Source organism: Bacillus cereus group sp. MYBK30-2 (genome assembly GCF_051915945.1).
Lineage (GTDB): Bacteria > Bacillota > Bacilli > Bacillales > Bacillaceae_G > Bacillus_A > Bacillus_A paramycoides.
Genome location: NZ_JBQAFR010000005.1, coordinates 115343 through 173013 on the forward strand (window position 1 = coordinate 115343; position 57671 = coordinate 173013).

Genomic DNA, 57671 nt, shown 5'->3' on the forward strand with positions numbered 1-57671 from the left:
GGGTATGCAGGGATCAAGTTCAATTCTCCTAGCATTAATTTTAGGGGCAATGATTTCATTTGACATGGGTGGACCAGTCAATAAGGTTGCATTCTTATTTGGTTCAGCAATGATTGGAGAAGGAAACTATGAGATTATGGGTCCGATTGCTGCGGCAATCTGTATTCCACCAATTGGAATGGGACTTGCTACTTTCATAGGTAAGGGGAAATTCCAAGATTCAGAGAAAGAGATGGGTAAAGCATCATTTACAATGGGGCTATTTGGGATTACGGAAGGTGCGATACCATTTGCGGCACAAGATCCACTTCGTGTTATTCCAAGTATTATGGCTGGTTCAATGACAGGTGCTGTGATTGCCATGATTGGTCATGTAGGTGATAGAGTGGCACATGGCGGTCCAATTGTTGCGGTGCTAGGAGCAGTAGATAATGTATTTATGTTCTTTGTGGCTGTAATTGTAGGTTCAGCTGTGACTGCTGTTCTAGTAAATGTATTGAAAAAAGACATTTCAAAGGTAGAAAAACAAGCAGTTGAACAAATACAAGAAGTTTCAGCAACAAAAGAAGTGCTGCAAGTGGAGCAAGAAACGCAAAAAGAAAGCAAACAAGTAGATAAGGTAGAAATAAAAAAACTAACAGACATTACGAGCTTAGAGTTAATTGAAACAGATCTAAAGGGAGAAACACGAGATGACGTCATTGATGAAATGATTCAAAAATTAAACCATGTCGGTGCATTGCATTCCAAAACAGAATTTAAACAAGCGATTATGAATCGTGAGCAAGAAAGTACAACAGGTATTGGTATGAATATTGCGATTCCACACGGAAAATCAGAAGCTGTTAAGCAACCAAGTGTGGTATTTGGGATTAAACAATCAGGCGTAGATTGGAAAAGCCTTGATGGAACGGAAGCGAAATTAATATTTATGATTGCGGTACCAAAAGAAAGTGAAGGAAATCAACATTTAAAAATCCTTCAAATGCTTTCTCGAAAACTAATGGATGACAATTATAGAGAGCGGTTATTATCCGTCCAAACAAAAGAAGAAGCGTACAAGCTACTAGATGAAATTGTATAGAATGGAGGATTATAATCATGACTGAACCATTATTTTTTGCACCTGTTTTTAAAGAAAGAATTTGGGGTGGAACGCAATTAACTTCTTTTGGATATGAGATTCCATCAAATCAAACTGGAGAGTGCTGGGCTTTTGCAGCACATCAACATGGACAAAGTATTGTTAAGAACGGAAAATATAAAGGTTTATCTTTAGGTGAGTTGTGGGAAGAACATCGAGATTTATTTGGAAATGTGGAGGGAGATTGTTTCCCTCTTCTTACAAAAATTTTGGATGCCAATCAAGACCTATCTGTTCAAGTTCATCCAAATGATGAGTATGCCAGTGTACATGAAAATGGAGAACTGGGAAAAACAGAATGCTGGTATGTAATCGATTCCAAAGAAGACGCAGAAATTATTTATGGACATCATGCGAAAACAAAAGAAGAGTTCATGGCTATGATTGAACAGAAAGAATGGAATCAACTGTTACATCGTGTGAAGGTGAAACCGGGAGATTTCTTCTATGTACCAAGTGGAACTGTTCATGCAATCGGTAAAGGGATTTTGATATTAGAAACACAGCAAAACTCTGATACAACCTATAGATTGTATGATTATGATAGAAGAGATTCAGAAGGGAATTTACGTGAGCTTCATCTTGAAAAAAGTATTGATGTAACCGAAATTCCATTTATATCGAATCAGTTAACTGTAAAACATGAAAAAGTAAATGATTTGATCGTAACAAACTTTATCAAATGCCCGTATTTTTCAGTGGGAAAATGGGAGCTAGATGGATCAGCTAGTTTGAAACAACAAAAAGCATTCCTTCTTGTTAGTGTAATTGAGGGAGAAGGTGAGTTAATTAAAGACGGCGAACACTTTTTCTTTAAAAAAGGAGACCATTTTATATTACCTAATAATTTTGGGGAATACGATTTGGTTGGTAACACTAATTGTATTGTTTCAAGCTTGCAATAATTTTAATTATCCGTATATAACGAACGAAGGATGTTTGTTTATTTTAACACAAATTAACCAGCTGTAGCCTTTGAATAAAGTATGATTCTTACAAATGCTTTAATTAGTTATATTTTAGTTTATCTAGGAATGACTGTGTTTGGAGTATAGCTTAGAAAACATTAGTTCGATTTTTTCTGATGAGGGTAACATTTTGTTACTCTTTTCTTGGGGGATCAACATTAAGTAGCTACTTCCTAAGCATTCTTCCTTATTAACCAACCTGTTTATGCTTTTTTCAAACTTTGCAACAGAGCCGTATTTCTACTAGCTATTAAGAACGATGGAAAAGCTGTCTTTTATTCAAAAGCTTACGAAATAAACGAATGTAAAATTACTATTTTTCCGGAAGTTACGGTAAAAAATAAAACTTTTAACTGTTTGATATTGAAATACAGTAATGGTAGATACTTTCATTAAGGTTTGAAGAGGATGTATTAGCGTTTTTAATGACAACTAAGTATTAGATTCTGATAGTGAATGTATGATAGAAAGGCATTCTAGTAATATAAGTTGTGGCAGTGAATTTTATTACTTAACAGACCCTTTATTGACTTTATAGGTTTAAGTCAATGATTAGTTAATCTGGCATTGTATAAAAGCGCCTTATTTACTACTTCTATTTGTGAATAAAATCACAAGTGATATATGGAACAACAAAATGATTTTAATGACTAAGCTTTCATCAATCATTTAATCTGGCGCAGTACTGTTAGGTAGAGGGGGGACAGCTTTAACACTGATTCAGTGATAGTACACCATCCGCAGCCACGCTGTATATCGCAATCTCATAGAGGAACAGAATAAAGCAGGCTGTCTGTCAGGAGAAGGTCAAGTAGTCCTGATGAGAATGAGAAACAAATTTCACAGCAATCACTCAATTTTCGAAGAGATAGGCGACAACAATGCCTCCTCGCCAATTTTGAAACCGCTTTAAAAATCTCAAGAATCAGGTTTGTTCTGGGGGTGAATAAATGATAAATCTTGGCTATCAGGACAGAGCCGATACGGAATGATGAATTCTGAGATCCTTACTAGGGATAAAGGAGGTGATTTTCTCAGAGAAGAAGTTAACTTTTCAATAGACAAAGATTGACGAAAATAGACGCAACAGTTGTGTCTATTCAGAAAAAAACAGGAGGAAATATTTGGGAGGTATTGATATGGTAGGGATTATCCTAGCAAGTCATGGCGAATTTGCTGAAGGCATCTTACAATCTGGCGCAATGATTTTTGGAGAACAAGAAAACGTTAAAGCGGTTACCTTAATGCCAAGCGAAGGTCCAGACGATTTGAGAGCAAAAATGGAAGCAGCAGTTGCATCTTTTGATAATCAAAATGAAGTATTGTTTTTAGTTGATCTATGGGGCGGTACTCCATTCAATCAAGCTAACAGCTTGTATGAAGAACACAAAGACAATTGGGCAATCGTTGCTGGTATGAATTTACCAATGGTGATTGAAGCCTATGCATCCCGTTTCTCAATGGAGTCTGCTCAAGAAATCGCAGTACATATTGTTAAAACGGCAAAAGAGGGGGTTAGAATTAAACCTGAAGAGCTAGAGCCGAAAGAAAATACTAATACCGTAGTTGTTGAAGATGGACAAGCAAAAGGTCCACTTGCTCCAGGTACAGTAGTTGGTGACGGGAAAATCAAGTTCGTTTTAGCCCGTGTGGATTCTCGTTTATTGCACGGTCAGGTAGCGACTGCGTGGACAAAGTCTACAAACCCAAATCGTATTATCGTAGTTTCAGATGCAGTGTCTAGAGACGACCTTCGTAAGAAATTGATCGAACAGGCGGCACCACCAGGGGTTAAGGCAAATGTTATTCCAATCAGCAAAATGATTGAAGTTGCAAAAGATCCCCGTTTTGGTAACACTAAAGCACTATTATTATTTGAAAACCCACTAGATGTCCTAAAAGTTATTGAGGGCGGTGTGGACATTAAAGAAGTTAACGTTGGTTCTATGGCTCATTCAACCGGTAAAGTTGTCGTTAGTAAGGTTCTTTCTATGGGACGAGAAGATGTTGAGGCTTTCGAGAAAATGGAAGAAAAAGGCGTTCGGTTTGATGTACGTAAAGTACCGAATGATAATCGTGCAAGCATGGATGACATTCTAAAAAAGGCGAAAGTTGAATTAGCATAGTGACATAGCAAATTTAAATGAAATGGGGGCCCATCATGTCTATTATAGAAATAGTTTTAGTAATACTAATTGCTTTTCTAGCTGGTATGGAAGGAATATTAGATGAATTTCAATTTCATCAACCACTAGTGGCATGTACATTAATTGGTTTAGTAACAGGCAACTTGGAGGCTGGTATTGTTCTTGGTGGTACACTTCAAATGATTGCACTTGGATGGGCAAATATCGGGGCAGCCGTAGCGCCAGATGCTGCATTGGCATCGGTTGCATCAGCAATTATTTTAGTATTAGGCGGACAAGGTGTTAGTGGTGTTGCATCAGCAATCGCAGTAGCGGTTCCGCTTGCAGTAGCAGGCCTTTTCTTAACAATGATCGTTCGTACACTAGCTGTCCCTATCGTACATATGATGGATACAGCAGCTGAAGAAGGAAATATAAAAAAAATCGAAATGTTACATATCGCTGCGGTGTGTTTACAAGGGATTCGAATTGCGCTTCCTGCAGGAGCACTTTTATTTATCCCTGCACAAAGCGTTCAAGCATTCTTGGAATCAATGCCTGCATGGTTAACTGACGGAATGGCTATTGGTGGTGGAATGGTTGTTGCTGTTGGTTATGCTTTAGTTATTAATATGATGGCAACTAAAGAAGTATGGCCATTCTTCATTATTGGTTTCGTAATAGCTGCAATCTCTCAATTAACACTTATTGCACTTGGTGCATTGGGTGTGGCTTTAGCTCTTATTTATTTGAAACTTTCTAAAATGGGTGGTTCTTCAAATGGTGGTGGAGGCAACTCTGGCGATCCACTTGGCGATATCTTAAACGATTATTAATTCAGAAGGAGGAGAAAAGAAATGGCAGAAAAAATTCAATTAACAAAAAAAGATCGTTTAGCCGTTGCATGGCGCTCTACGTTTATTCAGGGTTCTTGGAACTATGAACGTATGCAAAATGGTGGTTGGGTCTTCTCGATGATTCCAGCAATCAAAAAATTATATAAATCAAAAGAAGATCGAAAAGCAGCGTTAAAACGTCACTTGGAATTCTTCAATACGCACCCTTATATTGCTTCACCAATTCTAGGAGTTACATTAGCACTTGAAGAAGAACGTGCTAATGGTGCTGAAGTTGATGATGTGGCAATTCAAGGGGTTAAAGTTGGGATGATGGGTCCTTTAGCCGGTGTTGGTGATCCAGTATTCTGGTTTACCTTACGTCCGATGTTAGGTGCTTTAGGGGCATCATTAGCAATGGGTGGAAATATCCTTGGGCCAATCCTTTTCTTCTTAGCTTGGAATCTGATTCGTTGGGGCTTTATGTGGTATACACAAGAATTTGGTTATAAAGCAGGTTCTAAAATCACTGATAATCTTTCAGGTGGATTATTACAAGATATTACAAAAGGTGCATCAATCCTTGGTATGTTCGTACTTGCTGCCTTAGTACAACGGTGGGTATCGATTAAATTTCAGCCGGTTATATCTAAAGTTCAGTTAGATAAAGGTGCATATATTGAATGGGATAAGCTTCCTTTAAATGGGGAAGGAATACGTCAAGCTTTTGAACAAGTAAACTCAGGAATGGCACTTTCACCTACGAAAGTAACGACCTTACAAAATAACTTGGATCAATTAATTCCTGGTTTGGCTGCATTGCTTCTGACATTCTTATGTATGTGGTTGCTTAAGAAAAAAGTCAGCCCAATTGTTATTATTCTTTCCCTATTCGTAGTTGGGATAGTTGGTCACGTAATTGGACTTTTATAATGAAAGTATCGACGCTCTCAATTCCCAATGTTTACTATTGAGATGTAGTTTGTAGGAGATTTTTACAGCCTGCAAATGCATAATTGTTTGCAAATAAAAGTGGCTGGAGGATATTGATTCGGCCACTTTTCATGTTGACTTAATTGCTTAGAGAAGCAATTAATAAATAAGATAATAGAAATGGAGCGGATATAATGGTTCAGTCAATTAATACAAAGGTAGATCTAGTAATAGATGCCACTTCCTTTATGGGACTTGCAGATTATGGGGAAATTATGATTGGTGATAAAGGGTTTGAATTTTATAATTCTCGTGACACACGTAAATTTATTCAAATTCCATGGGAAGAAGTAGATCACGTTATTGCCTCTGTGATGTTTAAAGGGAAATGGATTCCACGTTATGCGATTGAAACGAAGAGAAACGGGACCTTCACCTTTTCTTCTAAGGATCCCAAAAAAGTTCTTCGGACCATACGAGAATATGTAAATCCAAATCACATGGTTCGTTCTCTAAGTTTCTTTGATGTTATTAAACGATCATTTAAGTCGATGAGCAAGAAAAAATGGAATAAAAGCTAAAGTGACCCCTCTCAAGTAGATAGAATTCTATTTTGTGAAATCCTTTACGAAATGCAGATGTATATTTTAACTACCAAAATATTAGGTTTTATTCACTATGAGAGTATGTTTGTAAGAGTTTTTACGAGCATCCTTTTTGGTTGGGGATTTATCGGCCATAGAAAAAAGTTTAGTGTAATTGAGGGAGAAGGTGAGTTAATTAAAGACGGCGAACTCTTTTTCTTTAAAAAAGGAGACCATTTTATATTACCTAATAACTTTGGGGAATCTCCTACAGTGGAGAAACAATGGATGTAATCGAGTTAATGAAAACAGCAAAAGAGATTGGATTGAAGACAATTAGTCTTTCGCGTTTAGGAAGCAGATACGAGTTATACTTCCATAGTCAAGAATGGCACAATGAATCCTGGAAACCGAAAGCTTCTAAATTCTTTCCTTCAATCCTTATAATTACAGACAAACATTACGACGTTCAATCTCCTTATTTCCGTATCTTTCAGACTTCTTCCATCAATAAATTTATGGGTAGTATGTCAGCTAAATTATAATAACTCTTCCTAGACTAAACAGTACACCCGAATGTACGGCTGAAGATGAGAGAAGTTATAAGGCATACAGGGAATATTATGTTATACAACTGGGCATGAGTCTAAGAAAAATAAAGAAGCCCTTCTAAAAAGGCTTTTTTATTTTTAAACTGCATCTTTAGTAATTTTCACCTCATGATCAAATTACTCGTATAAGGTTAAAGTAATTGCTTGAGCTAACATACTAGGGTTGATGGTAATTCGAGTCGTACAGGTATTAATAAGAGGATTTGATGTGTGATGCTCTATAAAATACCATATATGACTTGAATGGATGGTATTAGAAATAATTGAGCAAAAGATGAATGGAAATTGGAAATAATAAAGTTTGATCAAAATCTTGTAGTAAAACTGCAGGGTTTTTCTTTTTCTTATTGAGCTAATGGGAGAGTTTAGTTAAAGAAGAAAATCAAATAGCATAAGCCTACAAAAAAGAAAGCAAACTAAAATCAAGGGTGCCGATAACGAAAAGATACTACTTCGCTATCTGTATATGGTGTATGTATAATTGTTGGCATCTTTGAAGGAATAACTAAATTTAAACTACAAGGGTGGTGAAAGAATGGATAAAAATAAAAAAAATCAATTTAAGAATAATAAAAACGTTCTCCCAAAAGCAGATGTAGAACTTGCTGGAGAAAATGGACTTGAAAAGATAGCATTAAGAGCTCAAAAAAATCAAAATAAGTAAACAATAAGGGACATAGACCTGTCCTTTTGTTCCTTGAAATTAACCTGATGTTTTTTAGGAATACTAAAAGTAGATCGTCATAAGGTGATCTCTTATGATACATCCACAATATCCATTCCTTTGTCAGAGGCTGGAAAAATGGCCTTTTTACAGAGATGGTAAATAAGTATGTTCATACCACAGCTACAAAGGCTGGCAAGCATCTAATGTTATTTTAGTGTTAGATTCTCCATCAACACGTCATTTAAATGATGTAATCGTTTCCCAGACAGCTAATCCAAAACAAATAAAAAATGCGTTATTTATTAGTATGTCACGTGTAAAGGGGAAGGCCTCAACTGGGGAGTATTCCTTTGTTTGCTTAAATTACTTACAAAAATATAATCATTTAAAATCAATTTTTAATTCATCCTTTGAAGATGAAATAGACTTACCATTTTAGTAGGGCTAAACATAGGAGAGACATCACTCCTAAAGCAGCTTAAGAAAAAACCTTCTTAGACATATCATAGTGAACCGTACAAGAACTATCAGCAAACCAAAATGAAAATCCAGCTAGATGATAATCATCTAGCTGGATTAATTTAGTTTTTTCCATTGGATGTCCACTGTATACCTGATTTTTCATATATACGGGTTAGCGACTGATTATATTTTTCGGCTTTTTTATTAATATCGTCAATAGATTTGGAAAATTTATTGCCACTGCTTACATCGTTGTTGTTTATAGCTAATTTAGAATACTCAGCAGCTTCATTTAATTTGTTGGAACTTTCAAGTAATAATGCTTGAGGTTCGTTCATATTTGGATATCTTTTTATGAAGGTGCTAAAATTTTCATTTCGTACAAAAAATGACATAATTACCGCCTTTTCAATTATTTAAAAGGCTGATGATAAAAAGTATATTGGTACAATATTACTACTCATATTATAATACTTAGTTACTGACTTTTTCACAATATTGTTCTGAAGAGTTAACAGCTGATGATGTCATTAAGAAATCCATGGATAATGAAACGCTAAAGAAAATCGCACATGAATTAATAAATGCGATTAAGAACAACATAACTATTGACTGGAGTTTCAGACAAAGCGCTCAAGCAGGTAGGAGAAGAATCAATAAAAGGCTGTTAAAGAAATGGTATTCCCCACCAATTTAAGCGGGGAATACACTGGAAGTAGTCATGAGACAAGCAGAGTTTATGTGTGGAAATTCAGATTCTATTGATATAGGTCGAAAAACAGGCAGGAGAACAAAGCGGTGACTATGTACTATAAAGGAGACATAGCTATGGCAGATATAAAGTTTGAAATTAAAGAAAACGTAGGCGTTTTATCTCAATCACCTAAAGGGTGGACAAAAGAATTAAATCTTATTAGTTGGAATGGAAAAGAAGCAAAGTATGATTTGCGTGATTGGGCGCCAAATCATGAAAAAATGGGTAAGGGCATTACATTGACTGTTGAGGAACTAAAGACATTAAACAACGTTTTGAATAGTGTGGAATTAAAGTAAATAGGGTAATTGAGGCACAATATTTAAAAGTCTGTGCCTCTTTTTATTGAATTTAGATGAAGGAAAATGATTCAACGGGTTCTGGTGCAAAAAGATAATGAAGAGTAAAAAGAATGAGTCATTTCTAACGGAATGACTGTTTATACGTTAAGACCAAAGAGAATATTAATCAGTTGTATCTGCTTTTGGACAGACTTTCCTCCATGGAAAGTCTGTCCTTTTCTAATCATATGCATTGCTTCTATTCCAGCAAGTGTTTTGGTTGCTGTGTGAAGAGATTGAAATCCTAGCATATTTCGGACCCGTTTTTTGATAAAACGATGGTCTTGCTCGACAATGTTGTTTTGATATTTCATCTGTTGTAACTTAATTCCTGCTGGTAGGTCTCTTGCTTTTTGTGATTGTTTCACGGCTTTTGTATAGGCTGGGTTTTTATCAACTGTGAGGACACGAGGTTTTGAGGTATGACAAGAAGATAAGGCCTTTTTGAAGAAACGTTTAGCTGATTTCGCTTTTCTACTTTTACTTAAATAAAAATCAACGGTGTTTCCCCCAGAATCCACAGCCCGATACAAGTACATCCATTTTCCTTTCACTTTGATATATGTTTCATCGACACGCCAGGAATCATTTGTTTTCTTTAAATGACGACGAACGCGTTTATCTAGTTCCGATCCATACCGATGAACCCAACGCATAATCGTTGTATGAGAAATGGATAAACCACGTTCCTCCATCATTTCTACCAAATCTCGATAACTTAAACTGTACCGGAGGTACCATCTAACTGCTAATAGAATAATCTCCGGTTCATAATGCTTCCATTTAAAATCCACTGGTTTTTTCATCGTCGTACACGTCCTTTATTTATGAATATTTTCAGTGTACACAATGACAGTATTTTTGCACCAGAACCATAAAAAATATTGTATGTTTAAATATTATATGTTACATTAATGTTACAATGACATTACATAAAGTTACTTTTGTTTCATTTGTTTTTCTTTGTGTTTATTTTTGTTACGAAATGTAAAATTAAAATGGTTTATCAATGTGTATAAGGGTGTGTGTAGTAAAAAGTCTGAGCTAGAACTACATGCAAATTATAAAATTTCCTTTCTGTCTTAAAAGAAGAATACCAACTATTTAGGTTTTTTTGTAATGAGATTAAATAAAATGTACTTCCTTTCCCACACAATTTAGTACATGTTTATGGTTTAGTCTAATTGCTACATAGACCCTTATACATATGAATTTAACTGCATTAAAGAAAATATTATTACTTAAAACAATATTAAAAAACTAAACTTTTAATAATATCATCTTAGACATTTTATTTGTTCTAAAAAAATGCCTAGATGGTATTTTTAATAGGGGAACTTTAAAGTTACATTATTTATTGAATCTAATAATACATACAAATGAATTTTTAGATTTAAATTCATTATGAATCTATATATAATCATTGAGGTATATAAAATGAAACATTCTTATAAGGTGTTTATATGTGTTTGGATAGTAATTATATTATTTTTTGTAACTTATTATGGATATAACTTGATATCTGATAATAATTAGTAATAAAAAAGAAAGATTTATTGGTTAGCATTTAACCAATAGATCTTTCTTTGAGTTAGCATCCTTCACATAATTATTATTGAGGAAGGAAAAATGTACAGAGAAATTTTATGAAATATAAGTATAGTCTAGTCTAATTTCTAATGGTTCCAGTATCTTTAATTTTGACGTGAGTTTTTATATTTATTTTAGCCTCTGTTAATGCTTGCGGCCAATTTCCTTTTAGTTTTTTCCACTTTTTATATTGAAAAGCTCTAGCATATAATGATAATCCAATTGGATCAATTTTATTCTTTTGTATTTCATACAACATATGTTGTAATTTTTTATTAAGTTCTTCCTGGATATCCTGTTCTAAATTATTTATGGCTTTATTATTATCAACATGTCCATTTTTCAAATTTCTATTGATTTTTTCTATTAAAGCTACATTAGCGTATATGTCAAAATTAAATATAAATTTTCTTTTTTTCGGTACTTTGCATATAGATGGTAAATCCGTTGATCACGGTAGGACTTTATTTCAAACCCACACAAGAAAAAATAGATTACCTGCACACTAAAAAGTATAGCGAACAGGTAATCTAGGTGTTTTGAGATTAATGAAAAACTAATTTATTTTTTGAATTCTTCCATCAATAATAGGCTGAATTGGTTCTTTTGCTTGTTTTATGTAATCTACTAATGCTTCAAAATCAGTTGGTCCTGTTTCAGCATCTTTCCCATTTTTAAAGGACACAAATCCATCTCCACCTGAAGCTAGAAATGCGTTCGCAACGACGCTGTAAGTTTTAGAAGGAATAATTTCTTCTCCATTTGTTAAGCGAATACTTGTGACTTTTTCTCCATTTGGCTTGTTCGCATCCCAAGTGTATTGGATCCCTGAAATTTGAAGCATTCTCGTTATGTCTTTTTGCCATTGTTGATTCAAAATATCACGAATGCCTTGACCCGTTAAATTAACTTTTATTAATTGATTTCCGAATGGTTGAATGCCATATACCTCTCCCCATGTAATATCACCAGCATCTAAGTCATTACGAATACCACCAGGGTTCATAAGAGCAATTTGGGATTGCATTGTTGCACGCTGGGCATCAGCGATTAAATTGCCGAGAGTAGATTCACCAGCCGTATTTTGTTTGCGATCTAGTGGAGCGGTAGATTTACCAAGAACTTCATTGACAAGAGGTGCGATTTTTTCTTGATATTTATCCAACTTCTTCTTTATTTTTTCATCAGGCTTTATGCCATCATGGTAGGTTGTAACAATTTCTGCTTTTTTCTCAACAATATCTTTTGTCTTACGATCAATCTTTACATCAACATCAGCAAAAGCCATTCCATAAGAATTTGCTTGTACGACAAGTTTATTATTAACAGTTCCATTTACATAGGTGTGGCTATGCCCCCCAAAAATAACATCGACTTCTGAATCAGTCTCATTTGCTAATCGGACGAGATCACCATTTGTTACGCCGTTCTCATCTGTTGTACCTCCGTTATGCGCAAGAACAACGATAGATTTAACGCCTAGTTCTTTCAATTGCTTTACGGATTTGTTAATGGCTTCAACTTCATCTGTAATTTCTACATTCTTTAGCATAGTAGGCATAACAACGTTAGGAACATCTGTTGTTACGACTCCGATAAAGCCAACAGGAACTCCTTGTACCTTTTTTATAGTAAATGGTGGTAAAAATAGACGACCGGTGGATTTATTATAGAAATTTGCGGCAACATATGGGAATTTTGCTCCTTTAAAATTCCCTGTTTTTTCATGGTATCCACCATAAATAAGGCGGTGCATTTCTTCAATGCCTTCATCAAATTCATGATTTCCGATGGTTCCAACATCAAATTTTAAATCATTTAGAAATTCAATTGTGGGTTCGTCTTGTAATAATGCTGAAACAGGAGGACTTGCTCCAACGATATCGCCAGCATGAACCTTTAATGTATTCGGATTTTGTTTTTCACGATCACGTAAATAAGCCGCTAAGTACTCGATTCCCCCTGCATCTTTATTGTTAATTTTCTTTACAGTGTCTAGTTGCCCATGAAAATCGTTAATACCGAGCATTTGTACATCTATGTAGCGGTTTGGTTCTGTAGGTGCTTGAGCTGGAGGTGCAGCGAATACACTTGAAAAAGTAACTGTACTTAATGCTAAAGCAACTGGAATGATTTTTTTCAACATAAAATTTTCTCTCCCCTTAATAAAATCTGACATCATACGATATAATCTGACATCATACGATATTATTTTAATAGATTAAGAAGATTATTTCTATAAAAATTCTACTAATTATAAAAATTAATAAGATTTTATTGTTTTCTGACAAAGGGCTCCTTCCTTAAAAATGTGAAGGTGTGAAACACCAATTTTAGGTGGGAGATGAATATCGGTAGGCGTGAGCCTATGTTTTTTTGATTAGGATATAAAGAAAAAGTGCCACCGGCACTCCAAACATATATATAAAATCAAAACGCACACCATTGGAGCCAATGGCATGCGCTACATAAATTGTTAGATATTCGCACACATCTGTTTTACAAACTATTCACAGGAAAACAGATTCATATGGATGAAATGACAGAATCAGAGTAAACGTAAAATAGGGTGAGTGCAAAATTATGGATGTTTATTTTACATTGTTCTTTGTGGGGTAGCCTTACATGCCCATCAACTTAAGAATTTTATAACACCCCAAAACAAAAAAATTGTACATTTTCACATGAAGATGTCAATTTTCTCGTTTTGGAGGTATTTGTATTTCTTAGCTTGATAGCGATGTGGTGGGACCCCAGTTAGATTTTTGTTTTATTGAAGTTAAAAGTTGTGAAGAAATGTATTTAAACTAACGGATGTGTTAGTTTAATACAAATTAAACGATGTAGTGTAGTGCTTTCGAAATAAAACATAATGATTAAACATAGAAAAAAGTCCCTGATATCGATCGAAAAACAGGTTTTTTTTGCATTTTAATGGACTTAGGGAAATGAATAAACTACTATTTTTTATTTAAGTAAAGCTACCCTTTAGTTCAAGTATGTTTATTCGCATAGATAAATACGAGTAGGATAAAAATGACTCAAGTCGTTTTACGTTTTAATAATCTGTTTATTTTGTTCATTGTATTGTCCTTCTAAATATAGATTAAAAGTTCAATCAATGTTTGTTATGTAAATACTGGTACATATTACACATTGTTTTGTTCTTTTCCAATGGGTATCATTGGAATCTAAGACTTAGTGAAAAATACAGTTCACTTCTGCTTATTGTATAAATTTGTTCCATCGCTGTACAGAATTCACCTATAATACAGACATTTTACAGTGAAATATAACTTTGATAAAGTAAATATTATTTGAAAAGCGTTAGAGAGGACGGTTGTACCCAAATGAGAAATGAACAATCTATAATAACAGTAGACCAATTAACAAAACAGATTGGCTCGAAGACATTAGTAGAAAATATAAGCTTTGAAGTAAATAAAGGTGAAGTTGTCGGTTTGTTAGGTCCAAATGGTGCCGGAAAAACAACATTAATGCGGATGATGGTTGGTATGATTACTATGACTAAAGGTGAAGTATGGATAAATGGTCAATCGATAAAAAAGCAATTTGAAAATGCAACTGCAAAAATTGGTGCAGTGATTGAAAATCCAGAGTTTTATCCTTTTTTAAGTGGTTATGAAAATTTAACTTATTTTGGACGAATGAATGGGAACGTTACTAAAGAACGAATAGAAGAGGTTGTTCAACTATTAGGTATGCAGCAAGTCATTGACCGTAAAGTAAATGCATATTCGCTTGGTATGAGACAACGTCTAGGAATTGCACAAGCACTTATACACAATCCGGATGTACTTATTTTAGATGAACCAACAAATGGGTTAGATCCCAATGGTATTCATGAAATGCGAATGTACATAAAAAAGATTGCTCATGAGCAAGGGAAAGCTGTCCTTGTGTCTAGCCATCTATTATCAGAAGTTGAATTGATGTGTGATCGAGTAATTATTATCCAACATGGACGGTATATTGCAGAACAAGTGATTCAAAATAATGTCCAAGAAGATTCAGCAACTATTCGTATACGTGTTGATAATGTACAACAAGCAAAAATTCTTTTAAAGTATAATGTTGAAATTAAAGATAATGATATTATTCTTACAGTTAAAGATAAAGAGATTCCTAATATCATTAAAATATTAATAGAAAACAACATTCGTATTTATCGTATTGAGGAAGAAAGAAAAACGTTAGAAGAAAAGTTTTTAGAACTTACGGAGGGGAAAGATATTGTTTAACTTAGTTTATAACGAGATATATAAAATTTTTAAGAGAAAGCAAACATCGTTACTCTTTATAGCTATTGCAATTTTGATAATGGGCTTTGGATTCATTGCGGTAAAATATTTTCCAAATACATCAGGAGATTGGAAGAAAGAGTATACAGAAAGAACAGTGGAGATTGAAAAAAGACTTGGAAGCACAAAGCAAGAACTTATAAATCAAAAATCAGGAGATGTGCTTGTTAAAGAATACCAGTTAAAAATGAAGTACTTGGACACAAATACTCCACCAGCTGGCGATTCCCCTCTTTCCTTTATGAAAAAAACTGGGGAAATTGTGTTTCCTATTTTATTACCTGTTATTCTTGTATACGCAAGTACTATTTTTGCAAATGAGTACAACTGGGGGACATATAAATTCTTAATGACTCGTCCAGCAACCCGATTCAAGATTTTGACTGCCAAATATATTGCAATTGTTATATTTTCAGCATTGTTATTTATATTTAGTATGCTATTCTCATTTTTTTATGGTTTAATTATTTACAAATTCCAACAACCTGCATGGACGGAGTTTTTTGTACAAAATGGTCATATTGTTAAACAAAATATTCTCTTAGAAGTGAGTAAATATTACTTGTTATCATGGTTACCAACTTTAGTATATGCAGCATTCGCCTTTATGATCTCCGTTCTAACGAAATCCAGCGGTGGTGCAATCGGTATTTCTTTATTCATGGCGTTATCTGATAGTCTCATATTATTTCCATTTGCAAGATATGAATGGGCAAAATATTTATTACCAGCGAATACAGGGTTATATGGAATTTTAAAAGGAGGTAGTTTTATTCCAGGGATAACACTACCATTTGCTTCTAGTATGCTCTTTATTTATTTACTCATATTTTTAGGAATTTCCTATGTAGTGTTCTTAAAACGCGATTTAATATAGTAGAGTATTCTAACTCATTAATATCAAATTAGTAAAATAGAAATATCTCAAAATGAAAAAATACGCTATTCTTTCTGTAGAATTATAAGAAAGGATGGCGTTTTTGTATGTCTATTTCTGTATCTGATGAATTACAACTATTTGCTGAAGAATTATATGAACATCTTACTCCTTCGTTTCTCGAAAATCTCGCTAAAGTACTAGGATTTGTACAACGGAAACGAAAGTTTTCAGCTCATGATTTAGCTAGTATCTGTGTTTGGGTTAGTCAACGGGTAGCAAGTGATTCTTTAGTGCGACTGTGTAGTCAACTTCATGCTGTTACAGGAACACTTATGAGTCCAGAAGGACTCAATAAGCGTTTCAATAAAAAAGCTGTTTGCTTTTTAAAACATATTTTCTCTTCGTTATTAAAAAGTAAAGTTTGTGAAACATCAGTGATTCCTAGTTCTTCAATCGCCTATTTTCAACGAATTCGTATTTTAGATGCAACGATTTTTCAGGTTTAGCTAGTGTGTATCCTGGATCAGGTGGTTGTGCTCAAACAGCGGGTATAAAAATTCAGTTAGAATATGATTTACATAGTGGTCAGTTTTTAAATTTCCAAGTGGAACCAGGGAAAAATAATGATAAAACCTTTGGAACAGAGTGTTTATCAACATTACGCCCTGGTGACCTATGTATTCGGGATTTAGGCTATTATTCACTGGATGATTTAGATCAAATGGATCAACGTGGCGTGTATTATATATCGCGGCTCAAATTAAACAATAGGGTGTATGTCAAAAGTGAATTTCCTGAATACTTTCAAAATGGGACAATAAAAAAACAATCCCAGTACATCAAAGTTGATTTAGAGCACATTATGGATACCTTAAAACCAGGACAGTCCTATGAAATAAAAGAAGCTTATATTGGAAAGGATAAAAAACTATTCACTCGGGTGATTATGTATCGATTAACAGAAAAACAACTTCGTGAGCGTATGAAAAAACAGGTGTATACGGAAAGTAAAAAGAGTATTGCGTATTCGGAAAAAAGCAAACGATTAGCTGGCATGAACTTATATGTTACCAATACACATTGGGAGATTATTTCGATGAAATAAATCCATGATTTTTACTCCCTCCGTTGGCAAATAGAGATTGTATTTAAAACATGGAAATCCCTATTTCAAATTCATCATTGGCAAAATATTAAACAAGAGCGATTAGAATGTCATGTTTATGGAAAGCTCATTGCCATTTTTCTATGTTCTTCTACTATGTTTAAGATGCGACAATTAATTTTACAAAAGAAGAAACAAGAATTAAGTGAATATAAAGCAATTGGAATGATTCAAGATCATTTACACATTTTATATCAAGCCATACAGCAAAACACCCAAGAAATAACAAAGATCCTAGTTCGCCTGTTCAACCTCCTACAGAAGAATGGCCGGAAATCTCATCGATATGAGAAGAAAACAGTCTTTGATATTTTGGGTGTTGTCTATGAATATAATGGATTGAGAAAACAAAAGAAAGCTGCATAATTTTTAAAAACGATACCTATCTAGGTTTATTTGGCATACTCATTTTTAAAGATGCCAAATATTTTAAGAGTTTTTTGGTTAGATGAACGAAAGTTCATCTTGTGTTCACTCTTAAGTTGATGGGCATGGGGTAGCCTTAGGAAGGGGCGAATTTACAATAGAAATGTAATAATTACTAAGATAATAACTTTTCCCTTCGTTTTGAGGATCTTCTTTAAATAATACCGTCAAACAAGATATTATTTTGGTAGCCGTTGGCTATTACTGTTGTTTTTCTTTAAGCTATCGCGATGTATCTGAGATCCTGAAAGAACGTGGTATTTCCGTTCGCCTAACAATCATCATGCCATGGGTTCATGAAAATAGCAGTCTAATCTATCAAGTTTGGAAAAGGAAAAACACAAATCACCACCATGCTGGGCATTTAGATGAGACTTATATCAAGGTGAAAGGTGAGTGGCGCTATCTATATCGTACCATTGATAGCGATGGGTATACGCTTGATTTTCAGCTTCGAAAAACACGTGATCATCAAGCAACTTATATGTTCATGAAGCGACTTATCAAAGCCTGTGGAGAACCAACGGTTCTTACCACAGATAAGGCTCCAGTCTTACTTTGTGCGTTCAAAAAACTGAAAAAGAATGGTCTTTATATGCGTATAAAACATTGTAAGCATTTCAATAACCTAATTGAACAGGATCACCGTCATGTAAAACGGCGCTTTGCCAAATCTTCTGGATTTCAAAATCTCCGCCATGCTTCACGTATAAAAGGTATCGAGACTATTCATCCGCTATATAAACAAAGACGAAGTCTGCAAAGAGACTCCGCTTTTTCAACATACAATGAACTTCAACAAATACAAGCAACTTCCTAATCCTTTTTCCTCATTCACCAATCTGTTTATGCTTTTTTCAAACTTTGCAACAGATCCTTCTAGTATTATCGTGTTACTGTATAACAATGAATCTAGAAAAAGTATAAAATAAGTGGTTTTGATTGAGGGATTTATAAGAGGTACTACCACACACCCATCAAGCTAGTATTTTGAAGTTTTTTTTTCGTGAATTCTTATTGACATAACGAGTGTATATTGATAAAATTCAATTCATAAAATATAGATAATTTAATAAATTTCAAATCAGATGAAAATTAAATCTGATTTCTCTTATCCAGAGAGGTGGAGGGACTGTGCCCTGTGAAACCCAGCAACCATCAACTTTTACATTGAAATGGTGCTAATTCCTGCAAAGCAAATGCTTTGAGAGATGAGAGGAAGGGATACTGTTGATATATGCATAAAAACCTTTCTGCTCATTCTAAAAGCAGAAAGGTTTTTTGTTGTTCGAATGAGAGCGAAGGATATTCTGAGAGAAAACAGAGCAATTTATACAGCCGATGGTAAGTAATATTTATGAGTTTATTCTACCCCGTCATATAGTCAATATTTTGCCCGTTTAGTTATTTTAGCGATCCCATTTATGAAGGTTCTCCGTGGGGTAAGTGTAGAACTGCCAGCTTTAATAATTGGAGCTTTAAAAGCAATAGGAGCAAAACGAGCACGATTATTGGGAAGGTATTAATTCTAGAATCCTTACTAACACCAGTAGTTGGTATTACCATAACGAATATTGGTGTTATCAGTGCTTGTAGAAAAGAGAAACTTGATTGTTTAGAAGGATTTCAGTGCAGGAATAACGATGTGACAAGCATTGCAACAATTTGTGTATTACTCATTGTTTTTCTAATTCAATGGGTTAGTAATTTTGTTACAACGTGAATTGATAAAAAAATAAATACATAAAAAAGAAGAAGGGTGTTTACAACATGAAAAAACTATTACTATCAGCACTTATTACAACGGCAATTTTTGGTTTAGCTGCTTGTGGAGGAAAAAGTGAAGATAAGCTTGTTGTTGGTGCTTCTAATGTACCGCATGCAGTTATTTTGGAAAAAGCAAAACCGTTACTTGAGAAAAAAGGTGTAAAGCTAGAAATTAAAAAATTCCAAGATTACGTATTACCAAATAAATCATTAGCGAATAAAGAATTAGATGCAAACTATTTCCAAGGTATTCCATACTTAGAGAAAGAAATGAAAGACAAAAAATATGATTTTGAAGTAGCTGGAAAAATACACATTGAACCAATCGGTTTATATTCTCAAAAATATAAAAACCTAAAAGAGCTTCCAGATGGTGCAACAATTATTATGAGTAATGCAATTACTGATCATGGACGTGGTTTAGCGATTTTACAAAAAGAAGGTATTTTGAAAATTAAAGATGGTGTAGACCCTGTAAAAGCAACCGTAAAAGATATTGCAGAAAATCCCAAAAATTTGAAATTCAAAACAGACATTGAACCTGGTTTATTAACACAAATGTATAAAAATAAAGAAGGCGATGCTATTTTAATTAATGCTAACTATGCAATTGATGCAAAATTAAATCCAAAGAAAGATGCAATCGCGATTGAAGGTAATGATTCTCCATATGTAAACGTAGTTGCAGTTCGTAAAGGTGATAAAGATAAGAAAGAAATTAAAGCACTTGTAGAAGTATTGCATTCGAAAGAAATTGAAGACTTTATTAATAAGGAATATAACGGTGCTGTTATTCCTGTAAAAGAATAACTTTGAAAAGAATGGAGAATTTCGAGAACGAGCCCTTCAAGATCAAGCACAGGAGCTAGTTGCTTAATGTGTATAGCTTAGTCAACAGGTCTCAAGTACATTACTCATATTACTCTTTCATAAGGAATCCGGTGCTGAATCATCAGTACCGGATTTTTGGTTCTGGTGCAAAAACTTCAGGAAACTTGCAATAAATCTATAAATCTTGGACATACTGATGCGATTACTCTAGAAATGGTGCGTGATTGGTAGGGAAAAGGAAAATGTATTCAAATGGAAGCATTATCAGCCGGATATTATTTTGTTAACGGTACAACCTCAGTTTTCGTGATTTGGTGGAGATGATGGAGGAAAGAGGATTACACACAACGATTATGCAATGGGTTCATCAATATGAATCTCAATTAGGTATCACCCTTTATTTTTTATGACTTTTTGCGCTTTAGGTATTGATAATTTATAAAAGATTGATAATTTGTAATAAAGTTTGATCAAATGTCCTATATTGATATGCAGGGTTTTTACTTTTTCAGCAATCGGGTCATTTGTTGAATAATTAAATCCCTATTATTTTCCTGCGGTGAATATACTTTGGATATATTAAGAATTTAAATAGGATAGGAGTGAATAGGTAATTATGAAACAAGCGATACGTATCCTTATTTCTGGTGCGAGCATTACCGGTCCGACACTCGCTTACTGGCTTCACCGTTACGGCTTCGACGTGACTGTAATAGAACGCGCACCCGCATTGCGCTCTGGTATTTTGTAGTAATTTTCTTTTTCTTTCCCTTCCAGTCCTTTGATACTATGTTTACTAACCTTTGCTGCTAAAACCCTTCTTAAGATGCTAAGATTGAAATTTTTCAATTTATTTACGGTGTCAGTAAATACAGCTCGATAAAACATTTCATCTATTATATTAGCAGGGGATAGTGATAGAAAAGTGTGTTCCTTTTCCTAGTTCACTTTCTATCTCTATATCTCCGTTTAATTCTTTAATAATACTGTACGCAATCATAGTACCAAGCCCAGTACCCTTTTCTGTTGTTGAATAAAATGGCAAAGCAATTCGTTTTATTTGTTGAGAAGACATTCCAATTCCTGTATCAATAATATCAATTACAATATTATCTTTTATTTTATGGGTATTAATTTGTAATACTCCACCATTCTTCATAGCCTCAATTCCGTTTTGTATGATATTGGTTAGACACAGTTTTAATTTTTCAGGATCAGCATTTACATACAGGGAATCTGTACTATTCTGTTTTATTTCTACATTGTATGATAGAGCGAGTGGTGAAATTGTATCTTTTACCTGAATCAAAATGTAATTAATATCTAGTTTCTCTTTAATAATGTTTTGTGGTTTGGTTAAAGATAAATAGTTATTTATAGTAGCCTGTATTTGTTGCATTTCAATTAACATGATTTCCAAGTACTTATCTTGAGGTACCTTAGAGCTTTCATTTTCATTTAATAACTGAGTGAATCCTTGTACCGTGGTTAGTGGATTATGAATTTCATGTGCAATAGATGCAGCTAGTTCACTAGCTATATAAAACTTTTCTGCCCTTTGCATTTTTTCTTTCATTTTAAATTTATCAATCATTCCTTCTATTAGATAAACTGATAATAATACTGTGAAAATATTAATGACAATATAATTAAATAAAAATTCAATCAGAGTAGAGTCAATTGTACCACCTGTATTTATTTGAGTTACAATACCACAAATAGAAAGGGAAGTTGTACATATCAAAATAAGTAGAATGCTTAATAATATCTTCTTTTCCTTGAAATAAATAGGTGACAAGTAACGAAACATGATTGTAATAACAGAAATAATAGTAAAGATAATAAATGATGGGAAAACTCCGCTTCCACCTAAGTAAAATCTATAAGAAAGATATAAAATCCCAACAAAAATAATACTTTTTGTATTTCCATATAGAAAAACTAAAATGATAGGAATAAAACGTAAATCATAAATAAATCCAGCATGTAAATGAAAAGGAAAAGTCATACAAAAAATAATTGCAATGGAGGAAAGAACAGAAATTAATATATTATTGTATGCAATTTTTTCTTTATGTTCCAGCCAAAATACATGATAGCTAAGGATACAAATAATAATAATAAAGGTATTTATTAAGAGCGTAGGAATTCCCATAGTTTATGCCTCTCTGATAGTTTATAAGTAGGATTATGAATGAGTTTAATCTAGGTGTTTGGTTTTATTAGACCTTCTATCTTTAAAAAGAAAGGGAAGGGCACTTGCAAAAGTGCTTTTTTATTATTTATATTAGAATCGATGAGGAAGATAGAAATAAAAAGCTACTTTTAGTTATGTACAAAAAATTGAAAGTAGCTCTTGTATAGGTAAAACATGAAGTGAATTACTGGAATAGTTACGTTTTTACAGGAGTGAATATTCTGTAAAAAGACTGTGAATGACGATATCTATTTTATAGCCTTCGCCATATTAACATGAAATTTATTAAATTACAAAGAAAAAAATAAAAATTATTATTTTTTTGTTAATTTGATTTATCTAAAAACAAATAGTATTCAACAATGTAATTTCACGATTCATATTTCATATATCTTTTGTACTATAAGATTACGTCCAATGATATGTATAATTACATCATTTGATCAATAGAAAAGGTATGAAAAGAAATTTATACTAGTATTGTGTCTTGCCTCTTTAGGTATAGTACACAGCCGGTGATTGGCTAGTGGGAGTTCTTCCATTTTGCCAGTGCCGGTTTTTTGTTGGATAATAGAGAAAATGAATTCTTATAAAGAAAGAAGGGACTGTTTTGAAAGATGTAAATTCTATTTCTATGAGAGAAAAAGTTGCTAGTTTTTATCTTTATTTTATTTCTTTTCTTGGTTTGATTACTATAACTATATCTTTACTTGAAATTAAAATCCCTTCTCATCCAACAATACTAATATTGTTATTAATATTTATGGGGATTGCAGAGTATTTTCCTGTACGATTTTGGAGAGGAACTAGCTCGCTTACCTTTCCGATAATTTACGCTATGAGTTGGCAGTTCGGAATACATATAACTATTATTACTATTGTATTCGTTACACTAATTATTCACCTGCATCGTCGTTCACCGGTACAAAGAATGCTATTTAATAGTACCCAGCATGCTCTTAGTTTGATCTTGGCAGAATGGTTTTCAAATAAATGTCTGTCGTTATTGATTAGCGGAATGGATATGTCAGCTCTGTATGAGAATTTAATATCTTTGTTATTATTTTGCGTGTTTTTTTGTTTTTTCAACAACCGTTTTTACGATTTGTTAATGGTACTCCTTCCACAGCCGTATTCGATACATCAATGGTATAAAAAAGCCGTAACAGTATTTCTTTGTGAAACATTTGGTGTATCTTATGCTGCTCTGATGCATGTATTAATTAGTACATATAGTGTGGAAATAAACGAGATTACAGTACTGTTTTTCTTTTTTCCACTTGTAGCAATTTCAGTTATCAGTTCTTTTTCTGTACGAATTAGGATGGAGAAGGAACGATTATACGAACTGTTTCTTATTACAACAGAAATTAGTCGTGGACTAACCGGAGGAAACTTGAAACATATCAAACAAGCACTCAAAGGTTTTTTTGGCATACAAGCATATGTAATATGGACAAAAGATGATGGAAACTGGAATCTTCTATTAAAAGATGGGAAAGTCCAACTTGATATTTCTGATCATTCAGATAAAATCGAGGCGTTTGAGGAAATCTCAAAAAATCTTGTTTTTAATGATTGGAAAACTGGTACGGCGCCTGGAGATGAAATATTTGATGATGTCATACGCTCGCTTGTATATTTTCCTCTTATTGTGAATGATGAATTAGTTGGAATGTTTGTTGCAGGAAAAAGTAGAAATGCGGGTTTTTTTCCGGAGGATGTACAATCTTTAGCTACATTTTCTAACCAATTAGCTAACGTAGTTAAAACAAGGATATTGATTTCTGAACAGGAAAAAAGAATGATTTTAGAAGAAAGAAATAGAATTGCACGCGAAATTCACGATGGCATCGCGCAAACATTGGCGGGGGTGATATTCCAACTAGAATCCGCTAAGAAAAAATACCGTGATAAACCAACCGATATGCAGCAAGTAGTCGAGAAAAGTATAAAGGATTTAAGAGGAAGCTTAGGAGAAGTCCGCTATTCTATTTATGCTTTAAAACCGTATCCGACACAGCAATTAGGGCTTAAGCAGGCGATAGCAAGTAAAATAAAATCTTTAAAACAAGAATATGAACTAGATATTACATATCATGAAAGAGGTAATTCACGTGCGCTTAGCTTTTCGAAAGAAAGAGTTATTTTTGATACATTACAAGAGAGTTTACAAAATATTGTTAAACATGCACAAGCAGAAAAAATTCATGTTTTGCTAAGCTATCAAAGTGAGCACGTGCTTTTAAAGGTTAAGGATAATGGAGTAGGTTTCTCACTATTTGAGTCTATGGTTAAAACGAAACGTGAGCCACATTATGGTATATTACATATGAATGAACAAGCTGAACAATTAGGGGCTACTTTACAGATTGATAGTTCTGTAGGGAAAGGGACAGAAATTACACTGTTAATTCCAGATTCACAAACAAGGGGTGCGTAAAATGATTAAAATATTAGTAGTTGATGATCATGCTTTTTTACGAGACGCAATTCGGAGCATACTAGAGGTTGAATCTGATATGAAAGTGGTTGGAGAAGCGAGCTCTGGGGATGAGGTATTGGAGAAAGTAGAGGAATGCAGACCAGATTGTATTTTGATGGATATTAATCTTCCAGGGAAGAACGGAATTGAAGCTACGGGATTAGTGAAAAAGAATTATCCTAATTGCCGAGTACTTGTTTTTACAATGTATGAGCATGATGAGTATTTAATGGATGCCCTTCAAGCTGGTGCTGATGGTTATTTATTGAAAGATTCATCATCGGAACAGGTAGTGGCTGCAATTCGAATGTTATATCAAGGCGATTCGGTTATTCATCCGCGTATGACGAAAAAATTAATTACATATCATCAGCAAAAAATGAAATCAGAACCAAATGAAAATGAACTGACAGAGCGTGAAAAGGAAATTCTCTTTGAACTAGTAAAAGGACTTAGTAATAAAGAAATTGCTGAAGCTCTATATATTAGTGATAAAACAGTTAAAATTCACATCAATAAAATTTTTAAAAAGCTGAATGTCAAAAGTCGATCGCAAGCGGTGATTTATGCTGTTCGAAATCAATTGGTTCCGCTGGATTAAATAAGAGATTTTTAAAAGAACTATCGTGTTTCCTTATTCTATATTACAAAGAATAAGGGGCAAGGTAGTTCTTTTGTACTATTTAAATGTAGAATAGTTAGAATAAAAATACTCCTTTTGATTAATTTTCAGAAAAATCAGAATGTGAAATAATAAAAACAGAATTAGATTTTAACTCTATTAATAATCCATTTTATGAAAATCTGTTATTGAAAATAAATTTTGGGGGGCTTTTATAGAAAAATTAAAGCGAGTGGTTAGCTATATGAGGTGTGGGATGGTAGTAGTGTTGGAAATTCTTAATTATACGAAATAAAGGTTTAAGATTAATAGAATTTTCAATGCTAAATGGGAATTTGAGAACCAATTTGTTTGGAAAAATAATTTTAATAATGGGGAGATGCAATATGAAAAAAGGGAAATTTGGAAAGATTCTTATTGGAACGCTAACAGTCGGTATGCTATTGTCTCAAGGAATTCCATATAACGTACTGGCAGAAGATGTAAATACATCTACTTTAACGGGTATTGATAATGCAAATGCTGTATTGAAAGGACTTACGAAGGAACAACGTAATGCTTTAAAAACGTTAGATACAAAACCTGGTTTTGTTATTTCACCAGGCATCAATACAGCTAGCCCTGATAATGTGAATGTAATTGTAGAATTTAAGCAAGCGCCTAGCAAAATTGAGGTGTTAAAACAAGCGGCTAAAGGGAAAAAGTTAGCTCTTTCAAATGCGGAACAAAAGGTAGAGGCATCCCATAAAGGATTTAAAACAGAGCTTGAACAACTTCAAAAGAAGAAAGATAAAGGGACGAATTTTAAATCTGCCAAAATAACAAGAGAATATAAGAATGCTTTTAATGGTGTAGCAATGTCATTACCAGCAAATATGATTGAAGACTTAGTTCGTACTGGTATTGTTAAGCGTGTATGGGAAGATCGTGAGGTCAAAATTGATTTGCCGAAAGAAACAGCTAAGGCGGGGGTCGAGCCAAAAATGGCAGATAGTGTACCACAAATTGGTGTGGACAAGCTGCACGATGAAAAAATAACAGGTAAAGGAATTAAGGTGGGGGTACTGGATACAGGTATTGATTATAACCACCCTGATTTAAAAGATGCATATAAAGGATATCGTGCAAAGCAAGGTGAAGATCCAAGCAAAATAGATCCGAACTCAATAAAAGGATGGGACTTTGTTAATAATGATGCTGATCCGATGGAGACAACGTATAAGGATTGGCAAAATTCTGGAGGATATCCTGAAATTTATAATGGAAGTGCATACTATACATCCCATGGTACTCATGTAGCTGGGACAATTGCTGCAGACAAAAAGAATAATGTAGATTATGCAGTTAAGGGTGTTGCTCCAGATGTAGATTTATACTCATATCGTGTATTAGGACCATATGGAAGTGGTCAAACAAGTGGTATTCTTGCTGCGATTGATAAAGCAGTGAAAGACGATATGGATGTTATCAATTTATCATTAGGTGCGGCTATTAATGATCCTTTATATCCTACTTCTGTGGCAGTGAACAATGCCATGTTAGCTGGTGTTGTTACAGTAGTAGCGGCAGGTAATAGTGGTCCAGGAGAAGGGACAATTGGATCACCTAGTGCGGCGGCACTTCCAATTACAGTTGGAGCAAGTGACGCTGCGATGTCTATCCCAACGTTTTCTGCCTCTGCAGGTGATTTACATGTGGATAAGATGATGCTACTTGGAAAAAGCTTTACTGATAAGCTTGAAGACTTAAAAGGTCAATCCTTATCGGTTGTATATGCAGGACTTGGGAAATCAGATGATTTTAAAGGAAAAGATGTAAAAGGAAAATTAGCGCTTATCCAACGCGGTGAGATTACATTTGATGAAAAAATTAAGAATGCGAAGGAAGCAGGCGCAAAGGCTGTTATTGTATATAACAATGTTGATGGTGAAATCACTAGTTATCTTGGAGAAAGTACTTCATCTATTCCATCGTTCCGCTTAACAAAAGTAGATGGTGAGAAATTACAAGCAAAAGCTGTCCAAGGGGATGTGGCTTTAGCATTTGGAGAACTTAATAATATAAAAACTGAGGGAGATCACTTAGCTGATTTCAGCTCTCGTGGTCCTGCAACTAAAACAGATGATATTAAGCCGGATATTGTAGCGCCGGGTGTGTCTATTTTCTCAACTGTTCCTGAATATATTAATGATCCAAAGGATGGAGAAAATTATCCAGTAGCGTATGGACGTATGTCAGGTACATCTATGGCAACTCCTCATACTGCAGGGGTAGCAGCACTCATTTTACAAGAACATCCAAACTATAGCCCATTTGAAGTAAAAGAAGCGCTTATGAATACCGCAGTTGACTTAAAAGAAGAGCGCTCTGTATTTGAGGTAGGCTCAGGCCGAATTGATGCATATCGTGCAGTTCATGCAGATACATCTATCGAGGTTATCGATAAAACATCAAATGTTGTAAATGATGAAGAAGTAGAAATTGAAGAAAAAACAGGTTCTATTGCATTCGGGTATAAAAATCAATTGGGAAATGAACCTATTAAAGATAGTCGAAAAGTCTTAATTAAGAACAGCAGTAAAACAGACGGGAAAGAGTTCAAATTAGAAGTAGAGTTTTCACCAACAAGTGTAGGTGTGCAGGACGCAGCGAAGAATGGTGTGAAGCTGAACGTACAAGATTCTATTAAAGTGGCTCCTGGTACATCAGGGGAAATTAGCCCTGAAATTATCATTCCAGAAAACGCTGAATTCGGTAGATATGAGGGATATATTCATATTTCAAATAAAAACAATGAAAAAGAAGTATATCAAGTGCCATTTGCAGTTAAATTCACAGAAAAAGGGATTGCGTCTGTAGATTTACTGAGAGACGCAATGGCAACAGATGCATCTAAATTCCATCCATTTATGGAAAGACCAAGTTCGCCGTTGACATTTAAATTAAATAGTCCTCTTGAAACCATTGATGCAGTTGTGAAGGATCGAAAAACAGGAAAGGCATTAGGAGTCGTTGGTACACTTAATGCAAGCAGTTTAACACCAAATGTTGAATATATGATGTTTTCTGGTATGGGAGGGTATGTACTTCCATTCACAGGAGATCCAGCTCATCCAATTGGGGATAAACCTGTTATGTTGCCTGATGGAGATTACGAATTGAACTTCGTTGGATATGATAAAGAAGGAAAATCTTATACAAAAGGCGATAGCATTATCATTGATAATGTAATACCTGAAATGAAATTTAAGGATGTACAACCTGGTATACATGAAGTAAATGATTCCATGTTTAAAGAAGAAGATGGTCAGCGAGCATTATGGGTACATGGTAATATTTATGATTCTACAGTGGATGCATTAAAGGCAAAAGGCCTGCAGTATGACCAAAAAGCTAATCAAATTGTATATTATCAAAACTCGGCCTTTCCATCAGGTTGGCTGAATACAATTCAAGCAAATGGTGATTTTAAATTTGGAGTACTTCCAGAGGAAATAAATGAACCGTTAACTTTAAAATTATTTGGATATGACCTTGCAACTGCAGGGGATATGGCAGCAGGATTTAAAGACTATGTTTTTGTTAAAGAGGGAACGGAATACGCTGTTCCAAGCTATGACAAAGATAAAATCAAATTAGGAGAGAAAATTACATTAACTTTAAATCTCAATAATGTGAAACAACTTATGTCAGGTACATTTGAGATTCCTTATTACAAGCAGCTATTTAAATTTACAGATGTGAAACCAAATCCAGCACTTACGGAATATGTAAAACAACATGGACTAAATCTTAAATTAGAAGATCCAAAGGTAATAGATACAGAAGGAGCTTGGGAAAACAAGGTGAAAGTTGGTGCATCGTTAGAAGGAAAAGAATTTAAAGGGTTAGATGGAGACACACCATTTTTAGATGTTACATTTGAAATGACGAGTGATGAATATTTTAATGATTTAACTGCATTTGGAGCAAATAAATTCTCTTATACAAAATCTGGTGCAGCAGAAGGTGTTGAAATTCCTGTATTTAAAGATAAATCCTTCTCTATTATTTCGAAGCATTCAACAGTTAGAGGGTATATCGGACCAGAAGCATTCTTGAATGAAGATGGGTATTTAGGTAAGAACGACTACACAAAACTAGGAGCAAAAGTGTACGTAGTTGGCAAGGATGGAAAGAAATATACAGGAACGATTGATGATCATGGTCAATTCGAAATTCATAATGTTCCTGTAAGTGATAAAGAATACGATATTTTTGTAGAAATGCCAGGTCATTTAAATAGTAAATTAACAACAAAAATAGGGAAAATGCAGGATGGAGAATTAGTGGGACAAAACTTTAGAGCTGATATGGATGACAACCTTGCAGGTGATGTAAACGGCGACAAAGTGGTAGATATTCAAGATGCTAGAATAGCAGCTTTATCGTATGGAAAAGGGAAAGTGACTGTCAAAGATGGCGATGTCAATCAAGATGGTGTTGTAAATGAAACGGATATTCGCTTGATAGAGAAGAATTTCTTGAAAAAGGGTCCAGATGCCAAAGGAAATCAGAAACCGAAAGAAAATGTGGGGCCAGTGACGTTAGATAAAATCTTGCGTTCCATTGGATTAGAACCAAAAAAATAAGTGGGCACAATTCTATAGTAAACTAAACAATAAAATAATGATTTTAGAATCAAATGGGAGTTACTAATATTGGGCCGGTAATGATTCATTGTAACATTACCGGTTATTCTTCAAGTAGTCTTAAAGCGATAGCTATTTGGATACTTAAATCTCTACATGAAGTAAATAATTTAAAGATGGTTAGTTTTCGTTACTGGATAAGGTATTTGCTTAATTATCATTGGTTATGGGATGGATATGTAGTTTGAACTTTAAAAATGGGGGGGACTTGTGAAATGAGTATTAAGAAAAAACTGGGTATGGGTGTTGTAACTGCAGCTCTTGGTCTATCTTTAATTGGTGGAGGTACATATGCGTACTTCAGTGATAAGGAAGTATCACAAAACACGTTTGCAGCTGGTACTTTAGATTTGAGTGTTGATCCTAAAGTTGTTATTGATATAGATAATCTTAAACCGGGTGACGAAATGGAACGAGGGTTTCAACTAGTTAACAAAGGTACATTAGCGATAGGAGATGTGAAGCTTCTGACTGATTACACTGTAATCGATGATAAAGGAGATAATGGAAATGCTGATTTGGGTGATCATATCCGTGTTGATTTCTTGTGGAATTTGGATAAAAATGAGGTTCCAATATGGTCGACTACATTATCTGATTTGAAGAAAGGTACACAAAATGGGAATATTCCTGATCTTGTGCAAAAAGGTATTTTAGACCGAGAAGAAAACGGACTTGCCCCAGGAGATGATGATACCTTCTATGTGATGTTCACATTTGTAGATAACGGCGAAGATCAAAATGTGTTCCAAGGAGATGCATTACATTTAAATTGGACTTTCAACTCAATGCAGACAAAAGGTGAAGAAAAGTAAAAATAATGATTGGTTTTGGTGCAAAAATAACAGAGAATAAAGCGCATATATTCCTAATGATGATCCCCACTAAAGGGGCAAGCTGACTAATGTCAGTGGCATTCTTGCTACCAAAGGCGAAGTCTTAAAAGAGACTCCGCCTTTTCAACGTACAATGAACTTCAACAATTACTAGCTACCTCCTATACATTGTTCCTCATTTATCAACCTGTTTATGCTTATTTAAAAATTTGCAACAGAACCTGAAATATGTTTTAGCCGTTCCTCATTGAAGTCATACTTACTCTTTAATATTTCTATAGTCTTACTCAAATAAACGATATTCCATAAAGTCTTAATGGCGATGGACGGGATCCCAATTAAAGTTTTTTAAACCTAATTGGACTTACCATTAAGAGAGCGAGGATTAATGTGATCCATGCATTGCTATATGAAAACAATCCCATACCAGCCAATGTTAATCCAGCAGCTGGAATAGGTAATCCCTTAAAATATCCAATAGTTGGTTTAACACTAAATTTAGCTAATCTTAAAGCACCCATCGTTGGGAAAAGGATAAATGCCAAAGAAGTTAAAATAGATGGTGTTGCTATCGAATGAAATAAAAGTGCAGGAGCAACTCCGAAACTAACAATATCAGCTAAGGAATCTAATTCTACACCAAACTCACTGTTCACTTTTAATTTTCTCGCAATCCTTCCATCAAGAAGATCTAGAACAGCTGACAAGAAAATGAAAATGGAGGCTACTACCAAATAGTCACTCATATTCATGGTAATTGAAAAAACACCGCACAATAAATTTCCAATCGTAAATAAATTCGGTACAGCTTTTACTACCTGATTGAACAAGGTTGTCCCTCCTAAGTTGATCAAACTTCACATTTATGTAGCATTTTCTATATATTCTTCCGTTATTCTTAAAAATATATGACCACTGTACGCTAAGTAAATTTCGACAAGAGAAAAGTCGATTTCCTGTACGTTATATTGGATTATAAAAATGTTGGATCATTTTCGGTACGCGTTGTTGAACATTAGCACCCGATAGTTGAAGTATTGGGTAGTCAAGCATTTTCCTCCGGTTGGTAGATAAGACCAACCACTCTCGTTTTAGATGTATTGGTTTTTATAAGTTTAAGATTGATCCTGTCCGTAATTTCTTTAAATAAAGGTAGTCTACTGCGTAGAACTACAGGAAACACATTAATCCAGGTTTTGGTGCAAAAACTTCAAGGTAATTACAAATCATCTCTAAAACTTGGACATACAGATACTATTGCTCTAAATAGGTGTGTAATCGGTATGGAAAAGAAAAATTGGTTCAAATGGAAGCACTATCAGCCTGATATTATCTTATTAACGGTAAGATGATACTTACGGTACAACCTAAGTTTTCGTGATTTGGTGGAAATGATGGAGGAACGGGGTTTATCCATTTCTCATACAACGATTATGCGTTGGGTTTATCAGTATGGTCCTGAATTGGACAAACGGATCCGACGTTACCTCAAACAAATAAATGACTTTTGGAGAGTCGATGAAACATATATCAAAGTAAAGGGTCAATGGATGTACCTGTATCGTGCTGTTGATTCGAACGGAATCGATTTTTGCCTAAGCAAAACAAGAGATCATAAGGCTGCAAGGCGCTTTTTCAAGAAAGTTTTACGGTCTTTTCATGTTTCAAAGCCACGTGTAATAACAGTCGATAAGAATCCAGCTAATCCTATAGCAATTGAACAGTTGAGAAAAGAAAAAAGCATACCTAACGGTATGCGACTTAGACAACAAAAGTACTTGAATAACATAGTAGAACAAGATCATCGCATTATAAAGAAGCGAATCCGTTCTATGCTAGGTCCTAAATCTTTTGACATAGCTACATCCATTCTTTCTGGAGTAGAAGCCATGCATATGATAAAAAAAAGAACAGATTGCTTTACGGAACCAGTTTGTCAAAAATCAAAAAGAATTCATCCATCAATTGTTTGGACTTGCAAAAAAAGATACGATTCCGTTAGGAATATATGTGCTTTATTCTCTTTTGTTTTATGTTTGCACCAGAACCTTAATTGTCATGAGTTATTATTTATAAAAATCACTAGTGCTAAGGAACAACTATATATTTTTAAATGTAATATAGCTATTTAGAAAGTAAGCAAATATTATTTGATATGAGAAACCCTGTTTTGATAAACAGGGTTTTATCTTTTTAAAGAGGTCCTGCCCTATCTCTATAAACTTCAAATTTTTTTGCATCCCAAAACGAAGAATTTTATGACTTTTATAGTAATAAGATTCATTTTCATCGTTTTGGGGATAACTTGTTTCCCTAAGTTGATGTGCATGGACGCTACCCCTAAAACTAGTAAAAAAGTGTTAAATTAACGCTTTTTTATTCTTTCTTTAATTACAGATTATTTTTATCATTGTTTAAAATGTGTTATAAACCTGTTCACAAGTTGCGGCTGTTGGTTGAAAAAAACAGTGCTTTTTAAAACGCCCCACAAAAGGCTGATTATACCATTGTTGAGGACAATCACCTGGTGGCCTAAAATACCACAAACTAAATTTCCCAGGCCAGAACCTCTCTCCATTGATTACTCGACGAGCTAAGCTTTTTTCACTTTCTCTTGCTCTTTGATAGAAATAACCGTGAGTAACAGCTTCAAACGCGTGTTCTTGGAAAATCATTTGTCTAATGGTACGAAGGTTTTTAAAGTCGGAACAATTAGCTCTTATTCGGTTAATTCCTACATTTCCGACGAGCAACATACCCTGGGTTCCTTCTCCTTCGGCTTCTGCTCTCAGTAATCTTGCTAAAAGTGCAATATCTGCATCTGTAGCGTTAACAACTCCCATGACTTCACCTCCATTATATTTTCTTCTTATAGTATTGTTTATTAGTCAGGATAATGACTTTTTTACATAATATAAGTTGTTATGTCTACGAAGTATGAAAGAGAATTACTCTTATATATAAGGGGGATGATAAAATTGTTATGCAAAATATTTTTTCGTACAATTGGAAAGAAAAGCTAACAAATCTTTTATTATCTGTGTTTTGAGGATATTAGGAGATTTGTTGTGCAGTCAATGAATTTGGGGTATTGAATGTGAACTAATATTTAAAGGTTTACTTTCAAATTAAACCGAACAGACCAAAAATAAGGAAGTTCTTTTACACTACAAAATGAATTTATTTTAAAAGCGCAGATGTATTTTTATGAATTTCATTGGAAATTAAATGTAAAAATGGGTTATCATCGTACAATAAAGTTGTATAGGTGTATTATAATGAAAAAACTTTCTTTCGTTTTAGTAGTACTATTAACTTGTATACTAGTATTTAATGTTTATGCTAGTGAAGTAGATACAACTAAAAGTGCTACAGAATTACGTGAAGAACGTATTGCAACAGCAATTGAAAACGTTTGGGACAAATATGATTTAGCTAGTTTTCAAATTGGTATCACTGATCCAATAATTTGGATTGAAACAGAAAAAATGGACTATAAGAAGGAATGGTTGACATGATTGGAAAAGAATGTAAGTAACTCTGGTTTAGAACACTATAATATTGAAATTTCGGAGAGGAAATAATACGTAATTTCATTAGACAAGAAATAAAAGGCATTAACCAATACAGTGTAGAGGTTAATGCCTTTTATTTTAATTTAAATGTAATAATTTAGTTGAAAACATGTCCATCAGATAAAGAAGCACTAGATGTACTATTATTTTGTAATTGTAGTTTGAATGCTGTTCCTGATTTAGTTAAAATCCTGTATTAAAATAAAAACAGACTACTGGTCGGGTTAAATGTTCCAGGTTATAATGGTTAGGGTTTATGCCTGAGTAAATATTTTTATAAGAAGTGAGGTAGTGTATGAAAAAAAGAACCATAGACATTATTTTTATTATTATTGGTGCATTCCTTTTTGCGTTAGGTGTGAATTTGTTTGTTATCCCGAACGAGTTCGGTGAAGGAGGGGTAACGGGTATCACGATTATTACCTACTATTTATTTGAATGGTCACCAGGCTTAGTCAACTTAATTTTAAATGCGATTTTGTTAATAGTTGGCTACAAATTTTTGAATAAGGTAACAACAATTTATACGATTATTGCTGTAGTTACCAACTCGCTTTTTCTTCATCTGACAGAAGGCTGGAATATTGCTTCGAATGAAATGCTGGTAAATGCCATTTTTGGAGGAGTATTTATAGGATGCGGGATTGGTCTAATCATTCGTGTTGGCGGAACAACAGCGGGTACTACCATCTTAGCAAGGATGACGCATAAGTATTTAGGATGGAGCATTAGCTATGGTCTGTTGTTTTTCGATTTAATAGTTGCTTTTTCATCTTATTTCATCATTGGTGCAGAAAAGCTGATGCTGACAATTATTATGTTATATGTAGGAACAAAAGTGATGGAATTTGTAATCGAAGGTTTGAATCCGAAAAAGGCCATTACGATTATTTCTGATAAACCGAATGAAATTGCCGAACAGGTGACTACCTTAATGGACAGAGGGGTTACCGTATACTCAGGTCATGGTTATTACACAAAAACCCCGAAGGACATTCTTTATATTGTTATTAATAAGCAAGAAGTAATGAAGTTAAAACGGATTGTTCAATCTACTGATACGAGTGCTTTCATCGCTATACACGATGTTCGTGATGTGTTTGGGGAAGGATTTGTTGATATTTCTAAGGCTTAATAAGAGGTTATTTTAAAAGAGTTAGAATTTGTAGAGTTGGTATTAGCTAGATGCCTACCTGTTTTAATTAATCGTTCGTTATCGTCAATATAAACGACACAATTTAAAATTTTGTTTTTTACAATACGTTTATGAACTAAGTGTAAATTGAATTATATAGCGAATAAGATATAATTTTATTATAAGCAACATGTTTTCGTTATAAACGATTCTGGTGTAAAAACGATAAAACTTGTGCAATGAATCTTCAAATTTTGGACATATTGATAATACAACTCTTTGAACTACTCACCACTTAACGTCCTTACGGACTGTTTGAAGTGGGAGATTCCTGCGAACACCGATGTATCCACCGGTTATCTTAGCAGGCTCTGCCCGTAGTCCCTACGGTGAAAACATAAGTATCTTGTACGTTGACTCACCACGCTTCCTACTTTAGCCTGATTTTCGCAACTTCGGCAAGCGTGGGGCGATAGAACGTTGAAGATTTTACGGTTGCAACGTTTTTCTGCAACCAACCTCATATCTTCAGTTTTCAAAGAGCAATCTGTACAAATATAGGATAGCAAACATGTTGGCTTATGCCAACCGACATTCATCTCCCACCTAAAATTGGTGTTTCACACCTTCACATTTTTGAGGAAGGAGTCTTCTGTCGGAAAACGATAAAAGGTGTGCGATCAGTATGGAAAAGGAAAATGTATTCAAGTGGAAGCATTATCAACCCGGTATGATTTTATTAACAGTACGTTGATACCTGCGGTACAATCCCAGTTTTCGTGATTTGGTGGAAATGAGGGAGGACCGTGGATTATTTTTAACTCATACAACGATTTTGCGGTGGGTACATCAGTATGGTCCGGAGTTGGATAAATGAATTCGACAGCATCTCAAACAAACGAATGCTTCATGGAGAATAGACGAAACATACGTAAAGGTAAAAGGACAATGGATGTATTTATATCGTGCGGTTGATTCCAAAGGAAACACAATTCACTTCTACTTGAGTAAATCTCGCAATCATAAAGCTGCAAAGCGATTTTTTCAAAAAGCTTTGCAGTCTTTTTATGTCTCTAATCCTCGTGTGATTAAAGTTGACAAAAATCCAGCCTATTCAATTGTTATCGAAAAACAAAAAATGAAAAAAAGATGCCTGAAGGCATCAAAACAAGACAACTCAAATATTTAAATAACATAGTAAAACAAGATTATCGTTTTATTAAGAAGTGCGTACGTTCTATGTCGGGATTTAAATCGTATCGCACGGCTGTGGCTATTTTACTTGGTGTTGAAGCGGTGCACATGATAAAAAAAGAACAAATTGCTATACAGAATCAGTCTGTCCAAAATAAGAATATCTTTATTCACCAATTATTTGGATTAACAGCATAAAGAAAGATTCCGATAGGAATCATTACTTTTTTGAAATTTATTATTCTTTGCACCAGAATTAAACAACTTAAATACTTTCTGAAAGTGTTTTAGTTCAGTGAAAAAGGATTTATTTTCCTGTTATCGCCTCTTTCAGAAATTCATGAAGGTATGCTTTTAAACAACTTATTTAATTTAAACCAACCTTAAACATTAAGTGATTTAAGTGCATGTTGTTAATCTGCTATCTTTGATTTATGTTTGTTTCAATGTGAAAATCTCCTTTGTTTAGGGAAGACTTTTAGAAGCTCTTTATAACAAGACCTATTGTTTATAGTACATGCCATACATATTAAAAGGAGGAGAATTATGTTAAGAAAAACAATCGCTGAATTTATTGGTACATTTGTACTTGTATTATTCGGAACTGGAGTAGCTGTCATTGGTGGCGGAATTGAAGGGATTGGAACACTAGGTATCGCTATGGCTTTCGGGTTGTCTATCGTGGCTATGGCATATAGCATTGGAACAATTTCTGGATGCCACATTAACCCAGCGGTATCAATCGCTATGTTCATCAACAAAAGAATGAACGCTATGGAATTTTTCTATTATGTATTAGCTCAAATCTTAGGTGGTTTATTAGGAACTGCAACTTTAGTAACAATTTTAGAATCTGCTAAAATACCTTTAGATAATTTAGGACAAAATAGTTTTGGAACTCTTGGTTTATCAGGATCATTTTTAGTAGAATTCATTTTAACTTTCGTATTTGTTTTAGTTATAGTTTCTGTGACAGGTAAGAAGGGAGACTCTTCTTTAGCTGGATTAGTAATTGGTTTCACATTAGTATTAGTTCACTTATTAGGTATTCCGTTAACTGGAACATCTGTTAACCCAGCTCGTAGCATTGCCCCAGCTTTATTTGCGGGCGGAGAAGCAATTTCTCAATTATGGGTATTTATCGTTGCACCAATCCTTGGTGGTGTCGTAGCCGCTTGGGTAGGTAAATACGTTTTAAGTACTGAAAAATAGAAAACTTACAAATTGCTAGTATAAAAATACGAACACTCTTTATTGGGGTACGACCTATGTATACATTTATTTGGGGCGTATCCCCATGCCCATCATACCATATAGTATATTAGTTCTATATGGTATTTAAAATACGGAAGGTATCTATGTATTAAATAATCCGCGATAATGTCATTTTAGATTAAAGTATGAAAATTATAGATAATCTAGTAAAAGGAGGGACGGGAAATAATGCCAAAGATAGAGCCCCTTAAAATACCGAAACAGACTCTGGCAAAAATTTTGGCGCAAACAGTTAAAACCGGGATTATTAAATCAAATCTGATTCCAATGTTAGCTGGATTGACATTGGCATTATATACATATCAGATTAGCTTGTTTGAGAAACTTCCAGAAATAATATTTGCTTTGACTGGCTCTATTTTAGTAATGGGTGCAGCAGGAGCTTTTAATAACTTGTATGATCGTGATATTGATTCTATTATGGAGAGAACAAAAAATAGACCAACTGTGACAGGAGAAATAAAACCCAAAGCTGTATTATGGCTAGGCACTTTAATGACCATCTTGGGGTTGTTTTCTCTTGCATTAACAACTCTGCTAGCAGCATTCTTAGGGTTTTTAGGCTTATTTTTTTATATTGTCCCATATACAATGTGGAGTAAAAGAAGAACAATTTATAATACGGAGGTTGGAAGTATTTCAGGAGCAATGCCCCCCCTCATTGGATGGGCTGCTATGTATCCAGATATTACACATCCTGCTATTCTTGGTCTTTTTGTGATTACAGTTATTTGGCAAATGCCTCATTTCTATGCCATAGCTATTCGCAAACACGATGAGTATAAGGCTGCTAAAGTTCCTATGCTTCCAGTAGTCAAAGGTTTTAAAAGAACATATATGCAAACCAATATTTATTTAATCATTTTAATTGCAATGAGTTTCCTTTTTGGTTCTTTAAGCCTTGGCCTTATGTTAGTAGCACTTCTTTTAAGTATTTTATGGCTCGTCTTAAGTATCTTCGGTTATAAAAAAATGGGTTCAGAGAAATGGGCAAAATCAATGTTTGTTTATTCCCTTCTTCATATGACTATCTTGTTTTCGACTGTAATTATATATTCTCTTATGGGCATTTTTTTTGATTTATAAAAATTATAATTTTGTAGTCGTAACACGAAAAAAACACTATTCTTTCGGTAGAGTATAGGAACGGGTGGTGTTTTTGATATGAATTTATCGATTGTTGATGAACTAGAATTGTTTTTTAAAGAGTTGCAACAATATATGTCATCACATGCTTTGGAGCAGTTAGCTAGAAAAGCAGGATTTGTTTAACGAAAAAGTAAATACCGCGCACAAGATTTAGTGGCCCTATGTATTTGGTTAAGCCAAAACATAGCTCATACTTCATTGACATAATTATATAGTCGCCTAGAAGTTAACACAGGCATTTCTATGAGTTCAGAAGGACTTAATCAACGTTTTAATCCCCAGGCTGTTCAGTTTTTACAACAACTCTTAGCACATTTACTTCACCAACAATTTTGTTCTTCTAGTAAGATTTCAACTTTGTATACAAACTATTTCAATTTCCTGTTTCTTTATAGGTGTCATTCCATAGAGCAAGAAAATGGTTAAATACAAAGCGACTGCACCCAATCGTTTTAGCAATTAATATTTCTTGTTTCTTATGTGGATAGATACGAAATTTATATGCTTTATTTACTAACATGGGTTGCACCTCACTTTTTTTTGTAGGATGCCTACAGTATACTAAAAGATGTAGGCTCACGCCTACCGACCTTCACACGCTTAAGGAAGGAGTATTCTGTCAGAAAACGATAAAAAAAAGATTCCTATTGGAATCTGAACCTTTTTACTATGTATCATTTTTTTGCACCAAAACCCATTTTATTTTGTAATAAGGTTATCTAATTATCTTCCTCTTCTTCAATAAATAATTCACTTTCTTCATTATATAATTCACCTGCTTTATATACACAAAAAGACAAAACTATTACAGATAAAATAACCAAGACTACCCAATAACCAATATTATATACCGCAAGTGTTACTGCTATAACACTTAATAGTATAGTTGAAATAAAACCCCACATTATTTTTTTATCTTTCAGAACTTTATAATTCATGATTCTTTTATTTATCTCCTTTCATCTCCATCCAATTTTGTTCAATGTTATTCATGATAGTTTGCTGCATTTGCAGGTTAAAATCATGAATAGCATTAGGACCAAGCATGGAGTTATAAAAGTCTGCATGTTTTGCTATACCCTCAAATAGGGAGTGCATAATTCCCTCAAATTTCGAAAGATCTATTTGGTGTCCCTGCATATGAGCATATAGAACCATCTTACTCGTCAAATCTCCTAGTGCTTCTTCACAAGACTTTGTTAATAAATCTTGTTTATCTTTGTAATGCGAGTGAAACGTTGCCCGATTAATCCTCAAATCCGCTTTTTTCAACGCTTTACACCTCCTTGTTCGTTATCGGTATAATAAACGACAAGTTTCAATCTTTTGTTTTTTATTTTACATTCTCGTCTTAAATGTAAATTGAATTGTGTAGAAAAAACGATATAATTTCATTATAAACAACATTGATTAATTGTAAACTACAAGTTGTTAGTTATCTATATTTACTGTTGTATAAATACTAGGAGGAATAATTTAAAATGTTTACAGTCAAGCAATTTTTCAAACAAAAGATGGTTCTAGGTGGCCTTTTAGGCATCATGGCTGCTGTTATCATCGCTAGTTTTGCTTTTATGGGTTCAACTGTTAATCCTGTACCAAAAGACTTGCCAATTGCTATGGTAATACAGGATACCGGTACGAACCTACCAGGACAAGGGAGTGTAAATTTAGGAAATAAAATAAAAGAGCAAGTCTTACAAAATAAGCAAAACATAATTAAATGGACGTTCTTACAAACGAAAAAAGATGCATTGCAAGGGATGAAGGAGAAGAAGTATTACGCTGCCATTATATTTCCACCAGAAATGTCCCAGCAACTTGTATCACTGACCACACCTAAGGGACAACAAACTGAGGTGCAAATTTTGGTGAATCAAGGGCTAAACTATAATGCCTCAATGATTTCGAACCAAATGATCGATAAGCTCATTGGAGAGATAAACGAAAATATCCGTCATATCTTGCTTGATCAACTTTCACCCCAAAATACGACACTAACAACTGAACAGGCAAAATTATTAGCAAGCCCATTAATTGTTAAGACCGAGTTGATTCATCCAGTTCAATCACATACAGGAAATGGAAATATCCCTGTTATGCTGACACAAATTTTATGGATTACTACTCTTATCAGTTCCTTAATCTTATTTATGGCTACCGAAAAGTTTACAAACGGACGCATGACAGGTAAATCAGTTCTATCACAGATCCTTGCAGGTTCTGTTTTCGTGATAGTAATTGCAAGTTTAATCCTTTTCATTGCTCATACCATACTCGAGGTAAACATACCAAACCAAGGAGAAATTCTTCTATTGTTCTTTTTCTTTGGCTTCATGTTCTTCCTGTTGCAAAGTGCATTACTGAACTGGGTTGGGCGTCTTGGGGTACCAATATTAATGATAGTCTTCTTCTTTTCTATGCCAATTTTATCATTGGCATACGAATTTCTTCCCGATGTGACAAAACACTGGTTATATTCTTGGAGTCCTTTTAAGTACAGTGTAGAAGCATTGCGTAGCAGTTTCTTTTTTGAAGGGAATGGAATGAGCTCATATGTTCAGACGATGGGGCTCATTGGGCTTGTATCTCTTATAATTATGGTACTGTCTGTATTCAAAAAAGATAAACAAAAAGGTTCTACATCTACTGAGTCAGTGTAGATGGAATAAATCTATAGCTAAAGAGATACAAGAGAAATCCCTTGTATCTCTTTGGCTTTTATGCTCTCGACTTTATTCAGTGTCATTAAAAAGGAATTAGAACACCATATGATTCCATTTATCGAATAATAAATAAGTGAAAACTTGAAGAAACGAGTCTTAGAAACCCCATAATTTATTAATCCATTACATTTTATATAAATGATATGACGGACTAAAGCACCAACCCTATGATTATCCCTAATAGAAATGTTAGGTTATAGCTTCCATATACGAATCCTATATTTAAGAAAGAATAGGTGAATTTTATAAAGATGAAAAATCCTAAAGTTCAATTATTATTTGTATTTACAATTGTCTCTATCATTCTCTTTCTGTTGGATACATCCATTATCTCACTATACAACTTTGTCGACGTACTATGGTCTATCACAATAGTAGGAATTGCCTTCATTATTTTTATCGAAAACCGTTCCCCACAAAGTACCTTAGCGTGGTTTTTAGTATTAGCACTTTTTCCTGTTGTTGGTGTACTTTTGTACGCTCTTTTTGGTCGAAGTCGCTGGAGAAGAAAGAAGCATCTACATCGTTCAGAAGAGAAAAGAAAATTATTCCGTGAGATTTTAGAAGAAAAACGCCTAGATTTATCATTCACTTCCTCATTAAGTGAGCGCTCTACTCGTTTAACACAGGTTGTACAAAAATTCGGTGGCGGTCCTGTTGCTAATAATACTACAACAAAACTCTTAACAAATGGGGATCAAACATTTACAAACATTATACAAGCTATTGAAAATGCTACACATCATATACATATTCAATACTTTATTTATCGAGCAGATGAAATTGGTACAAAAATTCGCGATGTATTAATAAAGAAAGCGAAATCTGGTGTAACTATCCGCTTTCTTTATGATGGCATTGGAAGCAATTCATTACGCACTCGTTTTTTAAAACCCATGAAAGATGCAGGAATTGAAGTTGTAACATTTGATCCCATTCTTTCGCCATGGCCACTTGAAACCGTAAATTATCGTAACCATCGTAAAGTTGTCATTGTAGACGGAGAGATTGGTTTTACAGGTGGGCTCAACGTAGGGGATGAGTATCTTGGTCGTTCTAAAAAATTCCCAATTTGGCGTGACAGCCACTTAAGAATAGAAGGAAAAGCATTGTACAAATTACAAGCAATATTCCTTGAGGATTGGCTCTATGCCACTAATGGTTTAAATACTTATTCTTGGAATCAATTTATGAATACAAAATACTTCCCAGGTAAAGAAAATTCTCATGCAGAAGGTGCTGTTCAAATTGTAGCAGGTGGACCAACTTCAGATGATACAAACATTCGTAATACTTTACTTGCTGTTATAGGTTCTGCTAAGAAATCAATTTGGATCGCAACACCCTACTTCATCCCGGATCAAGAAATATTAACATTACTACGTTTAAGTGCAATGGCTGGAATAGATGTCCGTATTCTATATCCAGGTAAGAGAGATAGAATCATTAGTGATCAAGCATCTCAATCATACTTCACACCTATTCTAAAAGCCGGTGCTTCAATTTACAGCTATAAAGATGGGTTTATGCACGCTAAAATTGTACTTGTAGATGATGAAATTGCAACAATTGGCACAGCAAATATGGATGTCCGTAGCTTTGAACTAAATTATGAAATCATTAGCGTACTTTATGAATCTAAGACAGTTCTTGATATTAAACGTGATTTTGAAAAGGACTTTAATTATTCAACTGAAATTCGATGGGAATCGTTTCAAAAACGTAGTATTCAAAAACGAATACTGGAATCCCTAATGCGTCTAATCTCCCCATTATTATAATTTCTAAAAAAGTAGTCAAAATAAATTTGATTACTTTTTCTTTTTATAATCAACCCTTTATCTAAAACAATAAAAATATACTTAGGGACGAAAAAGAAAAGTAAAACCTGAACAAAAGGCGTTATTTTGTAAGGAAGTAAATGAGATATACAAGAAATCATCCGATATATATAGAAACAAAAAGTAATCATTGGATAGGAAGACAAAAGAATAGCGTATTTTTCATTTTAGGGGTATTTTGTTAGATTGATAGCGATGTGGCAGTACTTCAATTAGAAATATACATAGAAAATTCGGTACTGGTAAAAATATTCTAAATTTCTTGCACCAGAACTGATTTTTATGTTTGGAAATTTGAATAATAATATTAACAAATATCGATAATTCGTTCTTTATTATAAAAGTAAAGAACACTTTTCATCTTTTCGTTTTTTAAATTACATTTTCATCTAAAATGCAAATTGAATTATGTAGCAAAACGATATAACTTTATTATAGACAACACGGTGTTATTATAATGTACATGTTGTTGTTATTATTAGGCTTTTTGTTAACTTGATATTAAGGAATAATTTAAAGATATAATAAGCAAATCACATTTATCTTTAGATGAATGATAGGAGGAATAATTTAGGATGAAAATGGAACAGGAACAGACAGGCATAATTCTGCAACCTAAAACATATGGACCACTGGGCAATTACCCTTTATTCGACATGAGTCAACCTACTATTTCTTTTTGCGAGATAGCAAAAGAATATGGGCCAATATTTCGGTTGACTGCTCCAGGTTTTAAAACAATATGTCTATCTGAACACAAACTTGTAACGGAAGTCTGTGATATTAATCATTTTGATAAACATGTCGCAAATGATATGACGCATGTACGCCAATTTACGGGGGACGGTCTGTTTACAAGTAAAACATCGGAGCCAAACTGGCGAAAAGCCCATAATATATTGTTGCCAACATTCAGCCAACAAGCCATGGAGGGCTATCATACTATGATGTTAGACATCGCTTCGCAGCTGGTTCAGAAATGGGCTCGCTTGAATCACGATAGTGATTCTATCGATGTACCGGGAGACATGACCCGCCTTACTTTGGATACGATTGGTCTTTGTGGTTTTAACTACCGATTTAATAGTTTTTATAAAGAAAAACATGATCCATTTATCGACAGCATGGTACGTGCACTTGACGAAGCGATGCATAAAGTTGCCCGCTCGAAGGGCATGGATACTCTGATGATTAGAAAAAACAGACAATTCCAAGATGATATACAAAGCATGTTTTCGTTGGTAGATAAAATTATTAAAGAGCGTAAGGCGAATGGAAATAATGGAGAGATAGATCTGCTGGCCCGCATGCTAAACAGTAAAGACCCTGAGACAGGGGAAGTGTTGGATGATGAGAATATCCGATACCAAATTATTACCTTCTTAATTGCGGGGCATGAAACAACAAGTGGTTTATTATCCTTTACGACTTATTTTTTACTGAAACATCCGGAAGTTCTGAAGAAAGCATACGAAGAAGTGGATCAAGTCCTTGGTGATTCCACGCCATCTTATAAACAAGTGCTAAACCTTAAATACATTCGCATGATTCTAAACGAGGCCATCCGATTATGGCCGACCGCGCCATCTTTTGATGTGTATCCAAAAGAAGATACTATAATCGGCGGAAAGTATCATGTGAAAAAAGGAGAAGGTTTGACCGTACTTCTTCCCGCGCTTCATCGGGATAAAGCAGTGTGGGGGGAGGATGCAGAAGAATTCCGTCCGGAACGTTTCGCAGACCCTTCTAAAGTACCAAATCATGCATATAAACCATTCGGGAATGGTCAACGTGCTTGTATTGGTATGCAGTTCGCACTTTATGAGGCGACGCTGGTGCTTGGGATGATTCTTCAAAAGTTTGAATTAATTGATCATGAAAACTATCAGTTGAAGATTAAGCAAACATTGACCATAAAACCAGAAAATTTAAGAATTAGAGTTAAATTAAGAGAAGATAAGGAAGTCGCACCTTTACTGAATCTTCCATTGGTTGATGAAAAGGAGAAAGTGACTTCTCCATATTCAAAACAAGAAGTACTTGTAGGTGCTGAAAACGTACCTCTGCTTGTATTATATGGTTCAAATCTAGGAAGAGCGGAAGAGTTTGCTAGAAAGCTCGCAGACCAGGTAAGGTTACTTGGTTTTCATAGCTATGTGGGGACATTGAACGATTATATCGGAAAGTTACCTAAAGAAGGTGCGGTACTCATTGTAACGTCTTCCTATAATGGTCAACCTCCTGAGAATGCCGCTCAGTTTATAAAATGGCTGGAACAAGCAAACACAGAGGAATGTGCAGGAATCAGGTATGCAGTTTTTGGCTGCGGAGATCGAAATTGGGCGAATACTTACCAGAGTGTTCCGAAATTCATTGATAAAGAGCTGGAACAGAAAGGTGCCATAAGGTTTACCGCAAGAGGTGAAGCTGACGCGGGAGGAGATTTTGAGAATGATTTTGCTCAATGGCAAGAGGTCATGTGGAAAGAGCTCTCAAATACTTTTGGCCTACAGATGCAAGAAGGAAAAGAGTCGGCATCTCATCAATCATCGCTTTCTGTTCAGGTGATTTCAGGTCCTCCAGTTAATCCGATTGCTCAAAATAACAATGCTGTCCATGCAACGGTAGTTGCGAACCAAGAACTTCAGTCAGCTGAAAGTGAACGTAGCACTCGATATATTGAGATAGCCTTACCAGAAGGAGTTACGTATCAGGAAGGAGATCATCTTGGAGTGCTTCCAAGTAACAGTCTGAAAAATGTCAATCGAATTTTAAAACGATTTGGGTTAAATGGTAAGGATCAAGTCATATTGAGTACAAGTGGAAGTAGTACAGTTCATCTTCCTTTGGACCGTCCTGTTAGTTTAATTGATCTTCTTAGCCATAGTGTGGAGATTCAGGAGGCAGCAACTCGAGTACAAATACGAGAATTGGCAAAGTTTACGGTTTGTCCTCCCCATAAATATGAATTGGAAGCATTAGTGGAAGATGGCGTTTATCAGGACCAAATTTTAAAGAAACGCATTTCCATGTTAGATCTTCTTGAAAAGTATGATGCGTGTGAAATTCCGTTTGAAAACTTTTTAGAACTTTTTCCTGCGCTCAAACCGCGTTACTATTCTATTTCAAGTTCTCCACTTGTTGCGCAGAATCGTCTAAGTATCACAGTCGGCGTAGTGAGTGAAGCAGCTTGGAGCGGACAAGGAGAATATAAAGGTGTCGCTTCTAATTATTTAGCTCAGCTCCAAAAGGAAGAAGAGATTACTTGTTTTATTCGAACTCCAGAATCAAGATTCCAATTACCTAAAAATCCAGAGACCCCAATTATTATGGTTGGACCTGGAACTGGTGTTGCACCATTCCGTGGATTTTTACAAAGACGTCGTGTGCAACAGCAAAAAGGGATGAAGTTAGGGGAAACACATCTGTATTTCGGCTGTCGTCATCCTGAAAAAGATTATCTATATCGTACAGAATTGGAAAGAGATGAAAATGATGGCTTACTATTTTTACACACAGCTTTTTCTCGATGGGAAGGACACCCAAAAACATATGTACAGCATGTAATGAAACAAGATGGGGCGAAGTTAATTTCGCTATTATATAACGGTGCTCACCTTTATATCTGTGGTGATGGAAGTCGTATGGCTCCGGATGTAGAAGATACTCTTTGTCATGCGTATCAAGAATTTCATGGAGGCAATGAACAAGAGGCGAGAAAGTGGCTGGATCAGTTACAACATGAAGGACGATATGGAAAAGATGTTTGGGCCGGACATTAAATGCATTCAACATGAATCAGCAGTAATATTCTCCCATCTTACAATGTAATGAAAGCAAAGAAGTTAGGTGGGAATTCATCAGATTGTAAAAGTCTATTTCGTTCAGCTACTAATCAGTGGGGCTGAAAAAGGTCTCACTGATTATAGTTGAACCATATATTCAATGTTACAAGCAATAATTTTAGGAGGAACTATCATGACAACTAGTACTACTTACAAATTTTATTTAAACGGAGAGTGGAGAGAGAGCACTTCGGGAGAAACAATCGAAATTTCATCTCCATACTCACACGAAGTAATGGGTCAAGTACAAGCAATTACTCGTGGAGAAGTAGATGAAGCAATTGCATCTGCAAAAGAAGCTCAAAAATCATGGGCTGAAGCTTCTCTACAAGATCGCGCAAAATACTTATACAAATGGGCTGATGAGCTTGAAAATATGCAAGATGAAATTGCCGATATCATTATGAAAGAAGTTGGTAAAGGATATAAAGATGCGAAAAAAGAAGTTGTTCGTACAGCTGACTTCATTCGTTACACTATTGAAGAAGCTCTTCATATGCACGGAGAAAGCATGATGGGCGATAGCTTCCCTGGCGGAACAAAATCTAAACTTGCGATTATCCAACGCGCACCACTTGGTGTTGTATTAGCAATCGCACCATTTAACTACCCAGTAAACTTATCTGCTGCAAAACTTGCACCAGCATTAATTATGGGTAACGCTGTTATTTTCAAACCAGCAACTCAAGGTGCAATTAGTGGTATTAAAATGGTTGAAGCACTTCATAAAGCTGGCCTTCCAAAAGGTCTTGTAAACGTAGCTACAGGACGCGGTTCTGTAATTGGCGACTACTTAGTAGAGCACGAAGGCATCAATATGGTATCGTTCACAGGTGGTACAAACACAGGTAAACATTTAGCGAAAAAAGCTGCAATGATTCCACTTGTATTAGAACTTGGTGGTAAAGACCCTGGTATCGTTCGTGAAGATGCTGACTTACAAGATGCTGTAAATCATATCGTAAGCGGTGCATTCTCTTACTCTGGTCAACGTTGCACAGCTATTAAACGTGTACTTGTACACGAAAACGTAGCGGACGAGCTTGTTGGCTTATTAAAAGAGCAAGTAGCTAAATTATCAGTTGGATCTCCAGAACAAGACAGCACAATCGTTCCATTAATCGACGATAAATCTGCTGACTTCGTTCAAGGTTTAGTTGACGATGCTGCTGAAAAAGGTGCAACAATCGTTATCGGTAACAAACGTGAGCGTAACTTAATTTACCCAACATTAATCGACCACGTAACAGAAGAAATGAAAGTTGCTTGGGAAGAGCCATTCGGCCCAATCCTTCCAATCATCCGTGTTTCTTCCGATGAACAAGCAATTGAAATTGCTAACAAATCAGAGTTCGGTCTGCAAGCAAGTGTCTTCACAAAAGACATTAACAAAGCATTTGCAATTGCTAACAAAATCGACACTGGTTCTGTCCAAATTAACGGACGCACAGAGCGCGGCCCTGACCACTTCCCATTCATCGGTGTAAAAGGTTCAGGTATGGGCGCTCAAGGTATTCGCAAGAGCCTTGAGTCTATGACACGTGAAAAAGTAACGGTATTAAACTTAGTTTAATTACAAAAAGAAGCCAATCTAAATTTTAGAGTGGCTTCTTTTTATAATAATTGTAACAACTCGTACAACCAAGTACCAGTGTTGTTGTGACCGAAGAAAAGTTATTTGTCCAAGTTTAGGAGATTAATTGCAAGAACTTTAGAGTTTTTGCAGCAGAACCTAAAGGAGCTATAACTAATTGAGATAATAATTGGAATTAGGAAGAGACCAAATCTCAATTATTAAGCATAAAATCATTAACCGGCACCTTAACTTTTAAGGTGCCGGTTAACTTGTACGCAATTTGTGTCTACACGTGCGAATTTCCTGAAATGATAGGATGATTCTTCACAGTACAGTTGCTTTTTCTAGACCTCGTGAAAAAAAAGTAAAACCCAATGCACAAAAGGGGCCTTTAGTAAAAAGCTTCGCTGCTTGTTCTGCAGTATATTTAGGTGAATATTTCATGTCATTTTGAAGCCACCAAATTGCTATCCCAATAATAGAGGAAGTGATGAAATGCAATACCATATCTTTCGGAATATCTAAGTCATGTTCTCCAAGTGTAAGCTTAATGGAATTTTGTTCAAGGTTATCCATGATAGCCTGCTGCATTTGTAGCTTAAAATCATGAATGCCATGAGGCCCAAGCATGGATTTATAAAAGTCTGCATGATTTGCGATACATTCAAATATGGATTGTAAAATTTCCTCGAATTTCGAAAGTTCTATTTGATTTTCCTGTACATGGGTATAAAGGACCATCTTACTTGTGAATTCTCCTAGAGTATTCTCGGTAAGCTTTGTTAACAAATCTTGTTTATCCCTGTAATGCGAGTAAAATGTTGCCCGATTAATGAGTGCCTCATCTGTGAGGTCTTGAATGGTAATAGCGTCGTATCCCTTTTCCCCTATCAGCTTGATAAAAGCATCATATATAAATTTCTTTGTCCGAATAATCCGTAGATCCGATTTTTTCAATACCATATACCTCCGTGTTCGTTATTATCATTGGAAACAACAGATCGCCTCTTTTTGTTTCTTATCTTACATCTATGTCTTAAATGTAAATTAAACTGTCTTGAAAAAATGAGTCTTTGAAACTCCATAATTTATTAATCCATTACATTTTATCTATATGATATGATGGACTAGAATAGCAACCCTGTGATAATGCTCCAAAAGGTGTACCTTGTGAAGTTCAAGGGATTCTTGCAAATACTGCTGTGAGATAGGAGCTTTTTATGCACTATTAAAAAGAATTTGTAATTAAAGTATTGAGATACATTTTACTTTACACTAACACAAAGACATTGTACAGTTAACTTAACTTAATTATATACAAAAGCGAAAAAACAGCGTACAGTGCAATAATAAAATGAGTGGAGGAAGAATCATATGACTAGTTCTTATAAAGAAGTAATTACCGAAATGAACCGGGCCTACAATGAATTAAACATTTTAATATCTCAGGAGTTAAAGACTGAGTTCGGTCTAACAGGACAGCAAGAGAACATGATATTCTATATCAATTTAAATAAAAATACTACAGCAAACAACATTGCGAGCACTTTTAATATATCCAAAAGTGCTGTCAGTCAAGTTTTATCTAAATTGGAAAAACATAAGATGATTTCGAAACAAGTAAATCCTAACAATAAACGTGAATATTTCCTTACACTTGGTCCTAACGGTAGCAAGTTTATAGAACGGTTGTCCCAGCTAGATGATTTACTTATTGAGAAATACTTCTCTAAAATTGATATCGAATCTTTGCAGCAAATGACCGATACCTTAATTAAAATAAATCAAATTATACGGGAAGAAAAAAAGAATACCCTTGAGACCAAATAGTAATAAAGTCTTTATGGAGTGGCTTTTATTAGAGAAGCTGCATATGTTCACTGACTTTTAATTAACTTTTTTGAAACGTAACTTGGTTAATTGAAAGAGGGGAACACGTTATTTCCTTATTTAAAAAAACATATGTCAGATGAAATTGGGTCTGAAAGATGGAATTAGTACCGCAGGTTATAGCGGACTATGGCTTCCTTGCTATTTGTTGGATTCCTGTTCTTGGAATTACAGGATTACTGTGATTTTGAAAGAAAGTTGCACCATTTTGAAAAAAGTCGTACCGTTTAAAATAAAGTTTAACCGTTTGTAAAAAAGTTTGATCAAAAATTCTATATGAAATGCAGCATTTTTTCTTTTTTTGTATATCTTTAAAACAGAAAATCAGTCCCCGACGGAATATGAAATTTTGAATAAACTATTCAAAATTTCATATTGGGGCAACATTTTAAACAGTGAAAAGCTTGCAAAATTCAATCATGACGCAAATTGTATAATTGGTATGGTACTTGCAATAGAGGAGAGTGAGTGAAATCGCTCTAAAAAGACTGAATTTTCAAAATAAAAAGAAAGGATGGAAACAAGCTAAGAAGATATACAAAGTACAGGAAAAGTGGAAGGAGGCTTTTTATGCACACAAAAGTCAAGAAGGAAATGAATAACGTGCAGCAATATCACTACAAGCAAGAGTTAAAGAGGTCTTTAAAATTTTTTAGTTCCTTTGCAGTCGCGTTTTCATTTATGTCCATCACAACGGGCATTTTCACGAATTTTGGGTTTGTTTTAAACAATGCGGGGCCCGCAGGTATTTGGACGTGGCCAATCGTATTAGTAGGTCACCTGCTTGTCGCTCTTGTTATTGCTGAATTGGCAGGGAGAATGCCACTCAGCGGCTACTCGTATCAATGGGTGACGCGGCTGGCAAATCAAGGATTAGGGTGGTTTTCCGGCTGGCTCGGATTTTGCTTTTTTGTCATTGTCATTCCTGCCGTCGATTTTGGCCTGGCTCCACTCATTGCGGATGTGTTTGGCTGGAATATAGGTGGGAAGACCCTTTTGTATATTGTACTCACAACCTTACTGCTACAGGCTGTCCTCAACATTTTCGGCGTAAAACTGGCTTCTCGTCTCAATGACATTGCGGTATATACCGAAGTAATCGGTATGGTAGGCATTCTTGTCATTCTTGCTATCGTTGCGCTATTCACAACTCCGAATTGGGATATGCTAACAAATATCGGCGAGCAAAAAAGCGGTACGTACCTTGGTGGCTTTGTGATCGCTATGCTGATGGGGTCGTGGACCATGGTTGGCTTTGAAGCCGCGGCGAATCTTTCGGAAGAAACAATTGACGCGAGCAAAAATGTACCACGTGCTGTATTTTTCGCATTGCTGATTGGCGGTATCATTGGATTTGCTTTTCTTTTTACTGTTACAATTTCCATTTCAGATTTAGCTGATGTGACAACTTCTGTTAACCCGCTTCCACTTATTATTAAAACAAAGCTCGGCCAATTCATTGGCACTTTGTTTATGCTTCTTGTTATCATTTCCATTTTTGCATGCGGCTTAATCGGAATGGCTTCTGCTTCCCGTATCATTTATGCAATGGCGCGGGATGATGTATTTTTTGCTTCGCGTTATTTTAAAAAGGTAAACCCAAGAACATCCGTACCGGTAAATGCAATTGTGCTTGTATTAGTGCTCGATATTATAGCGAGCCTATTCTCTGATTCTTTGACTTTGCTAGTCGGATCAACATCCGTTGTTCTTACAGCTTTATACTTCATAACAGTTTTGGCTTACTATTTGCGTAGAAAAGATTTACCTGACGCAGAGGCATTTAATTTAGGGAAATGGAGAGCACCTGTCACGTACGGCGCTTTAATATGGCTCGTGTTCGAAATGGGGGTATTGACCATCCCTGATATGTTCCATGAAGTAGCAATTGTAGGCGGAACACTGTTTTTAACGGGAACTCTTGTATACTTTGCGCTGTTCCGGAGTAAGATTAAAGCAGGAAAAATCGGGATTCAAAATACAAACATTGATGCAGGGCACTCGTAATCAGCCTCGTCTCTCTTACTGAAGTGAGTTCGGAAAATGGGACAAACATCAAAAATTTATTCAAAATGGAGTTTTTTTGTAGGTTAATAAATAAGAATTTGTGATTTCGTTTTGATTAAACTTTTTTACAAAACGGAGGATACATTCAAAAAGAAAAGAAACCATTTTAATTAATCTTTTTTCAAATTGGATTTGTTTTATTTTCCGTAGAATATGGATCCGTGAGCTGTTTTTAATTAAACTTTTTTCCAAAATTACATTAGGTAAAACTATATCATACAGATATACTCATGAGTGGTTCTGATTAGTCGAATACATTTCAATTAAAGAATTCTAAGTGAGTTTTAATCAAACTTTTTTTATAAAAACTGTACACACAATCCAAAAGAAAGAATCGATTTTGATTAATCTTTTTTCAAAATCGATTCTTTTTGTGTACCATAGAATGTGAGTTTGTAAGAAGTTTTTGATCAAACTTTGTTCCAAAGCAACAAAAACTGCATAATTTTTAAAAAGGATGCCTATCTAGGTTTGTTTGGTATGTTCATTTTTAAGGGGATAAAATATTTTAAGAGCTTTTTCGTTTATATGAACGAAAAAACTCTTAAGTTGATGGGCATATATGATGATCCCTTCACGGCATAGTTGCCCTTTCTATCCTTCATTAAATAAAGTAAACCCCACTGCACACAAGGGGCCTTTAGTCAAAAGCTTCACTAATTTTTGTGCAGTATATTTCGGTGAATATTTCATGTCATTTTGGAACCACCAAATTGCTATCCCGACAACAGAGGAAGTGATGAAATGCAAAACCATATCATTTGGAATATCTAAGTCCTGTTCCCCAAGTTTAAGTTCAAGACAATTTTGTTCAAGGTTATCCATGATAGTCTGCTGCATTTGTAGATTAAAATTATGAATGCCATGAGGACCAAGCATGGTTTTATAAAAGTCTGCATGTTTTGCTATACACTCAAATATGGATTGTAAAATTTCCTCGAGTTTCGAAAGATCTATTTGATGTTCCTGTACATGGGCATGTAGAACCATCTTACTTGTTAATTCTCCTAGTGCATCCTCACTAATCTTTGTTAACAGATCTTGTTTATCTTTATAATGTGAGTAAAATGTTGCCCGATTAATAAGTGCCTCATCTGTGATGTCTTGTATGGTGATAGCATCGTATCCCTTTTCAGCTATCAGCTTGATAAAAGCATCATATATAAATTTCTTTGTCCGAATAATCCTCAAATCCGCCTTTTTCAACGCCTTACACCTCCTTGTTCGTTATCGGTATAATAAACGACAGATTTTAATCTTTTGTTTTTTATTTTACATTCCCGTCTTAAATGTAAATTGAAATGTGTAGAAAAAACGATATAATTTCATTATAAACAACAATACTTTATTGTAAACTACATATTGTTTGTTATTAATCTTTTTGTTAGATAAATGCTAGAAAAAATAAGTTAAAGTGCTTACAGTATAGCGATTTTTTAAACAAAAGATGGTTCTAGGTGGCTTTTGGGTATCATGGCTGCTGTGATCATCGCTAGTTTTGCTTTTATGGATTCAACTGTTAATCCTGTACCAAAAGACTTGCCAATTACTATGGTAATACAGGATACCGGTGCGGACTTACCAGGACCAGGGATTATAAATTTAGGAGATAAAATAAAAGAGCAAAGTTAAATGACCGTTCTTACAAATGTAAAAAGATGTAATGCAGGGGATGAAGGATAAGAAGTATTACACAGCCATTCTGCTTCCACCAGAAATATCTCAGCAACTTGCATCGTTTATCACACATATGTGACAACCAATTGGGGTACAAGCCTTGGTGAATCAAGGAATGAACTATAATGCCGCAATGGTTTCAAACCAAATGATGTTGTGTTGCATTGAAATACTCTTACCGGTGTTAAAATTGCTTATTTTCATATTAAAATTTATTTAGCTTGTTTTTTCCACTTTGCTGGAGATACTCCTAATAGTAGAAGGATATTACAATATTTAGAATAGGGGTGGCAACTATGAGAAGTTTTGGTACAGTAGTAACCTTTACCATCTGTTCAGCAATTCTTTCAATTTTAAATTTTTATTCTTGTTATGATAAATACACAACAGGAAACATATATTTCTGTGTTAATGCTGCTCTAGCTCTTTTTTTTCTTATATTCTTTATGAATAAAGTACGCGATATCATTAGAAAGAACTATATTCCATCAGGGGAATAAAGATTGGCATCCACTTTAAAGCGGCTTAGAAAAATAAAAAAATTCTATTCAAAAATCAAGTGATCCAGAATTCCAAGGGCTCATGACTCGGGAGGTTTTTACATGGAAAATAAAATAAAAGTAAGAACGGGAGAGTATGTTCGATTTCCTTATCGTAAGAATCCGTCTTTGCAATTAACAGGATATGTGATTAGTGTTTTAAATAATACAATCGTTGTAGATGTTTCTGAAATACCAGGAATTGAAGAAAGTGAGATAGATGTTAAGCAGGTAGTAAAACATGGTAGTTACAGTAAGGTGGTTCGGGTGTAAAAAAACTAAAGGTTGTGCAATGAATCTGCAAATCTTGGACATACTGATAGTACTATTTTATAAAAGGTGTGTAATCAGTATGGAAAAAGAGAACATATTTAAGTGATAACAGATTTACTCCATTCGCTTTCTACATAAAAAACCTCTCAAAATATTTTTAAGAGGTTTTCACCAGCTAGGAACTCATAGATTTTAATAATAGTATATAGAAGTTCCGTTTAATATTTTAACAATTGTTCAGTTCCTAATCTTTAAAGTACTTTTTCAGGTAATTGAGAAAGGTGTTCAAGAAAAGAAAGCGTTATTGTGATGCATGGAAGTGATTCACAATAACGCTTTCTTTTAATCCTTTCCAAATACGTTCCAATAAATCATGTGCAGTTAATCCGTATTTTGTCGTCCCGTATAATTTAACCATTGTTTATCCGCTCCTTATCTCTGTTGATAAAGAACAGTATAGATACTTTACCGATGTGAAAACATCAAATGGACTTTATATAAATGTAGTAACTGATTGTGCGAATAAAATCATAATATTCGTAAAAATTCATTGGATTTAATAATAATAAATTATAAAATGAAACAATATATAAAACTATACGTAATTCAAAAAGACTTCTGTTATCCCTCATAATGAAAGGAGTTATTACAATCAAAAACAATAATGATCGTCATCCTCTGGACAAAATCGAGAAGTGGTTGGTTTTTACTGGTTATGCAGCTTTTGTTTGGTCGACTCTATTCGGGTTAATCCACATTTACTGGGCTGCAGGAGGCACTTTAGGATTTGAAGGCAGGACGATGGGCGAAGTGTTATTCATCATTAATCTGGTTGCAATTGCCCTATGTATAATTTCTGCATTTACTGCACTTGCACTTGTTCAAGCATGGGGTCGAAGGTTTCCATCCTGGTTGTTGCTCACTTCAGCATGGGGAGCGTGTGTGGTTTTGGGTTTACGCGGTAGTGTAGGGATAATTCAAAGCTTGTTGGAATCAGAATCACTTTCTTTACTATTAGTAATTGTTGAACCGTTTTTCTTGTTAGGAGGAATCTTATATGGACTTCTTGCTTTTCTTTATATTTATACCTCCAATAATGGGAAAAAAATAAAACAGAACGGGATAAATATGAGGTAAACCTATAGTTATTCAAGAAACGGGCGCTTTAATGGAGGGAAGATCACAAAAATGATCAAACTTTTTTATGAAAGATAAATAGTCAATCTCAAAAGTGGAATCCATTTTGATCAATCTTTTTTCAAACTGGTTTCTTTTTCTTTACCGTAAACTATGAGTTTGTGAGGTATTTTTAATCAAACTTTATTTCAAAGCTACAACAGAACAGGGGGACATCATGAATCAGACGTTCAATAAAGCTGATACATTAATCCCTTTCAAGAATGGTTATGATTGCTTGGAGATATCATAGGTATTTCGTCTAAAAAAACAGGTCACAGATTACACTTTGTGACCTGTTTTTTAGAATTTTGAAGCGAGTTGAGTTTGTTTATCCGTGTTTCTTGGCTGTAAGAGTAGGAAAAAGTCCTTTTTAAATTAAAACTCTAAATTCATCATTTTGTATGAGAAAGGAATTAAATTTATGCACAACTTTAATTTCATTTGTGATCAATTTGCTACAATTCTTAGAGGGAAAAGTAAAATAAGTCAAGG

39 protein-coding genes, 14 pseudogenes and 1 riboswitch (2 of these 54 running past the window's edge) are annotated in these 57671 nt (G+C 34.6%); of the genes and pseudogenes, 41 read left to right on the forward strand and 12 right to left on the reverse strand.

Translation table 11 applies throughout. From position 1 onward, the window contains the following. The 9 genes and pseudogenes from ACTFQM_RS22990 to ACTFQM_RS23030 form a co-directional block, all read left to right on the forward strand. Nucleotides 1-1084, forward strand: the 3' portion of a protein-coding gene (locus tag ACTFQM_RS22990; RefSeq protein ID WP_440036406.1) for a fructose-specific PTS transporter subunit EIIC. Its footprint begins 872 nt before the window's first position; 1084 of the gene's 1956 nt are visible here — the last part of the coding sequence; the start codon falls outside the window, past its left edge; it ends in the stop codon at nucleotides 1082-1084. 17 nt (nucleotides 1085-1101) lie between these two features. Beyond that, nucleotides 1102-2049, forward strand: coding sequence for a mannose-6-phosphate isomerase, class I (gene manA, locus ACTFQM_RS22995; protein WP_440036407.1), 948 nt, complete (start codon nucleotides 1102-1104; stop codon nucleotides 2047-2049). A 1202-nt stretch (nucleotides 2050-3251) separates the two neighbouring features. Next, entirely contained in the window at nucleotides 3252-4238 is a 987-nt protein-coding gene (locus tag ACTFQM_RS23000; RefSeq protein ID WP_440036408.1) for a mannose/fructose/sorbose PTS transporter subunit IIA, read from the forward strand. A 35-nt stretch (nucleotides 4239-4273) separates the two neighbouring features. Beyond that, nucleotides 4274-5074, forward strand: coding sequence for a PTS mannose/fructose/sorbose transporter subunit IIC (locus tag ACTFQM_RS23005; RefSeq protein ID WP_048376089.1), 801 nt, complete (start codon nucleotides 4274-4276; stop codon nucleotides 5072-5074). Between the two features lie 21 nt (nucleotides 5075-5095). Then, a complete protein-coding gene (locus tag ACTFQM_RS23010; protein WP_002175137.1) occupies nucleotides 5096-6007 on the forward strand; it encodes a PTS system mannose/fructose/sorbose family transporter subunit IID in 912 nt (303 codons plus the stop codon). A 194-nt stretch (nucleotides 6008-6201) separates the two neighbouring features. Next, nucleotides 6202-6588 (forward strand): DUF956 family protein, encoded by a 387-nt coding sequence (locus ACTFQM_RS23015; protein WP_071721079.1) that lies wholly within the window; start codon nucleotides 6202-6204, stop codon nucleotides 6586-6588. Between the two features lie 171 nt (nucleotides 6589-6759). Then, nucleotides 6760-6885: pseudogene (locus tag ACTFQM_RS23020) on the forward strand (hypothetical protein); the annotation flags it as partial. Between the two features lie 62 nt (nucleotides 6886-6947). Further along, nucleotides 6948-7136 (forward strand): annotated as a pseudogene (locus tag ACTFQM_RS23025) (hypothetical protein); the annotation flags it as partial. A 601-nt stretch (nucleotides 7137-7737) separates the two neighbouring features. After that, the gene (locus ACTFQM_RS23030; protein WP_265623650.1) at nucleotides 7738-7866 is read left to right on the forward strand and encodes a hypothetical protein; all 129 of its coding nucleotides are present in this window, start codon (nucleotides 7738-7740) and stop codon (nucleotides 7864-7866) included. Nucleotides 7867-8450: 584 nt separating this feature from the next. On the opposite strand, the gene ACTFQM_RS23035 is transcribed toward ACTFQM_RS23030, so the two are convergent. Continuing rightward, nucleotides 8451-8726, reverse strand: coding sequence for a hypothetical protein (locus ACTFQM_RS23035; RefSeq protein ID WP_440036410.1), 276 nt, complete (start codon nucleotides 8724-8726; stop codon nucleotides 8451-8453). 86 nt (nucleotides 8727-8812) lie between these two features. Here ACTFQM_RS23035 and ACTFQM_RS23040 point away from each other — a divergent pair, with 86 nt between their 5' ends. Continuing rightward, a complete protein-coding gene (locus tag ACTFQM_RS23040) occupies nucleotides 8813-9028 on the forward strand; it encodes a type I restriction enzyme endonuclease domain-containing protein (protein WP_269719668.1) in 216 nt (71 codons plus the stop codon). A gap of 131 nt (nucleotides 9029-9159) precedes the next feature. Continuing rightward, nucleotides 9160-9384: a YdbC family protein gene (locus ACTFQM_RS23045; protein WP_033719866.1), complete on the forward strand. Its 225-nt coding sequence runs from the start codon at nucleotides 9160-9162 to the stop codon at nucleotides 9382-9384. Nucleotides 9385-9524: 140 nt separating this feature from the next. On the opposite strand, the gene ACTFQM_RS23050 is transcribed toward ACTFQM_RS23045, so the two are convergent. The 3 genes and pseudogenes from ACTFQM_RS23050 to ACTFQM_RS23060 all read right to left on the reverse strand — a co-directional run bounded on the left by ACTFQM_RS23050 (nucleotide 9525) and on the right by ACTFQM_RS23060 (nucleotide 13162). Next, complete coding sequence (locus tag ACTFQM_RS23050) at nucleotides 9525-10232, reverse strand: IS6 family transposase (protein ID WP_440036412.1); 708 nt, start codon at nucleotides 10230-10232, stop codon at nucleotides 9525-9527. A gap of 863 nt (nucleotides 10233-11095) precedes the next feature. After that, nucleotides 11096-11434: pseudogene (locus ACTFQM_RS23055) on the reverse strand (Ger(x)C family spore germination C-terminal domain-containing protein); the annotation flags it as partial. A 138-nt stretch (nucleotides 11435-11572) separates the two neighbouring features. After that, the gene (locus ACTFQM_RS23060) at nucleotides 11573-13162 is read right to left on the reverse strand and encodes a bifunctional metallophosphatase/5'-nucleotidase (protein ID WP_440036413.1); all 1590 of its coding nucleotides are present in this window, start codon (nucleotides 13160-13162) and stop codon (nucleotides 11573-11575) included. 1204 nt (nucleotides 13163-14366) lie between these two features. On the opposite strand from ACTFQM_RS23060, the gene ACTFQM_RS23065 reads away from it, so the two are divergent. The 8 genes and pseudogenes from ACTFQM_RS23065 to ACTFQM_RS23100 all read left to right on the forward strand — a co-directional run. Next, nucleotides 14367-15278: an ABC transporter ATP-binding protein gene (locus ACTFQM_RS23065; RefSeq protein WP_440036415.1), complete on the forward strand. Its 912-nt coding sequence runs from the start codon at nucleotides 14367-14369 to the stop codon at nucleotides 15276-15278. After that, nucleotides 15271-16215, forward strand: coding sequence for an ABC transporter permease (locus tag ACTFQM_RS23070; RefSeq protein ID WP_149212622.1), 945 nt, complete (start codon nucleotides 15271-15273; stop codon nucleotides 16213-16215). The genes ACTFQM_RS23065 and ACTFQM_RS23070 overlap by 8 nt, the downstream gene beginning before the upstream one ends. Nucleotides 16216-16322: 107 nt before the next feature. Continuing rightward, nucleotides 16323-17749: pseudogene (locus ACTFQM_RS23075) on the forward strand (IS4 family transposase). 238 nt (nucleotides 17750-17987) lie between these two features. Next, nucleotides 17988-18629: an IS6 family transposase gene (locus tag ACTFQM_RS23080; protein ID WP_440036432.1), complete on the forward strand. Its 642-nt coding sequence runs from the start codon at nucleotides 17988-17990 to the stop codon at nucleotides 18627-18629. Between the two features lie 288 nt (nucleotides 18630-18917). Next, a riboswitch (SAM riboswitch) is annotated at nucleotides 18918-19027 on the forward strand. Between the two features lie 173 nt (nucleotides 19028-19200). Beyond that, nucleotides 19201-19532 (forward strand): annotated as a pseudogene (locus ACTFQM_RS23085) (ABC transporter permease); the annotation flags it as partial. A 47-nt stretch (nucleotides 19533-19579) separates the two neighbouring features. Continuing rightward, nucleotides 19580-20386, forward strand: a complete 807-nt coding sequence (gene metQ, locus ACTFQM_RS23090; protein ID WP_400487521.1) for a methionine ABC transporter substrate-binding lipoprotein MetQ — start codon at nucleotides 19580-19582, stop codon at nucleotides 20384-20386. A gap of 241 nt (nucleotides 20387-20627) precedes the next feature. Further along, nucleotides 20628-20793, forward strand: a pseudogene (locus ACTFQM_RS23095) (IS6 family transposase); the annotation flags it as partial. 230 nt (nucleotides 20794-21023) lie between these two features. Further along, nucleotides 21024-21149 (forward strand): annotated as a pseudogene (locus ACTFQM_RS23100) (NAD-binding protein); the annotation flags it as partial. A 159-nt stretch (nucleotides 21150-21308) separates the two neighbouring features. On the opposite strand, the gene ACTFQM_RS23105 reads toward ACTFQM_RS23100, so the two are convergent. Continuing rightward, on the reverse strand, nucleotides 21309-22562 hold the full coding sequence (locus ACTFQM_RS23105; RefSeq protein WP_265623411.1) for an ATP-binding protein: 1254 nt from the start codon (nucleotides 22560-22562) through the stop codon (nucleotides 21309-21311). A gap of 652 nt (nucleotides 22563-23214) precedes the next feature. Here ACTFQM_RS23105 and ACTFQM_RS23110 point away from each other — a divergent pair. From ACTFQM_RS23110 to ACTFQM_RS23130, 5 genes and pseudogenes are all read left to right on the forward strand, one after another. Beyond that, entirely contained in the window at nucleotides 23215-25047 is a 1833-nt protein-coding gene (locus ACTFQM_RS23110; protein WP_400487519.1) for a GAF domain-containing sensor histidine kinase, read from the forward strand. Between the two features lies 1 nt (nucleotide 25048). Next, a complete protein-coding gene (locus ACTFQM_RS23115) occupies nucleotides 25049-25690 on the forward strand; it encodes a response regulator (RefSeq protein ID WP_002175152.1) in 642 nt (213 codons plus the stop codon). 407 nt (nucleotides 25691-26097) lie between these two features. Next, entirely contained in the window at nucleotides 26098-30342 is a 4245-nt protein-coding gene (locus ACTFQM_RS23120; RefSeq protein WP_440036416.1) for a S8 family serine peptidase, read from the forward strand. 275 nt (nucleotides 30343-30617) lie between these two features. After that, a complete protein-coding gene (locus tag ACTFQM_RS23125; protein WP_025149675.1) occupies nucleotides 30618-31217 on the forward strand; it encodes a TasA family protein in 600 nt (199 codons plus the stop codon). Between the two features lie 99 nt (nucleotides 31218-31316). After that, nucleotides 31317-31400, forward strand: a pseudogene (locus ACTFQM_RS23130) (IS6 family transposase); the annotation flags it as partial. Between the two features lie 176 nt (nucleotides 31401-31576). On the opposite strand, the gene pssA reads toward ACTFQM_RS23130, so the two are convergent. Further along, nucleotides 31577-32068 carry a CDP-diacylglycerol--serine O-phosphatidyltransferase gene (gene pssA / locus ACTFQM_RS23135; RefSeq protein WP_025149676.1) on the reverse strand — a complete coding sequence of 164 codons (492 nt, stop codon included), beginning with the start codon at nucleotides 32066-32068 and terminating at the stop codon, nucleotides 31577-31579. A 453-nt stretch (nucleotides 32069-32521) separates the two neighbouring features. On the opposite strand from pssA, the pseudogene ACTFQM_RS23140 reads away from it, so the two are divergent. Continuing rightward, nucleotides 32522-33314, forward strand: a pseudogene (locus tag ACTFQM_RS23140) (IS6 family transposase). Between the two features lie 338 nt (nucleotides 33315-33652). On the opposite strand, the gene ACTFQM_RS23145 reads toward ACTFQM_RS23140, so the two are convergent. After that, nucleotides 33653-34081, reverse strand: coding sequence for a cell wall hydrolase (locus tag ACTFQM_RS23145; RefSeq protein WP_002175158.1), 429 nt, complete (start codon nucleotides 34079-34081; stop codon nucleotides 33653-33655). Nucleotides 34082-34516: 435 nt separating this feature from the next. Between ACTFQM_RS23145 and ACTFQM_RS23150 the strand changes: the two genes are divergently transcribed. The 6 genes and pseudogenes from ACTFQM_RS23150 to ACTFQM_RS23175 form a co-directional block, all read left to right on the forward strand. Next, nucleotides 34517-34756, forward strand: coding sequence for a hypothetical protein (locus ACTFQM_RS23150; RefSeq protein ID WP_440036417.1), 240 nt, complete (start codon nucleotides 34517-34519; stop codon nucleotides 34754-34756). A 352-nt stretch (nucleotides 34757-35108) separates the two neighbouring features. Then, entirely contained in the window at nucleotides 35109-35948 is an 840-nt protein-coding gene (locus tag ACTFQM_RS23155) for a YitT family protein (protein WP_048376312.1), read from the forward strand. A 685-nt stretch (nucleotides 35949-36633) separates the two neighbouring features. After that, a pseudogene (locus tag ACTFQM_RS23160) lies at nucleotides 36634-37340 on the forward strand (IS6 family transposase). 348 nt (nucleotides 37341-37688) lie between these two features. Further along, nucleotides 37689-38354, forward strand: coding sequence for an MIP/aquaporin family protein (locus ACTFQM_RS23165; protein WP_098306977.1), 666 nt, complete (start codon nucleotides 37689-37691; stop codon nucleotides 38352-38354). Between the two features lie 231 nt (nucleotides 38355-38585). Beyond that, entirely contained in the window at nucleotides 38586-39503 is a 918-nt protein-coding gene (gene cyoE, locus ACTFQM_RS23170) for a heme o synthase (protein WP_440036418.1), read from the forward strand. Between the two features lie 78 nt (nucleotides 39504-39581). Then, nucleotides 39582-39941: pseudogene (locus tag ACTFQM_RS23175) on the forward strand (IS4 family transposase); the annotation flags it as partial. A 10-nt stretch (nucleotides 39942-39951) separates the two neighbouring features. On the opposite strand, the pseudogene ACTFQM_RS23180 reads toward ACTFQM_RS23175, so the two are convergent. The 3 genes and pseudogenes from ACTFQM_RS23180 to ACTFQM_RS23190 form a co-directional block, all read right to left on the reverse strand. Next, nucleotides 39952-40086, reverse strand: a pseudogene (locus ACTFQM_RS23180) (helix-turn-helix domain-containing protein); the annotation flags it as partial. 199 nt (nucleotides 40087-40285) lie between these two features. Next, the gene (locus ACTFQM_RS23185; protein ID WP_440036419.1) at nucleotides 40286-40504 is read right to left on the reverse strand and encodes a hypothetical protein; all 219 of its coding nucleotides are present in this window, start codon (nucleotides 40502-40504) and stop codon (nucleotides 40286-40288) included. Between the two features lie 19 nt (nucleotides 40505-40523). Continuing rightward, nucleotides 40524-40724, reverse strand: a pseudogene (locus ACTFQM_RS23190) (TetR/AcrR family transcriptional regulator); the annotation flags it as partial. A 383-nt stretch (nucleotides 40725-41107) separates the two neighbouring features. On the opposite strand from ACTFQM_RS23190, the gene ACTFQM_RS23195 reads away from it, so the two are divergent. From ACTFQM_RS23195 to gapN, 4 genes are all read left to right on the forward strand, one after another. Continuing rightward, entirely contained in the window at nucleotides 41108-42229 is a 1122-nt protein-coding gene (locus ACTFQM_RS23195) for a YhgE/Pip domain-containing protein (RefSeq protein WP_440036420.1), read from the forward strand. Nucleotides 42230-42543: 314 nt separating this feature from the next. Continuing rightward, on the forward strand, nucleotides 42544-44073 hold the full coding sequence (locus ACTFQM_RS23200; protein WP_440036421.1) for a cardiolipin synthase: 1530 nt from the start codon (nucleotides 42544-42546) through the stop codon (nucleotides 44071-44073). A gap of 641 nt (nucleotides 44074-44714) precedes the next feature. Beyond that, entirely contained in the window at nucleotides 44715-47915 is a 3201-nt protein-coding gene (locus tag ACTFQM_RS23205; protein ID WP_440036433.1) for a bifunctional cytochrome P450/NADPH--P450 reductase, read from the forward strand. Nucleotides 47916-48111: 196 nt separating this feature from the next. Then, a complete protein-coding gene (gapN, locus tag ACTFQM_RS23210) occupies nucleotides 48112-49551 on the forward strand; it encodes an NADP-dependent glyceraldehyde-3-phosphate dehydrogenase (protein WP_440036422.1) in 1440 nt (479 codons plus the stop codon). A gap of 327 nt (nucleotides 49552-49878) precedes the next feature. On the opposite strand, the gene ACTFQM_RS23215 is transcribed toward gapN, so the two are convergent. After that, entirely contained in the window at nucleotides 49879-50517 is a 639-nt protein-coding gene (locus tag ACTFQM_RS23215; protein WP_098307084.1) for a TetR/AcrR family transcriptional regulator, read from the reverse strand. A gap of 411 nt (nucleotides 50518-50928) precedes the next feature. Here ACTFQM_RS23215 and ACTFQM_RS23220 point away from each other — a divergent pair, with 411 nt between their 5' ends. Both ACTFQM_RS23220 and ACTFQM_RS23225 read left to right on the forward strand, forming a co-directional pair. Next, nucleotides 50929-51384, forward strand: coding sequence for a MarR family winged helix-turn-helix transcriptional regulator (locus tag ACTFQM_RS23220; RefSeq protein WP_440036424.1), 456 nt, complete (start codon nucleotides 50929-50931; stop codon nucleotides 51382-51384). Between the two features lie 654 nt (nucleotides 51385-52038). Next, entirely contained in the window at nucleotides 52039-53451 is a 1413-nt protein-coding gene (locus tag ACTFQM_RS23225) for an amino acid permease (protein ID WP_440036435.1), read from the forward strand. Nucleotides 53452-54105: 654 nt separating this feature from the next. On the opposite strand, the gene ACTFQM_RS23230 is transcribed toward ACTFQM_RS23225, so the two are convergent. Next, nucleotides 54106-54717, reverse strand: coding sequence for a TetR/AcrR family transcriptional regulator (locus tag ACTFQM_RS23230; RefSeq protein WP_427350542.1), 612 nt, complete (start codon nucleotides 54715-54717; stop codon nucleotides 54106-54108). 267 nt (nucleotides 54718-54984) lie between these two features. Here ACTFQM_RS23230 and ACTFQM_RS23235 point away from each other — a divergent pair, with 267 nt between their 5' ends. From ACTFQM_RS23235 to ACTFQM_RS23250, 4 genes and pseudogenes are all read left to right on the forward strand, one after another. Continuing rightward, a complete protein-coding gene (locus ACTFQM_RS23235; protein WP_440036425.1) occupies nucleotides 54985-55143 on the forward strand; it encodes a hypothetical protein in 159 nt (52 codons plus the stop codon). Nucleotides 55144-55790: 647 nt separating this feature from the next. Further along, nucleotides 55791-56000: a DUF2187 domain-containing protein gene (locus tag ACTFQM_RS23240; protein ID WP_440036426.1), complete on the forward strand. Its 210-nt coding sequence runs from the start codon at nucleotides 55791-55793 to the stop codon at nucleotides 55998-56000. Between the two features lie 633 nt (nucleotides 56001-56633). Beyond that, entirely contained in the window at nucleotides 56634-57137 is a 504-nt protein-coding gene (locus ACTFQM_RS23245; RefSeq protein WP_440036427.1) for a DUF3995 domain-containing protein, read from the forward strand. A 463-nt stretch (nucleotides 57138-57600) separates the two neighbouring features. Further along, nucleotides 57601-57671 (forward strand): annotated as a pseudogene (locus ACTFQM_RS23250) (DUF1259 domain-containing protein); its annotated part runs 166 nt beyond the window's last position; the annotation flags it as partial.

Bases quoted from the DNA above. Each gene is read 5' to 3' on its own strand.
- ACTFQM_RS23050 (WP_440036412.1), bottom strand. From the start codon at position 10,232: ATGAAAAAACCAGTGGATTTTAAATGGAAGCATTATGAACCGGAGATT.
- ACTFQM_RS23225 (WP_440036435.1), top strand. From the start codon at position 52,039: ATGAATAACGTGCAGCAATATCACTACAAGCAAGAGTTAAAGAGGTCT.
- ACTFQM_RS23215 (WP_098307084.1), bottom strand. From the start codon at position 50,517: ATGGTATTGAAAAAATCGGATCTACGGATTATTCGGACAAAGAAATTT.
- ACTFQM_RS23065 (WP_440036415.1), top strand. From the start codon at position 14,367: ATGAGAAATGAACAATCTATAATAACAGTAGACCAATTAACAAAACAG.
- metQ (WP_400487521.1), top strand. From the start codon at position 19,580: ATGAAAAAACTATTACTATCAGCACTTATTACAACGGCAATTTTTGGT.
- ACTFQM_RS23235 (WP_440036425.1), top strand. From the start codon at position 54,985: ATGGCTGCTGTGATCATCGCTAGTTTTGCTTTTATGGATTCAACTGTT.
- ACTFQM_RS23060 (WP_440036413.1), bottom strand. From the start codon at position 13,162: ATGTTGAAAAAAATCATTCCAGTTGCTTTAGCATTAAGTACAGTTACT.
- ACTFQM_RS23115 (WP_002175152.1), top strand. From the start codon at position 25,049: ATGATTAAAATATTAGTAGTTGATGATCATGCTTTTTTACGAGACGCA.
- gapN (WP_440036422.1), top strand. From the start codon at position 48,112: ATGACAACTAGTACTACTTACAAATTTTATTTAAACGGAGAGTGGAGA.
- ACTFQM_RS23195 (WP_440036420.1), top strand. From the start codon at position 41,108: ATGGCTGCTGTTATCATCGCTAGTTTTGCTTTTATGGGTTCAACTGTT.
- ACTFQM_RS23035 (WP_440036410.1), bottom strand. From the start codon at position 8,726: ATGTCATTTTTTGTACGAAATGAAAATTTTAGCACCTTCATAAAAAGA.
- ACTFQM_RS23240 (WP_440036426.1), top strand. From the start codon at position 55,791: ATGGAAAATAAAATAAAAGTAAGAACGGGAGAGTATGTTCGATTTCCT.
- ACTFQM_RS23185 (WP_440036419.1), bottom strand. From the start codon at position 40,504: ATGAATTATAAAGTTCTGAAAGATAAAAAAATAATGTGGGGTTTTATT.
- manA (WP_440036407.1), top strand. From the start codon at position 1,102: ATGACTGAACCATTATTTTTTGCACCTGTTTTTAAAGAAAGAATTTGG.
- ACTFQM_RS23120 (WP_440036416.1), top strand. From the start codon at position 26,098: ATGAAAAAAGGGAAATTTGGAAAGATTCTTATTGGAACGCTAACAGTC.
- ACTFQM_RS23000 (WP_440036408.1), top strand. From the start codon at position 3,252: ATGGTAGGGATTATCCTAGCAAGTCATGGCGAATTTGCTGAAGGCATC.
- ACTFQM_RS23205 (WP_440036433.1), top strand. From the start codon at position 44,715: ATGGAACAGGAACAGACAGGCATAATTCTGCAACCTAAAACATATGGA.
- cyoE (WP_440036418.1), top strand. From the start codon at position 38,586: ATGCCAAAGATAGAGCCCCTTAAAATACCGAAACAGACTCTGGCAAAA.
- ACTFQM_RS23005 (WP_048376089.1), top strand. From the start codon at position 4,274: ATGTCTATTATAGAAATAGTTTTAGTAATACTAATTGCTTTTCTAGCT.
- ACTFQM_RS23150 (WP_440036417.1), top strand. From the start codon at position 34,517: ATGAAAAAACTTTCTTTCGTTTTAGTAGTACTATTAACTTGTATACTA.
- ACTFQM_RS23010 (WP_002175137.1), top strand. From the start codon at position 5,096: ATGGCAGAAAAAATTCAATTAACAAAAAAAGATCGTTTAGCCGTTGCA.
- ACTFQM_RS23145 (WP_002175158.1), bottom strand. From the start codon at position 34,081: ATGGGAGTTGTTAACGCTACAGATGCAGATATTGCACTTTTAGCAAGA.
- ACTFQM_RS23220 (WP_440036424.1), top strand. From the start codon at position 50,929: ATGACTAGTTCTTATAAAGAAGTAATTACCGAAATGAACCGGGCCTAC.
- ACTFQM_RS23200 (WP_440036421.1), top strand. From the start codon at position 42,544: ATGAAAAATCCTAAAGTTCAATTATTATTTGTATTTACAATTGTCTCT.
- ACTFQM_RS23125 (WP_025149675.1), top strand. From the start codon at position 30,618: ATGAGTATTAAGAAAAAACTGGGTATGGGTGTTGTAACTGCAGCTCTT.
- ACTFQM_RS23105 (WP_265623411.1), bottom strand. From the start codon at position 22,562: ATGGGAATTCCTACGCTCTTAATAAATACCTTTATTATTATTATTTGT.
- ACTFQM_RS23155 (WP_048376312.1), top strand. From the start codon at position 35,109: ATGAAAAAAAGAACCATAGACATTATTTTTATTATTATTGGTGCATTC.
- ACTFQM_RS23015 (WP_071721079.1), top strand. From the start codon at position 6,202: ATGGTTCAGTCAATTAATACAAAGGTAGATCTAGTAATAGATGCCACT.
- ACTFQM_RS23165 (WP_098306977.1), top strand. From the start codon at position 37,689: ATGTTAAGAAAAACAATCGCTGAATTTATTGGTACATTTGTACTTGTA.
- ACTFQM_RS23045 (WP_033719866.1), top strand. From the start codon at position 9,160: ATGGCAGATATAAAGTTTGAAATTAAAGAAAACGTAGGCGTTTTATCT.
- ACTFQM_RS23245 (WP_440036427.1), top strand. From the start codon at position 56,634: ATGAAAGGAGTTATTACAATCAAAAACAATAATGATCGTCATCCTCTG.
- ACTFQM_RS23030 (WP_265623650.1), top strand. From the start codon at position 7,738: ATGGATAAAAATAAAAAAAATCAATTTAAGAATAATAAAAACGTTCTC.